Raw genomic sequence first — 55902 nt, 5'->3', positions numbered from 1 at the left:
AAGGACATGACGCAGGCAAGCGTTGCAGCCGAATTGGGCATTGGCATTGCAACCGTTAAACGTCACTGGAACAAGTGGGCTTGAAGCGTACCCAACGCCTTGGCTCGTTTCTTCTCAGCCAAATCAACTACGTGCTGTTGGAAACTGACGACAAAAAAATGGGCGACAAAGCCGCCCGAAGGAAGAGGTACATAACTTAACGTTTGCTGTTGGGGGTTACTTTTACCGGAACCCAGGCGTGACCCGGCTTCGTTGTTGGGGGAAGCTGGCGATTATCCGGCACGGTTGTGTAGTTCGGGAGCTTGCCCCCACGAGGGCCAACCTCTTGATAAATCCCACCGTTGCTTCCAGTGTTTTCACCTGGCTTTTTGTTCATAGTCATAATAATCCCTCGTTTACACATCATCACTTCAGTGGGCATTGGTTCAGAGACAGCAAGTTGTTGTTCCAACGACCATCAGCATAAGTGCGTACATATGGTGCCTTCCCTGCCTCCCTGACAACGCCAATGTCGGCACGCTGGCCATTGGCAGGGTCCCTCACGTAAAACGTATTGGTTTTGGCCTCGATGCTTTGAATTACCTGCTCCCGAGTCCACTTCCAGTTTCCGGCAGGGTTGCCCAAATGCGTGATGTGTTCATGCGGGCTTTGGGTGTTTGGTTTGGTAATACAGGTCACTTGTACGTCAGCCATATCATTTACCTTCCTTTCTTGCGTGGTTGAGGTTCGTCATCTACTATGTGACGAATTCGTCATGATTCCAGCCAAAATAAAAGGCCGGAAAGGCCATGACGAAACAGTCAACTCAAACTATACGGTTTCGTCATGTCGCAGTCAACCCCACCGCATCCATCTCCTTCCGAGGTTTTTCCGAACCGTTTGCGCACCGCGCGGGAGTATCGAGGGCTCAATCAAGCAGAGCTGGCCAAAGGTGCCGGTATGCAACCGTCCGCAATTTCCCACTTTGAAACAGGTACTAGAAAGCCGTCTTTCGACAATCTTCGCATCCTTGCTGACAGTCTAGATGTCACCACCGATTACCTATTGGGGCGCGTTGAAGAGTTCAAAGACCTTGCTGGTGCTGATCGATTGCACCGCCACTATGAGTCACTTGATGGGTCCGACCGAAAAATGGCCGATGACCTCATAACGATGCTGGCCAAACGTGCGCAGGAGAAAGATAAGCAATGACCACGACCGATCCCTATGCCTTTGCTTCGACTGCTGCTGAACAAATCATCAAAGGGATGGGGATCGCCAGTTTACCCATCGATCCCAAAGCAATTGCTCGCGATCGGGAAATTGAAGTTGTTGCAAAACCCATGGAGAACGAAGGTGTCTCGGGGATGCTGGTTCGTTTTGGTAACAACTTCGCAATTGCCTACGCCACTCACCTTCAAAACGAAGGTTTCGAAAACTTTAGTGTCAGCCATGAGTTGGGACATTATTTTCTGCCCGGTCACGCGGATGCTGTCATTTCGGGTGATTCCGGTGCGCATCTATCGCGCGCTGGATTTTCATCCACAAATAAATATGAAATTGAAGCGGATCGTTTTGCAGCAAGCTTTTTGATGCCCCGACATTTGTTTTACCCCGCAATTCAACAGGCTGGATGCGGTTTGGGAGCGATCGAAAACCTGGCGGTGTTGTGCAAGACGTCGCTGCATGCGACTGCTATTCGTTACACGCAATGCACCCGCGAACCAGTTGCCATCATCATTAGTCGTGGCGGGACCATCGACCATTGCTTCATGTCACCGTCGCTGAAGAACATTGAGGGAATTGATTGGTTGAAAAAACGGGGAGGAGTTCCACGCAACACGACAACGCACACGTTCAACCAAGTCGAAGACAACGTGTTACATGGTGTGCGGATGCAAGCAATATCCAACTTCCAAGAATGGTTCGGCGGACGGCGTAGCATCGAGATCAGCGAAGACGTAGTTGGCCTTGGTCGTTACGGTAAAACACTAACCATTCTTTACGACATCGACATTCCCGAGCCAGAGGACGAAGAAGACGAGGAAGCTTTGATTGAATCTTGGACGCCACGTTTCAAACGTTAACCATGTCGAGTCAGGTGGGATGCCTGCCAGAACGACGACACGGTAGGACTTTCACCCCGCCCCGTCCGAATCAGCAACGACACTAACCACGCACACGCCGAAATTATCGGGGCCTTACGCGACAACCCTAAATAAAAAAGGACCAGCTTTTCAACTGATCCATTCGTGAAGATTGATAAACCCACCCTTCGCTAGCAGCTATTCGCCTTCTGCCTTTATGAACTGCGTCGAAAGGCTCGGGGCTCGCTCACGAAGATAGGTCTCAGCATCGTCTGAAATGTCCTTCGCTTTTTCTGGCCGCTCAGCAAGATTCATTGCCCACGATCGTCCTGGATGCAATACGTCCCAGCGCGGACGCATCCCAGCATGGCGCCCCTTTCCAGGGTTATGGTTGCCGAAGCCATCAATTAGCGAATTCCACACTGGGGTAAATCTCGCAATAATTAGCGATTCACCCAACGGAATCCAAATGTCATCCACTACCAAAAAGCGGCAGTGGAAATCATCGATGTTCAGGTTCTCAGCCGCACGAATGCTGTCAGCATGTTCCTTCAACCGCTTTTGAAGAACCTTCCCCGGTGATGAACCGAAATCGCCGCCCATTCGGGCACCGGCAGGAACAGCTTTGCCTACATAGATCGGCAACATGAACTGTCCACTTTGATTCAATGACGCTAAACGCGCATATGCAGGAAAGTCACCAGTGTAGTAAATCGCGTACACCCCTGCCCCATCAAACGCAGGTAATGCACTGAGCGGATGAACCTCTTTGGAAAGCAACGCTTCAGCAACGCTGGCACCCAGATTTTTCTTGTCCAACGGATTGAATGGGATGACTTTGCCCGTCATGCGACGTTTACCACCTTCTTGACGGTTTTCTGAATGCGGATGATTTCAGCAATTGCCAATTTCTCCGCAACACTCGAAGCCACGTGCTGCGCCAGTAGCACTGGTACCGCATTGCCAAGCTGTCGCATCGTTTCGGACCAGCTTCCATGGAACCGGAAACCATCTGGGAAGGTTTGAATGCGAGCACTTTCACGGACAGTGAAATAACGCACGTCACCATTTTCCTTGACCAGCATGTTTTCGCCGCCCGGTACGCCATGATCACCAGCCTTCAGAGTTTTGGCTGGTAAATCCAACGGGCTACCCGTGTGACCAGGGTATGAGCGAGCACCGCCCTGAAACGTATGGTTAGGCACTTTCAGTGCTGCCTTGGTTTCAGGATCAGGAAGGTCGGCAATGGCATCACGAACCGTTCTCCATGGCGCTTTATCCATGGGAAGCAGATCGTTCTTCAGCTTCCGGACACGTGACAAAAGCTTGGCGGGAACTCCTGGCATCTTGAGACCATGCCTAGCCCAGTATTCACCGGTAACCCACTGTGAATGCAGTAAGGCATCGTAGCTATGAGTCTCTTCCGGAAAGGACCACTCGACTCCGAGGTCATCCCGAAACCCAACGATGAAGACCCGCTCCCGCTTCTGTGGCACGCCATAATCAGCAGCGTTCACAAGGGTTGGTACCACGTTGTAAGTATGACCTTTACCCTTGCGCTTACCAGAGGTTCGCTCGGCTTGCAGGCGCATCAAATGATCATGCCAACCCTCGTCCTTTCGACGTGGTAATTCCGGGAACTCTAGTTGGAGCAAGATGTATTGGTAGTAATTTGCGAAAGCAGCTCGTGTCAAACCCTTTACGTTTTCTACGATGAACGCTTTTGGCTTTAGTGTGCGGATGATTTCAACAGTCGCGGGGAACATGTCACGACTGTCATCGTAGGCACCATGTTTACCGCCAATGGAGAACGGTTGGCACGGAGGACCACCGGCAAGCAGCTCAATGCCTTCCGGGACAGTGCTCCAGTCAAAACCACGCACATCACCTTCGTGTAGTTTCCAGTGCTGTACCAGGGGGTAGCCGCGCTTTTGGTTTTCGCGGACGGTATCGCAAGCCCACTTATCCCACTCGACGACAGCAAGGTGAGAAAACCCCGCTATTTCACAGCCCATAGCAAGGCCGCCCGCACCTGCGAAGAGCTCAACGGATTTCATTGCGTGTTCCCCCGACCAAGAAAGCCATTTAGCCTTTTCTCTAATAGATTCAAATCTTTAAGCTCGCATTCCCAAATCACAAAAACTTCCCATCCCTGTGACTCTAGCTGATGCTGCGTGCGTGTATCGTGTTCTCTGTTGCCTTCCAATTTTGGAATCCAGAAGTCCAACCGCGACTTAGGTAACCTTGCTAGCGGACAGCCGTCATGTCGATGCCAAAAGCATCCGTGAACGAAAATGACTTTTTTCTTACGCTTGAAGATGATGTCCGGGCTGCCTGGAAGGCTACGGTCGTGAAGCCTATAGCGATAACCTAACGAAAAAAGTAGCCGACGCACCACCATTTCCGGCTTGGAGCCCTTTGACTTCACCTTTGCCATACGAAGGCTTCGTTCAGAGCGGGTTAGCGTATCCACGAATCTTACCAGTCACACGGAATTCATTCATTACCAAAAGCTCCAAACGGCGAGCCTGATGGTTTATCTAAGCCCTATGACCACACCTCTTCAAGGCGCCCACATCCAATGGCCAATTCAGCAATCCGCTATCAGCAGGCCCGCAACTCATCGCTAGTCACATCGAGCTCAAAACGCCAGCAACGGGCAAAGTCGTTCCAACACCCAGGCCAAGCATGTCTATCAACGCCGTCAGCCATGGGTATGACTACCTCGCTACTGGATAAATCCTGACGAGCCGCTTGTCGCTGGATGATTGGGACAACCTGAAGGCACAGATCAAGGCCAAGGGCCTACGACTGATCATTGCTGACAACCTTGTCCCACATCGCAGGACGTACGGTCGATTTCAGCCGGTCGAAACGAATGGGCAGCCCCCCCGACACTGCATCTGCATTCGGTGTGCAGAAAGCAACTCGCTTCATGCTGATAAACCAGCTTGGACGGGCTACGCTAAGGGGGTGGACACCGGGGGCTGACTACGTGCTCTCCGAAAAGTCTAAAGGGGCTAAATGGGTCCACTTTATCGGTATGGTCAGATTAAAAAATCCGTCGCACATATTTTTTGCGTCACGGGGTTTTCGGTCTGAGAAATTTATTGCAAAAGGAACTGTATCCGAATTGAACGGGCCTTATGGACCCGCCAATTAACGCGCTTCCAAAAAAATTCACAACGGCAGCAAAAAACTCGGACGCACCGATCTAACTTATGCGGACAGAGCTTTAAGTTGTTTAGAGGACAATCGCTCCCCCAGTTCTACAAGTGTCCATCGTTCAGCCGCTGAGCAGTCCCTAATTTCAGACAAGCGTTCAATCGGCATATGGTTACGAAGGTCATCTATTAAAGAAAAAATCTCATCTTTCAAAGAACGGAAATCTTGTAACGGATGTACGTACATATTGTCAGACGGAGAGGCAGTCTTATCGCAGCGAATAACATCACTTACGAAAACCAAACCGATATTCGTAAACTCAGGATAATTTTCAGCCACCCATTCGTTATGCTGATGCCCCTGCCCAACGTCTTTCTTTGATATCAGAGATGTTTCTAATTTGTCCGTTTTCAATTCAAAAAGAAGTGCTGTGCGACCTTCCTCATCGACCCATAGAACATCGGGTCCAGTGCCAACATCATTATCTGGCCTGGTCGCATGAAAACCTAATATTTCTCCTAACTCACGAACCGATGCTTCTGCTTGGCGGGGCGAACCACCATTCAAATATTGAAGACTCGATTCAAGCTTACGCTTCTCTTTCCTGAAAATATCTTCTGATGATGGCCCAACCAAATAATTAATATTCTGACCAAAACCATTTAATGGAACATCAACAACATTGCCCACATCATGATAACGAGTTAGGTAAATATTATTACCTAATCGACTTTTCGCATGCTCATACGATTTCGCTGCACTAGCCAAATCACCCGCTTTTTCGTATGCAGCCCCAAGCCATATGTTATGCCATCCAGCTAGGGGTGTGTCAGCCCTAAGTGTTTCTTCTATAACGATCTCAAACTCTCGACATGCGCCGGAATAATCTCCATCCCAAGAATGCTTCGCATAACGAGCTTCGGCTAATGCTGCATCGGTCATACGCTTTTCAATTTCATCGGCTCGCTCACAATCATCCGAATCCATAGTGCTTTTCTGAATATTATCCCCATAAAAGCTCAACCAAGATGGATTACGCGCAATAACAGAAGATGTAATTTCTATAATTTTAGCTTTGTCATTTATCGCCATGCCTTTTTGAACAGCAATCCCCAGTTTTATTTGCTGCTGCAACAGCTCAGGAAGTAGCGAGACGTTCCTATCATTACTAACCCAAGTATGTAACTCTCGACTAGCAATAATGAATACACCATAATCGTTCCGACCACGATTAATACGCCCAAATAATTGAGCAAGACGATTAGCAACTTTACTTGCAAAGAAATTCTTCATACTGAGATACTCCCACTGAAACTTCTCTAGCAAAGAAGCCCCAGACGGTAGACCATCAATAACCATTACACGGCAAGTCTCATGTGGCAAATCGATTCCATCTACCCTTTGCACCAAAACGAAAACGCCAGAACTTGCTTTACGGAACTGATCAAGTCTTACAGAAAAATCTTCCGGTTTTGGTGGTATAGCAACATCACGCCATTCATTGGCAGCACCGTAGCTAGGTACTGCAATGAGGACTTTGTGCTGTTTTGAAATATCCTTAACTAGCCCTACATCAATATCAGCATCAGTATCACGACCAAGAATTATTAAACGCTCACCATTACCGGCATCGTTGCGCGGGCCGATTGTAACATCTGGCAATCGACCATATGATCGCACGAAATCGGTTTTGTGCTTCAAAGTCGCGGACAAATAAACCCGTCGGATTGGACGCTCCAAACAATCTAATGCCAGAGATGGTAGAAACGGTGGTGTAATTTCACACCGACCGTAACCAAATAATACCGAACACCTATCAAGACGATCTTTCAGATGGTTGAATGGATACTTAAGATCATCATCTTTTTCAATGCCGTGGCGCTTCAAAATCTCTAGCAGTTGATTTTTCTTTTTTTGAACTGCCCCCGGCGCAGACATAACAACCTTGGCATACGAAGGATCAACCGCATGTAAATACTCCCCATGCCTGTCCAAATCCTTGAAGTGATCCTCGAAAAGCTCTACAATACTTTTGAACATCTTCGGATGACTTTCCCCATTGAATGCCAAAGTCAGGGCTCCACGCAGTGTCTGCTCAGAAACATGCGCGTCATCAAAAATTATGGCTTCGGGAAAATTATATCGACGTATACTACTAAGACCATTAAATAATGCATGATAGGTAGTTATACAAAAAGCCTTACCACTTTGGAACAAATCGTTATTATACCCACCTCCGATTCTTAGCGAGTGAGCTATACCAATTTTATTAGCTTCTGCCGATGTCTGGTTAACTAAATCTTTGGTCGCACAAACATATACTACATTCTGAAGCCCTTCATTGACTAAACTTTGCGCTATCAAAATCCCAACAAGCGTCTTGCCAGCACCAGTATTAAGCTCAATCAAAACATCATTTATTTTTCGATTTTCATGCCATTTTTCAAGAGCGTCAGTTTGTCCGCGCCATATATCGTTCGGAGTACCCGGAAGATTTGGAAGACTTTCAAAAATCGAAATCGGATCAACTATCTTACGACCAACTGAAACGTTTCCAAGTTGAGAAAAATCCATTTTATATTCCCTTTTATATTAGTGACATCTGAGTGTATACGGCTAGGTGCTGGCCCTTTGTCATGACAGATTAGCAGAATGCGAAGGACTAAAAATGCCACCATTAGTCATGGTCGCAGCTAATTTCGCCATTTTGTTGGCAGATTCGTACATTAACCTGATACATTTTCCATTCACTCCTTTGGGAAAGGGCAGTGAACGACGTGGCTTTCGGACGATGCATGCTCATTTCCAGTACATCGACTACCCGGCCGACAACCACAAGCTGGGCTGGAACGAAATGCTCGCCTGGCTGCGCCAGAAGCGCTGGCAGAGCATGAGCTTCGGCGGGATTGTTTACCTGGTGTTGCTGGTGCCGGTGGTCAACCTGCTGATGATGCCGGCGGCGGTGGCCGGGGCCACGTTGTTCTGGGTGCGTGAGCGCGGCGCCGAAACGATGCTGGCGCAAAAGCCCTAACCTGTTCGATTGACCTGGATCATGGCGATTTGCCCACACAGAGCACATGGTTATTAAAACTATAAGCCTGTGGGGAGCACACCGTGTACAGACCGTTAATGCTGATGTTCGGATTGATGTTGGGCGGCGAGGCCTGGGGGGCCGCCGCCGCCAATGAACCCATCCTGCCGGTGCAACCGGCGAAGATCACCGATGCCAACAAGGTCGAGTTGGGCAAGCAATTGTTCTTCGACCCGCGCTTGTCCAAGTCCGGTTTTATTTCCTGCAACTCGTGCCACAACCTGAGCATGGGCGGCAGCGACAACCTGCCCACCTCCATCGGCCATAACTGGCACCAGGGCCCGATCAACTCGCCGACGGTGCTCAACTCGAGCATGAGCGTCGCGCAGTTCTGGGACGGGCGCGCGGCGACTCTGCAGGAGCAGGCCGGCGGCCCAATCGCCAACCCCGGCGAGATGGGCTTTACCCACGACCTGGCGGTGGACGTACTGCGCTCGATCCCGCAATACCAGGCGGCGTTCAAGAAGGTGTATGGCGATGACGGCATCAAGTTCGACGATGTGACCAATGCCATTGCGGCCTTCGAAGAAACCCTGGTCACCCCCAACGCCCCATTCGACCGTTGGTTGCTGGGCGATAAAAAAGCCATCAGCGCCACTGCGGCGCAGGGCTACCAGCTGTTCAAGAGCATCGGCTGTGTGGCGTGCCATAACGGCGAAGCGGTCGGTGGCAGCACCTTCCAGAAAATGGGCATGGTCGAACCCTATGCCACCCAGAACCCGGCCCAGGGCGTGGCGGGCCTGACCGGCAAGGATCAGGACCGGATGATGTTCAAGGTACCGACCTTGCGTAACGTCGCCCTGACCTACCCCTACTTCCACGACGGTGCCTACTGGAACCTCAGCGAAGCCGTGGACGTGATGGCCCGCCTGCAACTGGGGCGCAAGTTGAGCACCGATGAGGTCAGCCAGATTGTCGCATTCCTCGACACCCTGACCGGCGACCAGCCGGACTTCAAGCTGCCGATCCTGCCACCGTCCTCGGCCAAGACCCCGCGTCCTGCGCCGTTCAACTAAGCCAGTACCGGGCCTGTCGTCATAAATCCGTCATTGCGATGACACAATGACGACATGGCCCGCGCCGACACTGGCTGCATGACGACAGCTTCCCTGAATATCACCCTGATCACCGAAACCTTTCCACCGGAAATCAACGGCGTGGCCAACACCCTTGGCCGCCTGTGCGACGGCCTGCGCGCCCGTGGGCACCAGGTGGAGTTGGTGCGCCCACGCCAGGGTGGCGACTCGAGCCGCCTCAGCGACGACGGCCTATTGTTGTGTCGCGGCTGGCCTCTGCCAGGGTATCCCGGCCTGCAATGGGGCCAGTCCTCGATGCACAAACTGCTGCGGCGCTGGAAACGCCAGCGTCCGGACGTGCTGTACATTGCCACCGAAGGCCCGCTGGGCTTGTCGGCCTTGCGCGCGGCACGGCGCCTGGGGATCAGCGTGGTCAGCGGTTTCCATACCAACTTCCAGCAGTATTCCAGCCAGTACGGCCTAAGCATGCTCAGCCGCATCCTGACCCACTACCTGCGCTGGTTCCACAACCGTTCCAGCCTGACCCTGGTGCCCAGCGTCAGCCAGCGCCTGGAACTGGAACGCCGCCACTTCGAGCGCCTGGACCTGTTGTCGCGCGGGGTCGACAGCCAACTGTTCCACCCGGCCAGGCGTGACAACACCTTGCGTGGGCAGTGGGGCCTGGGCAATGACGATATTGCGATCTTGCATGTCGGACGCCTGGCGCCAGAGAAAAACCTCGGCTTGCTCAAACGCTGCTTCGAGGGGTTGCAGGCGACTTATCCACAGCGTCGTTTGAAGCTGATCGTGGTCGGTGACGGGCCACAGCGGGAGACACTGGCGAAGAGCCTCCCCGAGGCGATTTTCTGCGGCACGCAACGCGGCGAGGAACTGGCCCGGCACTATGCGTCAGGTGACTTGTTTCTGTTCCCCAGCCTCACCGAGACCTTTGGCAACGTGGTACTGGAAGCCATGGCCTCCGGATTGGGCGTAGTGGCCTACGACCAGGCGGCCGCCACCCAGCATATCCGCCATGGCTACAGTGGTGCCGTGGCGATGCCGGGTGACGAGGAGGCATTTTGCGATGCCGCCAGTTGGTTACTGGAAGAACCCGAGAGTCTGCGCCGGATGCGCCTGAATGCCCGCCAACATGCCAGTCGCCAGGGCTGGCCGGCGATTATCGAGCAGTTCGAGCACCAACTGCGCAGCGTGTGCGGTGAGGAACCTGTCGATACAGGCAGCTCGCGCCTGGTGTGAGGTATATCCAGTTACTTTAGACATGGAACCATCAGCCCTCTAGCGCCATACAGATAGGGCTGCAGATTCAGGCTCGTGCAGGTCTGCGCAGACAATCATGCGATGGAGTCTTAACCATGTTAATCAACACCAACCCTTTACCGACCTCAGCCCTCCCCCCGAACAACGGCCAGAAGGATCCCGCGCAGTATGATCATTTATGGCAAAAGCACGGCAGAGACATCGAACCCTTCACCGCCGACGAGCAGAAACTGCTGAACAGTGACCGATTCAATCGACTCACACATGAGGCAGACCTCCCTGATCAAACAGCCGTGCAGGAAAAAGCGCAGCGCAATCAACTTCGGCGGCAGTTCGGGATATCGTCGCAAGAGCCCTCACACTCACCCAGCCAAGTCAGCTCGGGTCAGCCTAAGGCAGAGTCCCGCCCCTTTGAGCAGCTTACTTCCGCCCCAAGGGTGGATAATCCGCTACCGCCCGAGGTTGCATCGCGCCCCTTGATGTACGCTCCGAACACCGCCAAGGGTGGATAGCCCGCCCTTCAGCCGCAGCTAACGCATGGGGCAGCAACCTCAGATGAGCCGGGCCAGCCGGCTCATCCTGAGCGTCACACCAAGGTCATCAGCGCTTCACGACTGAACGGCAAGATATCGCCCTCACGGCCTTCACGGACCTTCAGCGCCCAATCCGGGTCGACCAGCAGCGCACGACCAACGGCCACCAGGTCGAACTCATCGTTATTCAGGCGCTCCAGCAGTTTTTCCAGGCTCGCCGGCTGCGCCACTTTGTCAGTATTGACCATGAACTGCAGGAACTCGCCATCCAGGCCCACGCTGCCCACAGTGATGGTCGGTTTGCCAGTGAGCTTGCGGGTCCAGCCCGCCAGGTTCAGCTCGGAGCCTTCAAACTCCGGTTCCCAGAAACGCCGTGTGGAGCAGTGGAAAATATCCACACCCGCGTCCGACAACGGCTTGAGAAACTCACCCAGTGCCTCGGGCGTTTGCACCAGACGCGCGGTGTAATCCTGCTGCTTCCATTGGGAGAAACGGAAAATGATCGGGAACTCGGGACCTACCGCCGCCCGCACGGCCTGAATCAACTCGATGGCGAACCGGGAGCGATTGGTCAGGCTGCCGCCGTATTCATCCGTACGCTGGTTGCTGCCTTCCCAGAAGAACTGGTCGACCAGGTAACCGTGGGCACCGTGGATCTCCACGCCGTCCATACCGATGCTCTGGGCATCCTTGGCGGCCTGGGCGAAGGCAGCAATCACCGCCTGGATATCCTGGACCGTCATGCCGTGGACCACCACGTTACCGTCCTTGAGTTTTTCCATCGGGCCATAGGCCGGCACGCTGGCATCGGGTTCTGTGCCTATGCGCCGCACGCTGCCAACGTGCCACAGTTGCGGGACGATCTTGCCGCCCTCGGCATGCACCGCGTCGACCACTTTCTTCCAGCCGGCCAATGCCGCTTCACCGTAGAAATGCGGGACATTCGGATAGCCGTTGGAAGCCTGGTGGCCCACCACCGTGCCCTCTGTGATGATCAGGCCAACGCCGGCCGCCGCGCGACGGCGGTAGTACTCGATGACTTTGGAATTGGGTACGCCACCGGGGGAAAACGAACGGGTCATCGGCGCCATGACCACGCGGGTCGGCAATTGCAGTGCACCGAGCTGGAAAGGTTTGAACAAGGCTTGGACAGGCATGGCAGCACTCCGCATGAAAGGGGTTTTATGATGCGGATAATATGGAGTGCAGACCGCACTGGATAGCACTATTGATTGCGGTGATTAAGGTGCAAAAGCGGGAGGATACATCGACTTGTGGCAAAGGGGCGTGCCCCCTCACCACAGCGCCAAATCAGGCCAGGGCCTTTTCGATGGCCTGGATAACACTCGGATCATCAGGCGCGGTACGTGGGGAAAAACGCGCCAGCACCCGCCCATCCTTACCCAGCAGGAATTTCTCGAAGTTCCAGGTGATATCCCCTGGAAACTCCGCGCCCTCACCTGCCAGCAAGCGATACAACTGATGACGATCGGGACCGTTGACCTCCAGCTTGCTGCCCAGGGGAAAGCTCACGCCATAGTTGAGGCTGCAAAACGCCTGGATCTCGTCTTCGGTCCCGGGCTCCTGGCCTGCAAATTGATTGCACGGCAGGCCCAGCACGGTGAAACCCTGGCCCTTGTACTGCTGATAAAGTTTTTCCAGCGCCGCATACTGCGGGGTCAGTCCACACTTGGAGGCGACATTGACCACCAGCACGACTTGCCCCTTATAGGGCGTCAGAGGCAGCTCCTGACCATCCAGGGCTGTGAGTTTAAGGTCGTGGAAAGCACTCATGACGAACTCCAGATTTCCCATATTCTGTGTAACGGCCATTCGAGATTACAGCCGCCCAGCCGGCAAGAATAGCCGCCAATCAAAAAAGGCGCCCGAAGGCGCCTTTCTTTTCAACTGACTGGACGTGGCCCGTCAATCAATGGTGGTGACCACCTTCGCCGTGTACGTGGCCGTGGGCAACTTCTTCCTGGGAAGCGTCGCGGATGGCAACGATCTTGACCTGGAAGTTCAGGCGCTGGCCTGCCAGCGGGTGGTTGCCGTCGACGGTGACATCGTCGCCGTCCAGGTCGCGAATGGTCACGATCTGCATTTGGCCGTCCGGAGCGGAGGCGTGGAACTGCATGCCCACTTCCAGTTCGTCGACGCCTTCGAACATGCTGCGGCTCAGGGTGCTGACCAGTTCGGCCGAGTACTCGCCGTAGGCATCTTCAGGTTCTACGGCAACGGTCAGTTCATCACCAACCTCTTTGCCTTCCAGGGCCTTTTCCAGGCCCGGGATGATGTTACCTGCGCCTTGCAGGTAGACCAGCGGCGCGCCGCCGGCGGAGCTGTCGATGACCTCACCAGCGTCGTTGGTCAGGGTATAGTCAATGGAGACAGCCTTGTTGGCGGCGATCGGCATGGGGCGAGACCTTTTGCATAAGAATGAAGAACGGACAAGTCTAAACAAGGATTTGCCCGAAAGCGAACACAACCCGGACAGACGGAGTCGATCCAGTGACTCGACGGTCGTCGGATTTCACCAGGACGCAGACGGCCACTGGGTCGCCGCGCTGTCCTGCGGCCATACGCAGCACCTGCGCCACCAGCCGCCCTGGCAATCCAGGGGCTGGGTGATTGATCCGGCGCAACGCCTGGCAAAAATAGGCCAGCCCTTTGCCTGTGGCTGGTGTGCGCAGCGCCCGGATAACGATACCCTTGGCAACTGATTCCCGGTCGGCGCGCAGCCATAGCGCACCACCGAAGCCATGCACCTTCAGAGAATTCGCATGCAGACTTTTTTTATCGCGCCCACCGATTTTGGTGTGGGTCTGACCTCCATCAGCCTTGGGCTAGTACGTACCCTTGAGCGGGCCGGGCTGAAAGTCGGCTTTTTCAAACCGATTGCCCAGCCGCACCCCGGCGATACCGGGCCTGAGCGTTCCACCGAGCTGGTGGCGCGTACCCACGGCCTGAAACCGCCGCAACCCCTGGGGTTGGCCCATGTCGAGCGGATGCTCGGCGATGGCCAGCTCGATGAGTTGCTCGAAGAAATCATCACCCTGTACCAGCAGGCCGCCGTGGGCAAGGACGTGCTGATTGTCGAGGGCATGGTGCCGACTCGCAGCGCCAGCTATGCCGCACGGGTCAACCTGCACCTGGCGAAAAGCCTGGATGCCGAAGTCATCCTCGTCTCGGCCCCGGAAAACGAAGTACTGACCGAACTGTCCGGCCGCGTGGAATTGCAGGCGCAACTGTTCGGCGGCCCTAAAGACCCGAAAGTGCTGGGCGTGATTCTGAACAAGGTGCAAACCGACGAAAGCATGGAAGTCTTCGCCGCGCGCCTCAAGGAGCATTCGCCGTTACTGCGCAGTGGCGATTTCCGCTTGCTGGGCTGTATCCCGTTCCAGCCCGAGCTCAATGCCCCACGCACTCGCGACGTGGCCGACCTGATGGGCGCACAAGTGCTCAATGCGGGCGACTATGAAACCCGGCGCATGAGCAAAATCATCATCTGCGCACGCACCATGCGCAACACCGTGGAGCTGCTCAAGCCCGGCGTGCTGGTGGTGACGCCGGGGGATCGCGACGACATCATCCTCGCCGTCAGCCTGGCCGCGATCAATGGCGTGCCCCTGGCCGGCCTGCTGCTGACCAGCGACACCCTGCCCGACCCACGGATTATGGACCTGTGCCGTGGTGCGTTCCAGGCCGGGCTGCCGGTGCTGTCGGTGAGCACCGGCTCCTACGACACCGCCAACCAGCTCAACAGCCTGAACAAGGAAATCCCGATTGATGACCGCGAACGTGCGGAGATCATCACCGATTTCGTCGCCAGCCACCTGGACGCGCGCTGGCTGCACCAGCGTTGCGGTACGCCACGGGAGATGCGCCTGTCACCGGCGGTGTTCCGCTACCAGTTGATCCAGCGTGCCCAGGCCGCCAACAAGCGCATTGTGCTGCCCGAGGGCAGCGAGCCGCTGACCGTGCAAGCCGCCGCCATCTGCCAGGCCCGGGGCATTGCCCGTTGTGTGCTGCTGGCCAAGCCGGCTGATGTCGAAGCCGTGGCCCGCGCCCACGGCATCGAGTTGCCCGAAGGCCTGGAGATTCTTGACCCGGACCTGATTCGCGAGCGCTATGTCGAGCCGATGGTGGCCCTGCGCAAGAGCAAAAGCCTCAACGCGCCGATGGCCGAGCAGCAACTGGAAGACACCGTGGTAATCGCCACCATGATGCTGGCGCTGGATGAAGTGGACGGCCTGGTCTCCGGGGTCATCCACTCCACCGCCAATACCATCCGCCCGGCCCTGCAACTGATCAAGACCGCGCCGGGCTGCACCCTGGTGTCGTCGGTGTTTTTCATGCTGTTCCCTGAACAAGTGCTGGTCTACGGCGACTGCGTGATGAACCCGCACCCCAGCGCCGCGGAACTCGCGGAAATTGCCCTGCAAAGCGCCGATTCGGCCGCCGCTTTCGGCATCACCCCGCGCGTGGCGATGATCAGCTACTCCAGTGGTGACTCGGCCAGTGGCGAAGAAGTGGAGAAAGTCCGCGAGGCCACCCTGCTGGCCCACGAACAACAAAGCTCGCTGCTGATCGACGGCCCCTTGCAGTACGATGCCGCCGCCAACGAAAACGTCGCCCGGCAACTGGCACCCAACAGCCTGGTGGCGGGCAAGGCCACGGTCTTTGTGTTTCCCGACCTCAACACCGGCAACACCACCCACAAAGCCGTACAGCGCAGTGCCGATTGCGTCAGCCTCGGCCCGATGCTGCAAGGCCTGCGCAAACCTGTGAACGACCTGCCCCGTGGGGCCCAGGTGGACGATATCGTCTACACCATCGCCCTGACCGCGATTCAAGCCGCCAACCGACCTATGGATGCCTAAATGCTGGACTTTCTGCCTGCCCCCCTGCGCGGGGTCCTTGCCTCGCTGCTGCTGGCGTTGAACACCATCCTGCTGTGTTCATTCCTGTTTATCGTCGCGCTGTTCAAGGCGCTGCCGTTCGCCAAGCGCTTCAGCGAGTGGCTGATGAACCACACCCATGAAGCGTGGATCAGCAATAACAAGGCCTGGATGAACCTGGTGCGCCGCACCCGCTGGCACCTCAAGGGCCTGGAAGGCCTGGACTACCAGCACTCGTACCTGGTGACCAGCAACCACCAGAGCTGGGTCGATATCATGGTGTTGCAGTACGTGCTCAATCGACGGATCCGCCCACTGAAGTTTTTCCTCAAGCAGGAGCTGATCTGGGTACCGGTGATTGGCCTCGCGTGGTGGGCGCTGGGCTTCCCCTTCATGAAGCGTTACACCAAGGCCTACCTGGAGAAACACCCGGAGAAGAAAGGCAAGGATCTGGAAACCACCCGCAAGACCTGTGCGAAATTTCGCGACAACCCGGTGGGTATTTTCAACTTTGCCGAAGGCACGCGGTTTACCCCTGGCAAACATGCCCAGCAACAATCGCCGTTCCGCTACCTGCTCAAGCCCAAGGCCGGCGGCATTGCGTTTGTACTGGATGCCATGGGCGAGCAACTGAAGTCACTGGTCAATGTGACTATCCACTACCCAGGCGGGCGCCCGGGGTTCTGGGACTTGCTGTGCGGCAATGTAAAAGACGTGGTGGTGCAGTTTGAAGAGGTGCAGATCCCGGCCGAGTTCATTGGCAAGAATTATGAACAGGATGGGGAGTATCGGTTGGCGTTCCAGGGCTGGATCAACCAGTTGTGGGAAGACAAGGATGCCCTGTTGAGCCGGCTTCACATCGAGTCCCCAGGTAATCGCTGATCAACCTGTGTGTGGCGTGCCTGCGATAGCGGTCTGTCAGATGTAAGTGCATTGCCTGAACCACTGCCATCACAGGCAAGCCAGCTTGTATGGTTAGACTTGTAGGGGTGGTGGGACTAAAAGCCAGCATCTGACTCTAGCCAGTACAGACCGTGGGAGACTTCGCCCCACCCCTTCACCAAAGCGCCGATAAGGAATGCATCGGCCATGACCGACGATAGAAGCAAGCCAGCGCAACGGTGAAGCCCCGACAAGCCCGTAAACCCTAACCCGGAGCTTTTCTCATGGCAATGACTGTCTCGCAATCAATCATTGGAGTGGATGTCGCTAAAGCCGAAGTAGTTGTTTATCAAAGTGAAACTGCTGAAACAAAGATCGTATCGAACAAGAAAAGCGAGCTGAAGGCATGGCTGAAGTCTTTGCCTGCGGGCAGCGCCATCGCAATTGAAGCCACCAATATCTATCACGTGGATACCGTCAATTTGGCTCATTCGATGGGCCATATCGTTTACGTGATTGATGGATATCGCCTTAGCCATTACCGCAAAGGCACAGGTGGTCGCGCTAAAACAGACTTCAGTGATGCGCAGTTGCTGGCTCGCTACTTGAAGAATGAACAGGCTGATTTACGCGCCTGGAATCCGCCGCCGAAGATTTATACCAAGCTTCAAAGCTTGCTGCGTCGACGCGCAGCGCTGGTGAAAATGCGTGTTGCGCTGAATCAGAGCTGGGCGGGCGAGCCATCACTCAAGGCCTCGTCCAAGAGCATTTCAGCGTGTCTTGATAGGCATGAGGGGCTCATTGAGAAAAGGATATTAGATGCTGTTACTGAGGCGGGGCTTTTGCATCAGGTCAAGCGCTGCCAAGCCGTCGAGGGCATTGGTTTTCTGACAGCGGTTGCCCTGGTAATGGCGTTTCAGCGAGGAGAATTTGAAAGTGCTGACGCTTACATCGCGTTCTTGGGAATGGACTTGAGAGTATCCGATTCCGGGCAAATGAGCGGACGCCGCTCATTGAGCAAGAAGGGAGATTCAGAGATACGCAGATTGCTGCATAACGCGGCGTCAGCAGGTATCAGGTCAGAAGCCTGGAAACCTTTATACGAGGGTTATCTGGCCAGGGGCCTGAAAACGACTCAAGCCCTGGTCATCATTGGCCGCAAGCTGGCGCGCATCGCCTTTTCGCTCATGAAAAACCTGAGCGAATACCAGTCAAAAGCGGTTTTGGGGGCTTCCCCAAAACCATAGAATCTCCCACACTGACTGCGTCAACCTGAAGAATGTGAAAAGCCCGCCACCGAGTGATCGGTGGCGGGCTTTTTTGTGGCGGCGAGGTTTAGATCGCGCCGCGCTGGCGCAACAGCTCCAGCACTTGCTTGACGCTGTCGTCCAGCGACAGGGCCTGGGTGTCGAGCACCAGGTCGGCATTCAACGGCACGTCGTACGGGAACGACTCACCAGGGATGTTATCCCCACCCGCAGCATACAGGCCTTGCGGGTCACGCTCGGCACACACCAGCGGCGAGGCCTGCACGTACACGGTCAGCAAACGATCACTGCCGATCAACGCCTTGGCCTGTTCACGGCCCTCGGCATCCGGCGCCACGAAGGCCGCCAGGGTCAGCAGGCCGGCTTCGTTGAACTGACGCGCCACGTGAGCAGCACGCCGCCAGTTCTCGGTACGCCCGGCTCGGTCCTGTGGCAGACCTTTATTGAGGTCATGGCGCAGGTTCTGGCCATCGAGTACGAACACCGCACGGCCCATGTCGAACAATTTACGCTCAACTGCATAGGCCAAGGTGCTCTTGCCTGCGCCCGACAGGCCGCTGAACAACACGGTGGCCGGCTGCTGGCCGAAACGCTGGGCGCGCTCTTCGGTGGCCACGTGGGCCAACTTGCCGTGCTGCGCCGCGCCGCCATGGCTGACCGGTGGTGCGATGATCATGCCCGCGGCCACAGTGCCGTTGGTCAGGCGATCAATTACGATAAAGGCGCCGGTGGTGCGGTTGCTGGCGTAACCGTCCAGGGCAATGGCCGCGTCGAGGCTGACCTTGACCCGACCGATCTCGTTCAGTTGCAAGGCACTGGCGGGGCCTTCTTCCAAGGTGTTCACATCCACACGATGCACGATGCTGGTGATGGAACCCGGCACGTAGCTGGTAGCGCGCTTGATGTCGTATTTCTTGCCCGGCAGCATCGGCTCCTCGGCCATCCACACCAGCATGGCGTCGAAGGCGTCGGTCACTTGCGGCACGTTGTCGGCATGCACCAGCAGGTCGCCACGGGAGATGTCGATCTCGTCTTCCATGGTCAGGGTCACGGCCTGGCCTGGGCCTGCGTGCTCCAGTTCACCTTCGAAGGTGACGATGGATTTGATGCGGCTGCTCTTGCCCGACGGCAACACCACCACTTCGTCGCCCTTGTGCACGATGCCGCTGGCCAGGGTACCGGCGAAACCACGGAAGTTCAGGTTCGGGCGGTTGACGTACTGCACCGGGAAACGCAGGTCGGTGTAGTTGCGGTCGTTGGCGATCTCGACGGTTTCGAGGATCTCCATCAGCGACTGGCCGGTGTACCACGGCGAACGCTCGCTCTTGTTCACCACGTTGTCGCCCTTGAGCGCCGACATCGGCACAAAGGCCATGGTGCTCGGCTTGAACGCAATGCCCTCGGCAAACTTCAGGTAGTCGGCCTTGATCGACTCGAAGATGCTCTCGTCGAAACCGTTGAGGTCCATCTTGTTGATCGCGATGACGATGTGCTTGATGCCCAACAGCGAGGCGATAAAGCTGTGGCGACGGGTCTGGGTCTGCACGCCGTAGCGCGCATCCACCAGGATGATCGCCAGGTCACAGGTGGACGCACCGGTGGCCATGTTGCGGGTGTACTGCTCATGGCCGGGGGTGTCGGCAATGATGAATTTGCGCTTGGCGGTGGAGAAATAGCGGTAGGCCACATCAATGGTGATGCCCTGCTCACGCTCGGCCTGCAGGCCGTCGACCAGCAAAGCCAGGTCGATATCGTCACCGGTGGTGCCGACTTTCTTCGAATCGCGGGTGATGGCTTCCAGATGGTCTTCGTAGATCATCTTGGAGTCGTGCAGCAGGCGCCCGATCAGGGTGCTCTTGCCGTCGTCGACGTTGCCACAGGTCAGAAAGCGCAGCATTTCCTTGCGTTCGTGCTGGCCCAGGTAGGCGAGGATGTCCTCGCTGATCAAATCAGATTGATGCGACATGACAGCCCCTTAGAAATAACCTTGACGTTTTTTATCTTCCATCGAGCCTGCACCATCGTGGTCGATGACACGGCCCTGGCGCTCGGAAGTTCGCGTCAGGAGCATTTCCTGGATGATGTCCGTCAGCGTCTCGGCTTCGGACTCCACCGCGCCCGTCAACGGGTAGCAGCCAAGGGTACGGAAACGGACTTTCTTTTTGACGATGCGGGCTTTGTCCTCGTCGGACAGGTGCTCGAGGATGCGCTCGTCGTCGATCATGATCAGCGTGCCGTTCTTCTCGATCACTTCACGTTCGGCGGCGAAGTACAGCGGCACGATGGGAATGCCTTCCAGATAGATGTACTGCCAGATATCCAGCTCGGTCCAGTTGGACAGCGGGAACACGCGGATCGACTCGCCCTTGTTGACGTTGCCGTTGTAGACGTTCCACAGCTCCGGGCGCTGGTTTTTCGGGTCCCAGCGGTGCTTGCTGTCGCGGAACGAGTACACGCGCTCTTTGGCGCGGGATTTCTCTTCATCGCGACGGGCGCCGCCGAAGGCTGCGTCGAAACCATGCTGGTCCAAGGCTTGTTTCAGGCCTTCGGTCTTCATGATGTCGGTGTGCTTGGCGCTGCCGTGGGTGAACGGGTTGATGCCCTGCGCCACACCGTCCGGGTTGACGTGAGTGATCAGCTCCAGGCCCAGTTCCTCGACCATGCGGTCGCGAAACTTGTACATTTCCTGGAATTTCCACTGGGTGTCCACATGCATCACCGGAAACGGCAGCTTGCCCGGGAAGAATGCCTTGCGCGCCAGATGCAGCATCACGGCGGAGTCTTTGCCGATGGAGTAGAGCATCACGGGGTTGTCGAACTCGGCGGCAACCTCACGGATGATGTGGATGCTCTCCGCCTCCAGCTGTTTCAGATGCGTCAGTTTGTCGACCATGGCTACTCACGGAAAAACGATCTTATGGACGGCCTGCGGGCCGTGTTCGAGCGAGGCATGCTAGCACAGCACCTACTTCTAATCAGGGAGCTGGCTAGATCGAAACGGTATATGGATATACCGCTCGGTTTGCCTGCAATGAAGGGCCTGTGGGGAGGCTCAGATCGGGTTGGGGCAGTCGATAAACAGGTGCTCGAGGGCAAAGCGCCGGGCCAGGTAATCGCCCAGGGCCTGCACGCCATAACGCTCGGTGGCATGATGGCCGGCGGCGATAAAGCTGATGTCGTTTTCCCGGGCACTGTGGAAGGTCTGTTCCGAAGCTTCGCCGCTGAGGTACAAATCCACCCCGGCCAGCACGGCCTGGTCGATGTAGCCCTGGCCGCCGCCGGTGCACCAGCCCACGCGGCGGATCATCGCGCTGCCTTCGATCAGCAGCGGCTCGCGGCCCATGGCTTCCTGCACACGGCGGGCGAAATCCCGTGCCGACAGGGGCTCGGCCAAGGAGCCGACCAGGCCGACGACCTTGAGGTTGTCCGGGTCCAGCGGGCCTTCGACGGTGATGTCCAACTGGCGGGCCAACTGCACGTTGTTGCCCACGTCCGGGTGCAGGTCCAGCGGCAGGTGGTAGGCCAGGAGGCTGATGTCGTGCTTGAGCAGGGTCTTGAGGCGGCGCTGTTTCATGCCGGTGATGCACGGGCTCTCGCCTTTCCAGAAATAACCGTGATGCACCAGCACCAGGTCGGCCTTGGCCTCCACCGCCGCGTCGAGCAGCGCTTGGCTGGCAGTCACGCCACTGACAATGCGCAACACCTGCGGCCGGCCTTCGACCTGCAGGCCATTGGGGCAGTAATCGGCAATTTTCGCGCTGTTCAAGTAGCGATCCGCTTCTTCAACCAGGGTGCTCAGGGCGACGGCCATAAAAGACTCCTAAATATCCCGTTCAGAGGCGCTCGCGGCCTCGTATAATGCGCGACATTATGGGCGCTCCCGCGCCCCCTGCAACCTGTCAGGACTTACTTGATGCTCAAGGCGCTGCGTTTTTTTGGATGGCCATTGTTGGCCGGCGTGCTGATCGCGATGCTGATTATTCAGCGTTATCCGCAATGGGTCGGCCTGCCAAGCCTGGACGTCAACCTGCAACAGGCACCGCAAACCAGCGCGGTGCAACAAGGCCCGGTGACCTACGCCGATGCGGTGGTGGTCGCTGCGCCCGCAGTGGTCAACCTATACACCACCAAAGTCATCAATAAACCGGCGCACCCGCTGTTTGAAGACCCACAGTTCCGGCGGTTCTTCGGTGACAATTCGCCCAAGCAGCGCCGCATGGAGTCGAGCCTCGGCTCCGGGGTGATCATGAGCCCCGAAGGCTACATCCTGACCAACAACCATGTAAGCACCGGGGCCGACCAGATTGTCGTGGCCCTGCGCGATGGCCGCGAAACCCTGGCGCGGGTGGTGGGCAGCGACCCGGAAACCGACCTTGCGGTCCTGAAGATCGACCTGAAGAACCTGCCCTCCATCACCATCGGCCGCTCCGAAAGCCTGCGGGTCGGTGATGTGGCCTTGGCGATCGGCAACCCGTTCGGCGTCGGCCAGACCGTGACCATGGGCATCATCAGCGCCACCGGGCGTAATCAGTTGGGCCTTAACAGCTACGAAGACTTTATCCAGACCGACGCGGCTATCAACCCGGGCAACTCCGGCGGCGCGCTGGTGGACGCCAATGGCAACCTGACCGGCATCAACACGGCGATTTTTTCCAAGTCCGGCGGCTCCCAGGGCATCGGTTTTGCGATCCCGGTGAAGCTGGCGATGGAAGTGATGAAGTCGATCATCGAGCACGGCCAGGTGATCCGTGGCTGGCTGGGGATTGAAGTGCAACCGCTGACCAAGGAGCTGTCGGAGTCGTTTGGCCTGACCGGGCGCCCAGGCATCGTGATTGCCGGCATCCTGCGCGGCGGCCCGGCGGAGAAAGCCGGGATGCAGGTGGGCGATGTGATCCTCAGCATCGACGGTGAACCGGCGGGCGATGGTCGCCGTTCGATGAACCAGGTGGCGCGGATCAAACCGACGGAAAAGGTCGCGATCCAGGTGATGCGCAACGGCAAAGAGATCAAGCTGCTGGCCGAAGTGGGCCTGCGCCCGCCGCCCGCCCCGGTGAAAGAGCAGGAATAAAGGACGATCCTTAAAGAGATACACTCTCAATAGTCATGTTATATTATTTCAATATTGATATTGGAATGTTAGACCATGACGTCTCGAAAGTTTGCGCCCCTGGCCGGTCTCGCCCTGGGATTGCTGGTGGACCCGGTGTTTGCAGAAGACACCAACACCCTTGAACTGGGCACCACCAGCATCACCGGCGAGGCGTATGAATCCGCTACCGGCCCGGTCACGGGTTACCGTGCGACCCGCTCGGCCAGCGCGACCAAGACCGACACCGCCCTGCGGGATATTCCACAGTCAATCAGCGTGATCCCCACCACAGTGCTCAAGGACCTGGGCAGCAACAACGTCGAGCGCGCCCTGGAGTTTGCCGGCGGGGTGTCCAAGCAGAACAACTTCGGTGGCCTGACCCTTTACGAATACAGTATTCGCGGCTTCACCACCTCGGCGTTCTACCAGGATGGTTTCAGCGCCAACCGTGGCTACCCGAGCACGCCGGACACGGCCAATATCGAACGTATCGAAGTGCTCAAGGGCCCCGCCGCCAGCCTCTATGGCCGTGGCGATCCCGGCGGCACCGTGAATATCGTCACCAAAAAGCCCCAAGCCGAAGCCTTTACCACCCTGCAGACCAGCGCCGGCAGTTGGGACCGCTACCGCACCGCCGTCGATATCAACACCCCGCTGGACAGCGAAGGCAATGTGCTGTCGCGGGTCAATCTGGCAGTGGAAGACAACCACAGCTTTCGTGACCACGTGCAGAGCAAGCGGGTGTTTGTCGCCCCATCGTTCAGTTGGCAACTGGACCCGGACACCAGCCTGTTGGTGGAAAGTGAGTTCGTGCGCCACAGCTCAACGTTCGACCGGGGCATCGTCGCGCCGAATGACCGCTGGAGCGGCATGTCCCGCTCGACCTTCCTCGGCGAGCCCAACGACGGCGATATCGACAACCACAACAACCGCCTGCAAGCCACCCTCGAGCATCACTTGAACGATGCCTGGAAGCTGCGCCTGGCCAGCCATTACAAACAAGGCAGCCTCTGGGGCCACGCCTCGGAAAGCCGCCCGCTGAATGCCGATGGGCATACCGTCAACCGCCGTTACCGCGAACGCTCCACGGGTTGGCACGACAGCATCACCCAGTTGGAGCTGCGCGGTCTGTTCGATATCGGCAGTTGGCAGCATGAATTGCTGATCGGCACCGAGTACGAGGACTACCGCAAGAAAGAACGGGTGACCGCCATCACCGGCAGCTACCCGATTGATATCTACCAACCGGTCTATGGCCAGCCCAAGCCCAATGGCAAGCCCACGGGCACTGATTTTTTCACCCAGGTGAAAAGCCAGGCGCTGAACCTGCAAGACCAGATCGTATTTACCGACCGCCTGCGCGGCCTGGTGGGCGTGCGCCTGGAGCACGTCGAGCAAAGCTCAGAGGACTTCACCCGCAACGGCGCCAAGAGCCAGAAAACCCACGATGTCATGACCCAGCGGGCCGGCCTGCTGTATCAACTGACCCCGCAGGTGGGGCTGTTTGCCAACGCCAGTACCTCGTTCAAGCCGCAAAGTGACCTGGACGCAGCCGGTAAATTCCTCGAGCCCGAAGAAGGTGTTGGTTATGAAGTCGGTATCAAGACAGAGCTGTTCGACGACCGCCTGAGCGCCACCGTCGCCGCCTTCCATATCAATAAAGAAAACACCCTGGCCACCGACCCGGCCACCGACCTCAAGCGCGCCATTGGCAAGGCCCGCAGCCAGGGGGTTGACCTGCAACTGAGCGGGCAATTGACTGACGCTGTGCGGGTGATTGGTGCCCTGGCCTACATCGATGCGCAAGTGACCAAGGGTGACAAAGAAATCCCCACCGGCAGCCGCGTCCCTGGCGTGGCCAAGCGCAGTGGCAGCCTGTTGGGCGTGTATGAGTTCCAGGATGGCGCCCTGCGGGGCTCGGATCTGGGCGCGGCCTTTACCTACGTCGGCGACCGCTCGGGCGAGGCCGGTAAAAGCTTCGAGTTGCCGGCCTACCACACGGTCGACCTGCTGGCCCATTACAAGGCCAGCGACAACCTCACCGTGGGCCTGAACCTCAACAACCTGTTCGATGAAAAGTACTACGAGCGCTCCTACAGCAACTACTGGGTAACCCCCGGAGAGCCGCGCAACTTCACCGTCAGCCTGACCCTCAATCTGTAAAAGGACCTCACCATGCAAGCGCTCAAATCATTGGCCGTGCTCGGCCTGCTGTTCGCCACCCAGGTATCGGCCCACGGTCTGTGGACCGAGCAACGCCGGGGGCATATCGAGGTGGTCTATGGCCACGGTGCCGAAGACGAAGCCTTCAAGGCCAGGAAAGTCAGCGGCGCCTGGGCCTATGACGCCAGTGGCCGGATGATCCCGGTGACCGTACAACGCCTGGACGACCAGGCGCGCCTGCAACCGCTCAAATCTCCTGCGGTGCTGGCCGTGGCGTTTGATAACGGCCTGTGGACGCAAACCCCAGACAAGAAATGGGTGAACAAGGGCCACAGCCAGGTGCCGGGCGCCGTCGAAACGACCCAGGCCCTGAAGTACAGCCTGGCGATCTATCAGGCCGGGGCAAAACTGCCCAAGCTGGATCAGTTGAGGATGGTGATCGTGCCCGAAGTCGACCCGCTGACCGTCGGCCCAGGCCAATCGCTGCCTGTACGGGTGCTGATCGACGGCAAGCCCGCCGCCGGAATCAAGTTGATTGGCGACTACCGCAGCGCGCCGAACACCTTGAGTACCGAGACCGACAAGGATGGCCGGGCCCAGGTACTGGTGCGCAATGAAGCGCTGAATGTGATTGCGGCGCAGGCACAAGTGCCGGTCAAAGATAACGGCGAGGTCCACATCCGCGCGCTGTTCAGCTCACTGACCTTTCTTGGCCAGCCCCATCACGAGTAAAGCCCGCTGAAGCCATGTGGGAACTGGCTTGTATGGGAGCCAGCTCCCACACAAGCCGCCACATTAGAGGCTGACGGGCGCTCTTTCGCACAAGGTGTTAAGTGCCGCCGCCCACTGCGGATCATCATTGAGGCACGGCACCAGCACTAACTCCTCGCCCCCGGCTTCGCGGAACTGTTCCAGGCCGCGATCACCGATCTCCTCCAGGGTCTCGATGCAATCGGCGACAAACGCCGGGCACATCACCAGCAACTTCTTCACCCCCTGCTGAGCCAGAGCCTCCAGGCGGGCCTCGGTGTAGGGTTCGATCCACTTCGCCCGGCCCAGGCGCGACTGGAACGCTACCGACCATTTACCCTCAGGCAGGCCCATGCGCGCGGCAAAGTCGCGGGCGACGCTGAAGCATTGCCCGCGATAACAGGTGGTACGCACCTCAGGCGACGCATTGGCGCAGCAGTCGCCCGCACCGTCCAGGGAATGCCCGGGGTTGAGTTTATTCAGATGGCGTTCCGGCAGGCCATGGAAGCTGAACAGCAGGTGATCGTAATCCTGCTGCAAATGCGGCCTGGCACTGGCCACCAGGGCATCGAGGTATTCCGGCTGGTCGTAGAACGGTTGCAGGATCGAGAACTGCAGGTCGAGTTTCTTCTCGCGCACCACCCGCCGCGCTTCTTCGATCACCGTGGTCACGGTGCTGTCGGCAAACTGTGGATACAACGGCGCCAGCGTGACCTTATGGATGCCCTGGCCGGCCAGGCGGGTCAGCACGCTTTCAATCGACGGTTCGCCATAACGCATCGCCAGTTCCACCGGGCCATGGGTCCATTGGCTGGTCATCTGCTGCTGCAGGCGGCGACTGAGGACCACCAGCGGCGAGCCTTCGTCCCACCAGATCGAGGCGTAAGCGTGGGCCGACTGCTCGGGACGCTTGATCAGGATCAGCGACACCAGCAAGCGCCGCACCGGCCATGGCAGGTCGATCACATACGGGTCCATCAAGAACTGATTGAGGTAGCTGCGCACATCGGCCACCGAAGTGGACGCCGGCGAGCCCAGGTTGACCAGTAACAACGCGTGATCCGTCATGCAACATCCTATCTCTAGAGGCGGCTGGACAAGTCGTCCAGGGCCGCGTGCAACTCAGTGAACTGAAAAGTGAAACCGGCGGCCAACAACCGCTCGGGTAGCGCCTTCTGCCCGCCCAGCAACAGGCCGGACAACTCGCCCAAACCCACCCGCAAGGCAAACGCCGGCATCGGCATAAACGCCGGGCGGTGCAGCACCTGGCCCAGGGTCTTGGCAAACTCGCGGTTACGCACCGGCTGGGGCGCGCAGGCATTATAAGGACCGCTGGCGTCAGGTTTGTGTAGAAGAAAATCAATCAGGGCGATTTGATCCTTGATATGCACCCACGGCATCCACTGCCGACCGTTACCGATAGGCCCGCCCAGCGCCAGTTTAAAGGGCAGTAACAACCGCGACAAAAAGCCGCCCTCGGCCGCTAGCACCAGGCCAGTACGCACCAGCACCACCCGCAGGCCGAAGGCCTCGGCGCGCTGGGCGGTTTCTTCCCAGGCAATGCACAACTGGCTGGGAAAATCGTCCAGCACCGGGCCGCTGGCTTCGGTCAGCTCGCGCTCACCGCCATCGCCATACCAGCCCACCGCCGACCCGGAAATCAACACCGCAGGTTTTACCGCCAGGCCTTCAAGCCAGGCCAGCAAGGTTTCCGTCAGGCTGATCCGACTGCTCCACAGCAATGCCTTGCGTTTATGGGTCCAGAGCCGGTCGGCGATCGGCGCGCCGGCCAGGTTGATAACAGCATCCACCGGCTGCGTTACATCCTGCAAACGGGCAACGCCCTTCACCTGCGCACCGCACAGGGTGGCGACCTGCGCGGGATTGCGGCTCCATACCGTCAACTGATGCCCCTGGGCGCTCCAGTACTGGCAAAGCTGGCGGCCGATCAGACCGGTACCGCCGGTCAGCAAAATATGCATGAGATCTTCCTCCTGTAACGTTGGCCGGGCATCGCTGGTCTATTTTATAAGCAGGGATCTTTTTAATCGGGCGCGACCTACGTTTAACCATAGGCCACGCCACACGTTAAGGCATGCCGAAACTTATACCAAAAAACAATATTGTACAGCTATTGGTGTCGGCGTAGTCTGTACCCAAAGGTAAAACGAGGCCTCCCATGACTGTTCCCATCGCGATCATCGGTACCGGCATCGCCGGACTTTCGGCCGCCCGAGCGTTAAAAGATGCCGGGCACGCTGTACAACTCTTCGATAAAAGCCGCGGCAGTGGCGGGCGCATGTCCAGCAAGCGCAGCGAGGCCGGCACACTGGACCTTGGCGCGCAGTACTTCACCGCCCGCGACCGACGCTTCGTCGATGAAGTACAACGCTGGCAAGCCAATGGCTGGGTTGCCGAGTGGGAACCGCAACTCTACAACTGCCAATCCGGCCAACTGAGCCCTTCTCCCGATGAGCAGACCCGCTGGGTCGGCACCCCGCGCATGAGCGCCATCACCCGCGCACTGCTGGACGACCTGCCGGTGGAGTTCGGCTGCCGTATCACCGAAGTGTTCCAGGGCCAGCAACACTGGAACCTGCTGGACGCCGACGGTGGCAACCATGGCCCCTTCAGCCACGTAATCATTGCCACCCCGGCGCACCAGGCCACGGCCCTGCTGGCCGCGGCGCCGAAACTGGCGAGCACGGCAGCCGGGGTAAAAATGGACCCGACCTGGGCCATTGCCCTGGCCTTCGACACGCCGCTGGATACGCCGATGGAAGGCTGCTTCGTACAAGACAGCCCCCTCGACTGGCTGGCCCGCAACCGCAGCAAACCAGGGCGTGACGCCACGCCAGATACCTGGATCCTGCACGCCACCAGTGCCTGGAGCAAACAGCACCTGGACCTGCCCAAGGAAGCCATCATCGAATTGCTGCACGGCGCCTTTGCCGAATTGCTGCATTGCAGCATGCCGGCGCCCTCCTTCAGCCTCGCCCACCGCTGGCTGTACGCCCGACCGGCGGGCAGCCATGAATGGGGAGTACTGGCGGATGCCGACCTGGGCCTGTACGTATGTGGCGACTGGTGCCTGTCAGGCAGGGTCGAAGGCGCGTGGCTCAGCGGCCAGGAAGCCGCGCGGCGCTTGCTCGGACACCTGCAATGAACCGCATCAATCCAACAAAACTGTTGCTCTCCAAATGGACAGCAACCCACCCGCGAAACAAGGAAAAACATTTCCTGGTCACCGAGTTGTTTCGCGATGAAGAAGACAACGTACTGGAGATTGAACTGCAAGCCGTCTTGACCCGGCGCGGAGAACGCCTGACCTGGCAGAGCCTGCAAGATGCCGAGCGCTGGAAAATGGGCTGGCAATAACCTCATCAAAAAACTTGTACAAACTATTTGACTTGTACAGTGCAAAACCTATGATGAGATTAGTTGTACAGAAAACATAAACTGTACAGGAATCTTGTCGAGGCTTTGCCATGTCCTGCAACGTGTCCGTCACCGGCAAACCAAAAATCGCCATCAGCGCCTGCCTGCTCGGCGAAAACGTGCGCTTCAACGGCGGGCACAAACAATCCCCCTTGTGCAGCCAGACACTCAGTGACTATTTCGACTTCGTGCCACTGTGCCCCGAAGTCGCTATTGGCCTGGGCATCCCCCGTGAGCCGATTCGCCTGGTGGGCGACCCACTCCAGCCGCAAGCCGTGGGCACAGTCCACCGCGAACTGAATGTGACCGGCGCACTGGATGAGTACGGCCAGCGCATGGCCGCCGAACATACGGACCTGTGCGGCTATATCTTCATGCAGAAATCACCGTCCTGCGGCCTGGAACGGGTCAAGGTCTACCGCGACAACGGCACCCCGGCCGAGGGCGGTGGGCGCGGCATCTATGCCCAGGCATTCTGCGCACGCCATCCCAACCTGCCGGTGGAGGAAGATGGCCGCCTGCACGACCCGGTGCTGCGGGAAAATTTCCTGACCCGGGTCTTTGTCTATGCCACATGGCAACAATTGCTGGCGCAGGGTCTGACCCGTCACCAACTGCTGGCCTTCCACTCGCGCTATAAATACCTGCTGATGGCCCATAGTCCGGCCCACTACAAAAGCCTGGGCAACCTGCTGGGCAGCATGAGCAAGGACTGCGACCTGCCAGTGCTGGCCGCCGAGTATTTCAGCGAGCTGATGACGGCTCTGAAAAAGTGCGCCACCCGTGGCACCCATTCCAATGTGTTGCAGCACATCAGCGGTTACCTCAAGCAGGCCCTGAGCGCCGCAGACAAACAGGAAATGCAGGCACTGATCAGCCAGTACCGGCAAGGCATCGTGCCGCTGGTCGTGCCGCTGACCTTGCTCAAGCATCACTTTCGCCAACACCCGGACCGCTACATCGCGCAGCAGGCCTACCTGCAACCGCATCCGGAAAATCTCAGCCTGCGTAATGCGATCTAACCCATGAATGTTTCCCCGCAACCCCCTGCCCAACCCGTCGAAGATGTGGCCCTGGCCCTGGAACAAGGCTGGCTGCCGATTCGCGAAGTGGCCCGCCAGACCGGGGTCAACGCGGTGACCCTGCGCGCCTGGGAACGGCGTTACGGCCTGATCGTGCCGCAGCGTACGCCCAAGGGCCATCGGCTGTTCAACGCCGACCATGTGCAGCGTATCCAGACTATCCTGACGTGGCTCAACCGAGGCGTACCGGTAAGCCAGGTCAAGCAGTTGATCGACAACGCCCAGCCGGTGGACGACAGCGTCGAAAACGAATGGCAGAACCTGCGCCAGACCTTGATCCAGGCCATCGGTCAACTGGCCGAGCGCCGGGTCGACGACGTGTTCAACCAGGCCATGGCCCTTTACCCGCCGCGTACCCTGTGCGAGCAACTGCTGTTGCCACTGCTCAAGGAGCTGGAGCAGCGCTGGCAAGGCCAGTTCGGCGCGCAGACGGAGCGGGTGTTTTTCCATTCCTGGCTGCGCAGCAAGTTCGGCGCACGGATGTATCACAACAACCGCCAGCTCAACGGCCCGCCATTGTTGCTGATCAACCATTCCGACCTGCCGCTCGAACCGCACCTGTGGCTGAGCGCCTGGCTGGCCAGCAGCGCCGATTGCCCGGTGGAAGTTTTCGACTGGCCGTTGCCCACCGGCGAACTGGCCCTGGCTGTCGAGCACCTGCAACCGCGCGCCGTGCTGCTGTACTCGAGCAAGGCCCTCCATTTAGCGACCTTGCCGAAACTGCTGAGCGGCACCCACTGCCCGATCCTGATCGCCGGACCGACGGTGTGCATCCACCAAGCCGAGTTATCCGTATTAACCCAGGACACCCCTCAATTGGTGCTGGCCGAAGACCCCTTGTCGGCCCATCAGCTCCTGATCCAGCGTGGGCTTCTCTAATGCATCTGATCTGGCTGCGCAGCGACCTGCGCCTGCATGACAACACCGCCCTCGCTGCCGCCTGCCAGCGCGGCCCGACAGCGGCGGTGTACCTGATTACCGCCGATCAGTGGCTGGCCCATGACGATGCGCCGTGCAAGGTGGACTTCTGGCTGCGCAACCTCAAGGCCCTGAGCCTGGCCCTGGGAGAGCTGAATATTCCCCTGCTGATCCGCCATGCCGACACTTGGGACCAGGTGCCACAGGTACTGGTGCAGGTGTGCCAGGCCCTGTCAGTCGAGAGCGTGCACACCAACGAAGAATACGGGATCCACGAAAGCCGGCGCGATGCCGCCGTGGCCCAGGCTCTGGAAGCACACGGGGTGGGGTTTCATAGCTATCTGGACCAACTGCTGTTTCAGCCTGGCAGCGTATTGACCAAGACCGGCACTTACTTCCAGGTGTTCAGCCAGTTTCGCAAGGTCTGTTACAACCGCCTGCACAGTGCCCTGCCGCGCCGGGTGGCGACGCCCAAGGCGCAGGCCGCGCTGCCGTTCGCCAGTGATGCAGTTCCCGAGCAGGTCAAGGGATTTGCCCCGCCCAGCGACACCCTGCGCGCCCTTTGGCCGGCCGGTGAAGACGAGGCGCAGCGACGCCTTGCCCAGTTTGCCGACGCACAAATCAGCTATTACAAGGATGAACGCGACTTCCCGGCCAAGCCCGGCACCAGCCAACTGTCTGCGTACCTCGCCGCCGGCGTGATTTCGCCACGCCAGTGCCTGCATGCGGCGCTGCAAAGTAACCAGGGTGAATTCGAAAGCGGCGACATCGGCGCAATCACCTGGATCAACGAGTTGCTGTGGCGCGAGTTCTACAAACATATCCTGGTGGGTTACCCACGGGTGTCGCGCCATCGTGCCTTTCGCCCGGAAACCGAAGCTGTGGCCTGGCGCCACGCTCCCGCTGATCTGGCCGCCTGGCAAGAGGCACGCACCGGCCTGCCGATCATTGATGCCGCGATGCGTCAGCTCTTGGAAACCGGCTGGATGCATAACCGCCTGCGCATGGTGGTGGCGATGTTTCTGACCAAGAACCTGCTGATCGACTGGCGCGAAGGCGAGCGCTTTTTTATGCGCCACTTGATCGACGGCGACCTGGCGGCCAATAACGGCGGCTGGCAATGGAGTTCGTCCACCGGCACCGACTCGGCACCGTACTTCCGGATTTTCAGCCCGTTGAGCCAGTCCGAGAAATTCGATGGCGAAGGGCGTTTTATCAAGCAGTGGCTGCCACAACTGGCGGGATTGAACAAAAAGGAAGTGCACAACCCCGACGCTGTCGGCGGGCTGTTTGGCGTGGCCGACTACCCACGGCCCATCGTCGATCTGAAGTCTTCCCGCGAGCGGGCGCTGGCGGCCTTTCGTGCCCTGCCCTCACGCCAGGTGGCAGGGGGTGTGTATGAGTGACTTCCTGCGCCAGTTCGCCGAGTCCTTCGCCACCCTGGACAAACACAACCTGCACCGGCTCGACAGCCTGTACAGCCAGGACATAGCGTTTACCGATCCACTGCACCAGGTCCACGGTATCAGCGCGCTGAAGGCGTACTTTGCCGAGCTTTACAGCAACGTCGACCCATTGCATTTTGACTTCCACGGTTTCGACCACGTGGCCGAAGGCGAAGGTTACCTGCGCTGGACCATGAGCTTTTGCCACCCGCGGTTGGCGGGCGGCCAACAGATTCAGGTGCAAGGCTGCTCTCACCTGTTATGGCACGACAAGGTTTACCGGCACCGCGATTACTTTGATGCCGGAGCGCTGCTTTACGAACACCTGCCGGTACTCGGCCGGTTGATCCGTTGGTTGAAAGGGAGAATGGCATGAGCCTGACATCGCCACGCCGTTATTGGCTGACCGGGGCAAGCAGCGGTATCGGTGCGGCCCTGGCCGAAGAGTTGCTCGGCAGTGGGGCGCAGGTCGCGCTGAGTGCGCGCACCCAAGCGCCGCTGGAGCAACTTGCGCAACGTTACCCCGGGCAAGTGCTGGTGGTCCCCGGCGACTTGACCAACAGCCAGGTGGTCCGGGAAATCGGCGAGCACATCATGCGAACCTGGGGCGCCCTGGACACCGTGATCCTGAATGCCGGCACCTGCGAATATGTGGATGCCAAGCAGTTCGATGCGTCGATTATCGAACACGTGGTGCGCACCAACCTGCTGGCCAGCAGTTATTGCATCGAAGCCGCATTGCCGCTGCTGCGCGCCGGGTCAACCCCGCACCTGGTGGGCGTCGCCAGTGCCGTCACCTACCTGCCGATGCCCCGCGCAGAAGCCTACGGCGCGTCCAAGGCAGGCCTGCGCTATTTGTTCGAATCGCTGCGCATCGACCTGTCTCCCGAAGGCATTGATGTCACGGTGGTCAGCCCCGGCTTCGTCGATACGCCGTTGACCGAACGCAATGATTTCCCGATGCCCTTGAGCTGGCCGGCCGACAAAGCAGCGCGGCATATTTTCGGCAAACTGGAAAAACGCCCACTGGAGATCGCCTTCCCGGCACTGTTTATTGCCACCCTCTGGCCTTTGTCGAAACTGCCGAACCGCGCGCAACTGATCATCGGCAAGCGCATGCTGCGCAGCCCACCGCCACAAAAGGACGACCTGTGAAGATCGCCATTATCGGCAGTGGGATTTCCGGGCTGACCAGCGCCTACCTGCTCAGTCGCCGCCACGACATCACCCTGTTCGAAGCCGCCGACCGGATTGGCGGCCATACCCATACGGTAGACGTGACCGTCGATGACAGACATTACGCGGTGGACACCGGCTTTATTGTGTTCAACGACTGGACCTACCCCAACTTCATCCGTTTGCTGAGGCAGATCGGCGTGCCGTTCAAACCGACCGAAATGAGTTTCTCGGTCTGTGCCCCAGAGGAAAACCTCGAGTACAACGGCAATAACCTCAACAGCCTGTTCGCCCAGCGCAGCAATATCCTGTCCCCCGGCTTCTGGGGGATGTTGCGCGATATCCTGCGCTTCAATCGCCAGGCGCCGCTGGATTTGCAGGAGCAACGCATCAGCGCACAGACGACCCTGGGCGAATACCTGCAGGCGGGCAACTACGGCCCGCGCTTTATCCGGCACTACATCGTGCCCATGGGCGCGGCGATCTGGTCGATGCCCCTGGCGGACATGCTGGGGTTTCCGCTGCAGTTCTTCGTGCGCTTCTTCAAGAACCACGGCCTGCTGTCGGTGAACAATCGGCCGCAGTGGTGTGTGATCGAGGGCGGCTCCAGCCGTTATATCGAGCCCCTGACCGATTCGTTTCGCCAACAGATCCGCCTCAACTGCCCGGTGCAAAAAGTCGAGCGCACACCGGAAGGTGTGGTCATCCACAGTGCCGATGGCCGTGAAATTTTCGACAAGGTTGTCTTCGCCTGCCACAGCGACCAGGCCCTGGCCCTGCTGAACGACCCGAGCCAGGCTGAGCAGCAGATTCTTGGGGCGATAACCTACGCCGACAACGACGTGGCCCTGCACACCGACACCCGCTTGCTGCCCGATCGCCCACTGGCCTGGGCCAGCTGGAACTATCGACTGGACGCCAGTATGCACAAGCCAGCGGCCGTCACCTACGCCATGAACATCCTGCAAGGCATCGACAGCCCCACCACCTTTTGCGTGAGCCTCAATCAGACAGCAATTATCAACCCGCTGAAAATCCTTGCCCGCTACACCTATGCCCATCCCCAATACAGCCTGGCGGCGGTGGCGGCGCAAGCGCGCTGGGAAGAACTGCATGGCGCCCAGCACACCTATTATTGTGGGGCCTACTGGGCCAACGGCTTTCATGAAGACGGCGTGGTCAGTGCCCTGCGCGTGGCCCAGGCCTTCGGGGAAACCCTGTGAACAGCGCCCTCTACAGTGGCTGGATCGCCCATCGGCGATTTACCGCCAAGGGGCATGCGTTTCGCTATCGCATCGGCCTGCTGTACCTGGACCTCAGCGAACAGGAGCAGGTGCTGGGGCTGTCGCCGTTCGCCGGCCGTGGCCGCTTCGCGCCGTTTTCATTGCGCCAGCAGGACTACCTGCCTGAATTGACCCGCGACGGCACCTGTTTGACTGATGCCGTGCGCCAGGTGGTCAGTACGGCGTTGGGGCATACCCCACAGGGCACTGTCTGCCTGCTGACCCAGGTCCGCAGTTGGGGCCTGGCGTTCAACCCGGTGAGTTTCTTTTACTGCTTCGAGGCTGATGGGCAACTGGCGGCGATTGTCTGTGAAGTGACCAACACCCCATGGCGCGAACGCTATCACTACGTGCTGCCGGCCCGCGCCCTGGCGGGCGGCGAGCACCAGCATTTCGCGGTGGCCAAGGCGTTTCATGTGTCGCCGTTCTTGCCCCGGGACCTGGAATACCGCATGAGCTTCAGCCCACCCGGCCAGCGCCTGGGGGTGCATATGGCCGACTGGCAGGGCGAGACCAAGGTGTTCGACGCCACCTTGAGCCTGCAACGCGAAGCCCTGGACCGCGCCAGCCTGCATCGCTACTTGTGGCGCTTCCCGTGGATGACCGCCAAGACCGGCCTGGCAATTTACTGGCAAGCCCTGCGCTTGCTGCTTAAACGCACACCGATTTTCCCCCATCAGGCCGCCGATGGCGCCTGTGCAACTGGGTATCCCAAGGATCGCCGCCATGAAATCCCCTAGCTTATCGGTCAAATCCAATCGCCTGAACGTCAATGGCCTGACCGGCGCGTTGTTGCGCAAGGCCGTGCTGCGTCAACTCGGCAACCTGCGTCACGGCCAACTGGTGGTGGTCGAGGACGGTGAGCGCCAGGTGTTCGGCGCACGGGAGGCGCACTTGCTGGGGGAAATCCAGATCCTCGACCCGGCGGTGTGGGGCCTGGTAGCCGCCAACGGTTCCATCGGCGCCGGCGAGGCGTTTATTCATGGTTACTGGAGCAGCCCGGACCTGACCGCGGTGGTGCGGGTGATGGTCAGCAACCTTGAAGTACTGGATGCCCTGGAAGGCGGCTTGGCCAAGTTGGCCCGCCCATTCACCCAGGGCCTGCACTGGCTCAACCGCAATACCCGCAAGGGCTCGCAAAAGAACATCGCTGCTCACTACGACCTGGGCAACGACCTGTTCCAGGAGTTTCTCGACCCGACCATGATGTATTCGGCGGCGCAGTTCCTCACCGCCGACGACACCCTGGAACAGGCGCAGCTCAACAAGCTCGAACGCATCTGCCAGAAACTCGCGCTCAAGCCTTCGGACCACCTGCTGGAAATCGGCACCGGCTGGGGCAGCATGGCCCTGTACGCGGCGCAGCAGTATGGCTGCCGGGTCACCACGACCACCTTGTCCAAAGAGCAGTTTGCCTACACCGAACAGCGCATCCAGGCCCTGGGTTTGCAAAATCAGGTGACATTGCTGTTGCAGGACTACCGCGACTTGAGCGGGCAGTACGACAAACTGGTGTCCATTGAAATGATCGAGGCCGTGGGCCATCGTTTCCTGCCCACCTACTTCAAGCAATGCGCGCACTTGCTCAAGAGCGACGGGCTGATGCTGCTGCAGGCAATCACCATCCGCGAACAGCGCTATGAACAGGCCAAGAGCAGCGTCGACTTTATCCAGCGCTACATTTTCCCCGGTGGCGCCCTGCCCTGTGTACAGAAGATGTTGCAGATCGTCAGTCGCGACACCGATATGAACCTGCTGCACATGGAAGACTTCGGCCTGCATTACGCGCGAACCCTGCGCTTGTGGCATGAGAATTTTCGCCGTGCCCATGGCCGCCTCACGGAACTGGGCTACGACGAATACTTCCTGCGGTTGTGGGAGTTCTATCTGTGCTACTGCGAAGGTGGTTTTATGGAACGCACCATCGGCACCGCGCAATTGCTCCTGGCCAAACCTGGCGCGGTGACACAACCACTGCTCGGGCGCTTCAATGCTTAAAAACCTGGCCAATGCCGCGCTGTTCCAGTGCGGCTGGTTTGCCTGTGTGATGGGTGGCGACAGCCTGTGGTTATTGCTCGGGCTGGGCGTGCTGGCAATCCACCTGCTGTGGATAACTTCGTGGGCCGTTGAAGGGCGGTTGATCTTGAGCGTGACCGTGCTGGGCACCCTGCTCGACACGCTGTTGCGCACGGCCGGTGTATTTGAATTCAGTGATCCAGGCCCGTTGATTCCTCTGTGGTTAATCTTGCTGTGGGCGCTGCTGGCGACTACCTTGCGCCACTGCCTGGCCTGGAGCGCCCGGCCCTGGTGGCGCGCAAGCCTGCTGGGAGCAGTGGGCGGGCCGCTGTCGTACTACGCCGGTAGCCAGTTGGCAGGCGTGAGCTTCGGGTTTGCCACGGCCCCGACCCTGGCGGCCATCGCACTGCTGTGGGCTGTGGTATTTCCTGGCCTGCACCGGCTCGCGCGCTGACGTCCGTCAGAGCTTTCACACGCGCCCGACCGGCTTGCCTTACACTGCGCGCCTATGACCACCATTCCCCACATTCAAATCGCCGAACCCGCCGTGACGTGCTCCACGTGTGCAGCTTGCTGCTGCCAACTGGAAGTCATGTTGATCACTGACACTGGCGTGCCTGATCGCTTTATCGACACGGACGATTGGGGCGGCGAAGTCATGCTGCGCCTGGACGACGGCTGGTGCGCGGCGCTGGATCGCGACACGATGATGTGCACCATCTATGAGAAGCGACCGCTGATTTGCCGGGAGTTCGAGATGGGCGCGCCGGAGTGCCTTGAAGAGCGCCAGGGGATTGCGACGGTCTACCGCTGACCGTGAAAACTGCCGAGCTCAAATGGGGGAGCGGGCTTATGTGGGCTTGCCTGCGATAGCATCACTTCGGTTTGTCTGAAGCACCGAGCCATCTGCATCGCGGGCAAGCCCGACTCCCACACAAGCCCGGCTTCCACATGGGCTCTGCTGTGCCGGGGAATATCAGAGCGGCAGGGTGTAGTTCAACGAATAGCTCTCGATACCATCGTTGTGACTACTGATGCCTGCGTTGGAATAGTGCGTGGCACGGATCCCCACCTGATGCCCGCCGGCAAAACGCAAGCCGAAGCCCAGGCGGTCTTCGAACTGGAAGGCCCCGCCGATGTTGTTGTCCTCGATCCGGGTGCGTGAGAACAGCGCCACACCGATCCCCGCTTCGATATAGGGTTTCACCGACTCGCCGGCGAATTCGTACACAAACACCGGCGAAAACGACAGGCTGCTGACACTCGCCCGCTCATCACCGTCCCAGAAGGTATAAGCGCCGCTCCAGTAGCCGGTCAGGCGCCCCACATCGCTCTGCCACCAGCTCTTGTCCCAGTCCGATTGCAGGCCCAGACGATAAGTCATGGTCGAATCGCTGGTATGCCCTACCGCAAACTCCAGGCCGGCAGCCTGGGCCGAAACCGAGTGTCCCAACACAGCGGCTGCAATCGCAGCCAAATAGAACAAGCGCTTCATAAGAAACATCCTTTCCAAACGAAGTTGTATGGTTGTGTACCGCTAATCAAGAGCTATAGAAATCACGGACTACGCAGAAGTTCAGCTAAAAAACCCGCTATTTCACGAATTTTTCACAGGCCGAAGCTTCGCACAACGCCGCTGAACTTCCACAGTGTGGGTAGGATATTTCTTAGATGCTGCGGATCACCGCTGGTCCAGAACTGCGCAGCCCGAGGATTGCCCTCGGCCAGCAGTTGGCGCTCGCCCAGCAGACGCTGCAACTGACGCGCCACGGCCGCCCCGGTGTCGATCAGGATGACCGTCGGTGGCAGCATCGTCGCCAGCAATGGCTTGAGGAAAGGATAATGAGTGCAACCGAGGATGATGGTGTCGCACCCGGCCTCGACCAGCGGCGTGACGTACCCCTGCAACAACTGGCGCAGCGCCGGGCTGCCCAGGTCGCCGGCCTCGATCAACTCCACCAGCCCCGGACAGGGTTGGGTGACCACCCGCACATCGCTGGCAAAGCGGTCCAGTAACGCGGCGAACTTGGCGCTTTGCAGGGTGCCCGTGGTGGCGAGCACCCCGATCACCCCGCTGCGGGTCGCGGCGGCGGCTGGTTTGACTGCCGGCTCCATGCCCACCAGGGGCCAATCCGGATAATCAATACGCAAGTCCGCAACCGCGGCTACGGTTGCCGTGTTGCAGGCGATCACAAAGGCCTTGGCGCCCTGCTCGCGGAAAAACTCCGCGACCACCCGCGAACGTTCGCGAATGAACGCCGGGGTTTTCTCGCCGTAGGGGATATGCCCGCAATCCGCCACGTACAGCAGCGACTCATGGGGCAATAAACGATGAATTTCGTCCAGCACCGACAGGCCGCCAACGCCGGAGTCGAACACACCAATCGGTGCATCCTTAACCATGCTGGCTGCCGCAGACGCTGCAACCGGGATCGCGCTTGACCCGCAGTTCGCGAAAACGTGTGCCCAGGGCGTCGATCAACAGCAGGCGCCCAACCAGCGGTGTGCCAAAGCCAGCCAGCAGCTTCAGGGCTTCCAGGGCTTGCAGGCTGCCGACCAACCCCACCAGCGGGCCGACGACGCCGGCTTCGCTGCAGGTCAGCTCGGTATCGCTGCCGTGCCCATATAAGCAGTGGTAGCACGGGCTTTCCGGGCGCCGCGGATCAAACACCGAGAGCTGGCCTTCGAGGCGAATCGCCGCGCCGCTGACCAGGGGCTTGCCAGCTGCCACGCACGCCGCGTTCACCGCTTCGCGGGTGGCGAAGTTGTCACAGCAGTCGAGCACCAGGTCCACATTGGCCACGGCGGCGGCCAACGAATCAGCGTCCAGCGCCGTGCGGTGGGCAATCAGTCGGATCTCGGGGTTGATCGCGCTCAAGCGGCCGATGGCGGAATCGACCTTGCTCAGGCCGATGCTGTCGGTGTCGTGGATGATCTGGCGTTGCAGGTTGGTCAGGTCGACGGTGTCAAAGTCCGCCAGATGCAGCTCACCGACGCCAGCCGCTGCCAGGTACAAGGCCACCGGAGCGCCCAGGCCGCCAAGGCCGACAATCAGCACGCGGCTGTTTTTCAGGCGTAACTGGCCGTCGATATCGACCTGTTGCAACAGGATCTGCCGGCTGTAGCGCAACAGCTCCTGATCGGTCAGCACGGCCGGCGTCCCAGGCTGATGCGCTCATGGCCGCCGAGGTCGATACGGCTGTGGACCTCTTCGAAACCTTGCGCCAGCAGCAGGTCGCGCACGGCCGGAGCCTGGTCGTAACCATGCTCGAGCAACAACCAGCCACCGGCCTCCAGGTGCTGCGGCGCCTGGGCGATGATCAGGCGCAGGTCGTCCAGGCCGTCGTGGCCGGCCACCAATGCGCTGGCCGGCTCGAAACGCACATCGCCCGCCGCCAGGTGCGGATCGCTGTCGGCAATATAGGGCGGGTTGCTGATGATCAGGTGATAGGTGTGATCTTTGAGGGCGCTGAACCAGTGACTATTGAGCACCGTGACGTTATCCAGGTGCAGGCGCTGGCGATTGCGCTCGGCCAGGGCCACGGCTTCCAGCACGCGATCCACCGCCGTCACGCGCCAGGCCGGGCGCTCGCTGGCCAGGGCCAGGGCGATGGCGCCGCTGCCAGTGCCCAGGTCGAGGACATTGGCCGGGGTCGCGGGCAACAACTCCAGGGCCGCTTCCACCAGCAGTTCGGTGTCCGGGCGCGGGATCAGGGTGTGCGGCGCGACTTCCAGGTCAAGCCTCCAGAAACCTTGCTGGCCGAGGATATAGGCCACCGGCTCGCCGCTGCGGCGACGTTGCAGGTAGTCGGCAAAGCGCAGCGCGTCTTCGCTGCTGACGATTTTTTCCGGCCAGGTGTGTAGGTAACTGCGGGACTTGCCCAAGGCAGCGGCCAGCAACAACTCCACATCCAGGCGCGCGGTAGGCGAGTCCGGCAGGTCGGCGGCGCAGCAAGCTGGCAATAATGGTCATTTATTCACCTATCGCGGCCAGTTGGTCCGCCTGGTATTCGGCGAGCAACGGCTCGATCACTGCGTCCACGCCACCGGCAAGGATCTCGTCCAGGGAATACAGGGTCAGGTTGACCCGATGGTCGGTAACCCGGCCCTTGGGCGTAGTTATAGGTGCGAATGCGTTCGGAACGGTCACCCGAGCCCACCAGCAACTTGCGCTCACTGGCAATGGCGTTGGCGGCGGCGCTGGTCTGCTGGTCGTTGAGCTTGGCCGACAACCAGGACATGGCCCGCGCACGGTTCTTGTGCTGGGAGCGTTCTTCCTGGCACTCCACCACAATGCCGGACGGCAAGTGGGTGATGCGGATCGCCGAGTCGGTCTTGTTGACGTGCTGGCCACCGGCGCCCGACGAGCGGTAAGTGTCGACCCGCAAGTCTGCCGGGTTGATTTCAATGGCTTCCTGCTCGTCCGGCTCGGGCAATACCGCCACGGTGCAGGCCGAGGTATGGATACGGCCCTGGGATTCGGTGGCGGGCACACGCTGTACGCGGTGCACGCCGGACTCGAATTTCAGCTTGCCGTAGACGTTCTCGCCTTCGACCCGGGCAATGATTTCCTTGTAGCCGCCGTGCTCCCCTTCGTTCTCCGAGAGGATTTCCACGCGCCAGCCGCGCCGCTCGGCATAGCGCGAATACATGCGGAACAGGTCGCCGGAGAAGATCGCCGCCTCGTCACCGCCAGTACCGGCGCGGATTTCCAGGAATACGTTGCGCCCGTCGTTGGGGTCTTTGGGCAGCAACATGCGTTGCAGGTCGCCCTCCAACTCGATGAGCTTATCTTTGGCTTCGCGGACTTCTTCCACGGCCATTTCACGCATGTCCGGGTCGCTGTCCTTGAGCAGTGCCTGGGCACCTTCGAGGTCGGCCTGCACTTTGAGCAGTTGCGAATAGGTGGTGACAATCGGCTCAACTTCGGCGTATTCCTTGGAATAGGCACGGAACTTGGTCTGATCGGAAATAACCTCGCCATCGCCGAGCAAGGCAGTCAGTTCTTCGAAACGGTCCTGGAGCACGTCCAGTTTATTGAGCAGTGACGCTTTCATTGCGGTTTTTTATCCGAAGAGCTGTCTGACGCGCCCTCTCCGAGGGCAAAGAGTTCCTGGGCCATGGCCAGCGCATCGAGGCGGCCTTCGGCTGTCAGTTTTTTAAGCTGTACGCTGGGAGCATGCAACAGCTTGTTGGTAAGGCCACGGGCCAATTGCATCAAAATGTCTTCAGCGTTGCCGCCATTGGCCAGCAGGCGCTGGGCCTTGATCAATTCTTCGTCACGCAAGCGCTCGCCCTGTTGGCGATAGGCCTTGAGCACATCCACGGCGGCCAGCTCGCGCAGGCGCACCATAAAGTCATCGGCGCCGATCGCGACCATTTCCTCGGCCGCCTGGGCAGCGCCCTGGCGGCTCTTGAGGTTTTCGGCGACCACTTCGTGCAGATCGTCGACGCTATAGAGGTAAACGTCGTCCAACTCGCCGACTTCCGGCTCGATATCCCGGGGAACGGCGATATCCACCATGAAAATCGGTTTGTGCTTGCGCAGTTTCAGGGCGCTTTCCACTGCGCCCTTGCCGAGGATCGGCAACTGGCTGGCGGTGGAACTGATGACGATATCGCTGCGCACCAGTTCGGCCGGAATATCGGCCAGCAACACGGCGTGGGCGCCGAACTCTTCGGCCAGGATGCTGGCGCGCTCCAGGGTCCGGTTGGCCACCACGATGCGCTTCACGCCCAGGTCATGCAGGTGCCGGGCGACCAGGGTGATGGTCTCGCCCGCGCCGATCAGCAGGGCCTGGCTGCGTTGCAGGTCGCTGAAAATCTGCTTGGCCAGGCTGACGGCGGCAAACGCCACGGAGACCGGGTTTTCACCGATGGCCGTATCAGTGCGCACCTGTTTGGCCGAGTTGAAAGTGGCCTGGAACAAACGCCCCAACAACGGCCCCACGGTCCCGGCTTCGCGGGCTACGGCGTAGGCCGATTTCATCTGGCCGAGGATCTGCGGTTCGCCCAACACCAGCGAATCGAGCCCGGACGCCACACGCATCATGTGACGAACTGCCGCATCATCTTCATGCACATAAGCGCTGGCGCGCAGGTCATCCAGGCTCAAATGGTGGTAATCAGCCAGCCAGCGCAGCACCCCATCCGACGAAAGATGTTCCTGCTCTATATAGAGCTCGCTGCGGTTGCAGGTGGAAAGGATCGCAGCTTCGCGGCTGTCGGTGAGCCGGCACAGCTGCTGCAAAGCCTCAACCAACTGCTCCGGGGTAAACGCCACGCGCTCGCGGACGTCTACAGAAGCAGTCTTGTGGTTGATACCCAGAGCAAGGAAGGCCATTCAATATCGCTGATGATGTCGAGAAGCCGACAATTGTCCTACTTCGACTGATTCAGAACAACCACCGTCGTCTATTGTCCTAATGCCCTATGCCTATAAAGGCGCCAATTGAGACTCGGTTATGTTTGGCCGAGGGCTTGTGTCATGATGATCCGACCGCAGGTTAGTCGTCCTCTTCCTATATGAATAGATCTTCCGCGTTGCTCCTTGCCCTTGCCTTCCTAGGCGGCTGCCAGTCCATGGCCCCCGTATCGCCGCAGAGTCCTGCGCCGGTGGAAGACAACACCCCCGCCCCTGAAAAGCCCAAGGTTTATTCCTCGTTCAGCGAAGAAACGGTGTTCAGCCTGCTGAGCGCGGAGCTGGCCGGCCAGCGCAATCGTTTCGACATTGCCCTGGATAACTACGTGACCCAGGCCATCAACACCCAGGACCCGGGGATTTCCGAGCGCGCGTTTCGCATCGCCGAATACCTGGGCGCCGACCAGGCCGCCCTGGACACCGCGCTGATCTGGGCGAAAAACGCCCCGGACGACCTCGAAGCCCAACGCGCTGCGGCAATCCAGCTGGCGCGTGCCGGGCGCTACGACGACTCCATGGTCTATATGGAGAAAGTCTTGCAGGGCAAGGGCGATACCCATTTCGACTTCCTCGCCCTGTCTGCTGCCGACACCGACCAGGACACCCGCGATGGTCTGATGAAGAGTTTCGACCGCCTGCTGCAAAAGCACCCGAGCAATGGCCAACTGGTATTTGGCAAGGCGCTGCTGCTGCAACAGGATGACGAACCGCAGGCGGCCCTCAAGCTGCTGGAGCAAAACCCGCCGGAAGAAGGTGAGATCGCCCCGCTGCTGCTGCGCGCGCGCCTGCTGCAAAGCCTCAACCGCGGTAAGGAAGCCTTGCCGCTGCTGCAAAAAAGCATCAAGAAGTATCCGGACGACAAGCGTCTGCGCCTGACTTATGCGCGCATGCTGGTAGAACAGGACCGCATGGAAGACGCCAAGGTGGAGTTCGCCAGCCTGGTCCAGCAATACCCGGACGATGACGAATTGCGTTATTCCCTGGCGCTGGTCTGCCTGGAAGCCAAGGCCTGGGAAGAGGCCAAGGGCTACCTGGAAGACCTGATCGCGCGGGAAAGCCATGTCGATTCGGCCCACCTGAACCTGGGGCGCATCGCCGAAGAACGGGATGACCCGCAAGGCGCGCTGATCGAGTACGCCCAGGTCGGCCCCGGCAATGACTATCTGCCGGCACAACTGCGCCAGGCCGATATCCTGATGAATAACGGCCGCACCGACGAAGCCGAAAAACGCCTGGCCGCCGCCCGCGATGCCGAGCCGGACTACGCCATCCAGCTGTATCTGATCCAGGCCGAAACCTTGTCGGCCAACAATCAGGGGGAGCGCGCCTGGAAAATCCTCGCCCAGGCCCTGCTGCAATACCCCGACGACCTGAACCTGCTGTACACCCGCGCCATGCAGGCCGAAAAACGCAATGACCTGGCACAGATGGAAAAAGATCTGCGCCTGATCATCAAGCGTGACCCGGACAACGCCATGGCACTGAACGCCCTGGGTTACACCTTGTCAGACCGTACGACGCGCTATGCCGAGGCCAAGGCTCTGATCGAACAGGCGCACCAGCTCAACCCGGAAGACCCGGCAGTGCTCGACAGCCTGGGCTGGGTGAACTACCGCCTGGGCAACCTCGATGAAGCCGAACGCCTGCTGCGCCAGGCCCTGGAGCGATTCCCCGACCAGGAAGTCGCCGCGCACCTGGGCGAAGTGCTCTGGGCCCAGGGCAAACAACGCGAAGCCCGACAAATCTGGGGCAAGTTCCTCAAGGAACAACCCGACAGCCCTATCCTGCGCAGCACCATCAAGCGCCTGACCGGATCCGAGACTCTTTAATTCTATGTTTTTGCGCCACGCCATCGTTTTCAGTTTTATCGCCCTGCTCGCCGGTTGTGCGGGCTTCGGTGCCCGTGAGTCCGTCGAAGGCCAGGGCAACCCGGCACAGTGGCGGCAGCATAAGGATCAGCTCAGCAGCATTGATGGCTGGCAGATCGAGGGCAAGATCGGGGTTCGCGCACCGAAGGATTCGGGCAGCGGCACCTTGTTCTGGCTGCAACGCCAGGACTATTACGACATCCGCCTTTCTGGCCCCCTGGGTCGCGGTGCTGCGCGCCTGACCGGCCGACCGGGGCAAGTGAGCCTGGAAGTGGCCAATCAGGGCCGCTACGAAGCGCCATCGCCGGAAGCCTTGCTTGAAGAGCAGGTCGGCTGGAAGCTGCCGGTCTCCCATCTGGTCTGGTGGGTTCGCGGCCTGCCCGCGCCCGAGAGCAAGAGCCGTCTGAGCCTCAATGGCGACAGCCGCCTGGCCACCCTGGAGCAGGATGGCTGGCGGGTCGAATACCTCAGCTATGTGGAACAAAGCGGCTACTGGCTGCCCGAACGCATCAAGCTGCACGGCTCCAACCTTGACGTCACGCTGGTGATCAAGGACTGGCAACCACGCAAGCTGGGGCAGTGACATGAGCGAACGCCTGACCCTGCCCTCCCCGGCCAAGCTCAATCTGATGCTGCACATCCTCGGGCGTCGTGAAGACGGCTACCACGAGTTGCAGACGCTGTTTCAGTTTCTCGATTATGGCGATGAGATGACCTTCGCCGTGCGCGACGATGGCGTGATTCAGCTGCACACCGAATTTGCCGACGTGCCCCATGACAGCAATCTGATCGTGAAGGCCGCAAAAAAACTTCAGGAACAATCCGGTTGCCCGCTGGGCATTGATATCTGGATCGACAAAATCCTGCCCATGGGTGGCGGTATCGGTGGTGGCAGCTCGAATGCCGCGACCACCCTGCTCGGCCTCAATCACTTGTGGCAGCTTGGCTGGGATGAAGATCGCCTGGCCGCACTGGGCCTGACCCTGGGCGCCGACGTCCCGGTTTTTGTGCGTGGACACGCCGCATTTGCTGAGGGTGTAGGGGAAAAACTCACCCCTGTAGACCCCGAAGAGCCGTGGTATGTCGTGCTTGTTCCGCAAGTATCTGTAAGTACAGCAGAAATTTTTTCAGATCCGTTGTTGACACGTAACTCTTCTCCCATTAAAGTGCGCCCCGTTCCCAAGGGAAACAGTCGAAATGACTGCTTACCGGTGGTAGCAAGGCGTTATCCAGATGTACGTAACGCATTGAATTTGTTAGGTAAATTTACCGAAGCAAAACTCACCGGAACTGGAAGTTGTGTGTTTGGGGGCTTCCCAAGCAAAGCTGAAGCTGATAAAGTCTCGGCCCTTCTTACAGAGACCCTTACAGGGTTTGTAGCAAAGGGAAGCAACGTTTCGATGTTGCATCGCAAGCTGCAAAGTCTGCTCTAAAGGAACCGAGTACTGGGTACTCGTTGCAACAGATACAGGGGCGTCGCCAAGCGGTAAGGCAGCAGGTTTTGATCCTGCCATGCGTTGGTTCGAATCCAGCCGCCCCTGCCATTTTCTATACTCATCCAGGTTACCCTCAGCCTCTAGGTACTGCGCGTGTCCAAGATGATGGTCTTTACGGGGAACGCTAACCCCGATCTGGCTCGACGTGTCGTACGTCAGCTGCATATCCCTCTCGGTGACATCTCTGTCGGTAAGTTTTCCGACGGCGAAATTACAGCCGAGATCAATGAAAATGTCCGCGGTAAAGATGTTTTCATTATTCAGCCGACTTGCGCTCCGACCAACGATAACCTGATGGAACTCGTCGTGATGGCTGATGCCTTCCGCCGCTCCTCAGCGACTCGAATCACAGCTGTAATCCCTTACTTTGGTTATGCCCGTCAGGATCGCCGTCCGCGTTCCGCACGTGTGGCTATCAGCGCGAAAGTCGTCGCTGACATGCTGACCGTGGTAGGTATCGACCGTGTTCTCACGGTTGACCTGCACGCTGACCAAATCCAGGGGTTCTTCGATATTCCGGTAGATAACATCTACGGCTCCCCCGTTCTGGTGGATGACATCGAAGACCAGCGCTTTGAAAACCTGATGATCGTGTCCCCGGACATTGGTGGCGTCGTGCGTGCACGGGCTGTTGCCAAATCCCTGGGCGTGGACCTCGGGATCATCGACAAACGCCGCGAGAAAGCCAATCACTCTGAAGTGATGCATATCATCGGTGATGTCGAAGGGCGTACCTGTATTCTGGTCGATGACATGGTTGATACCGCCGGCACCTTGTGCCACGCGGCAAAAGCCTTGAAAGAGCACGGTGCGGCTAAAGTCTTCGCCTACTGCACACACCCTGTGCTGTCGGGCCGAGCGATCGAGAACATCGAGAACTCTGTGCTGGACGAACTGGTGGTGACTAACACCATCCCGTTGTCCGCTGCTGCTCAAGCCTGTGCACGTATCCGTCAACTGGATATCGCACCGGTTGTTGCTGAGGCGGTTCGCCGTATCAGCAATGAAGAATCGATCAGCGCGATGTTCCGCTAAGGGTCAAACCCTGGCGGCATCAACCTGACGAAAAGCGCCCCGCCCCAGCACAATGCTGGGGCGGGGCTTTTTTGCCCATATCGCCTTTAGCGCTGGTCGCAAACGCTGGGGCGAATGTGGTTATTTTGGAGATACAACATGAACGATTTTACTTTGAATGCTGAACTGCGTTCCGACCTGGGGAAAGGTGCGAGCCGCCGCCTGCGTCGTCTCGCAAGCCTGGTTCCAGCTGTAGTCTACGGTGGCGAAAAAGCCCCTGAGTCCATCAGCATGCTGGCTAAAGAAATTGCCAAACTGCTCGAAAACGATGCGGCCTACAGCCACATCATCGAGCTGAACGTTGGCGGCAAAAAGCAGAACGTCATCATCAAGGCCCTGCAACGTCACCCAGCTAAAGGTCACGTGTTGCACGCTGACTTCGTACGCGTCGTAGCAGGTCAGAAACTGACCGCTATCGTACCTGTGCACTTTGCTGGTGAAGAAGCTCCGGTCAAGAAAGGCGGCGAAGTCTCGCACCTTATCGCCGAGATCGAAGTGACCTGCCTGCCTAAAGACCTGCCTGAGTTCATCGAAGTCGACCTGTCGGCTCTGGAAATCGGTGACATCGTTCACCTGTCCGACCTCAAGGCCCCTAAAGGCGTTGAGTTCGTTGCTCTGGCTCACGGTGATGACAAGGCTGTTGCCAACGTCCACGCTCCACGTGTTGCTCCAGAAGCTGAAGAAGGCGCTGCAGAGTAATTCACTCTGTAATGCCGGAGCTTGAGGAAACATCGCGGACCGAAACGTAGCGAGAAAGCGGGCGATAACGCGAAGTTTATCTCTGGATAAGTGAGCTCCTGTCGTCCACTTTCGCCGCAATGAGGTTGCGGCGATGTTATCCACAACTCCAAAGGAAGGGCCCCTGTCGTGACTGCCATTAAACTGATCGTTGGCCTGGGAAATCCAGGCGCCGAATACGAACAGACCCGGCACAACGCGGGGGCCCTTTTTGTTGAGCGCATCGCCCACGCCCAAGGCATCAACCTGGTGGCCGATCGCAAATATTTTGGCCTGACCGGACGCTTCTCGCATCAGGGTCAGGATGTTCGTCTGCTGATTCCCACCACCTACATGAACCGCAGCGGCCAGGCTGTCGCGGCGCTTGCGGGCTTCTTCCGGATCAAACCCGAAGAAATCCTGGTGGCCCATGACGAACTGGACCTGCCACCCGGCGTTGCCAAGCTCAAGCAAGGCGGCGGCCACGGCGGTCATAATGGCCTGCGCGACATCATTGCGCAGTTGGGCAATCAGAATACGTTTTACCGCCTGCGGCTCGGCATTGGCCACCCAGGCGTTGCCAGTATGGTTTCAAATTTCGTCCTGGGTCGTGCGCCACGCGCCGAACAGGAAAAACTCGATGCCAGCATCGACTTTGCCCTCGGCGTGCTGCCGGATATCTTCGCCGGTGAATGGAACCGTGCGATGAAAAACCTGCACAGCCAGAAGGCCTGACTTTTTTGCGAGGGGAAACACCATGGGATTCAATTGCGGCATCGTCGGCTTACCTAACGTCGGCAAGTCCACCCTGTTCAACGCCCTGACCAAGTCCGGTATTGCGGCGGAGAACTTCCCCTTCTGCACCATCGAACCCAACACCGGTATCGTGCCAATGCCCGATCCGCGCCTGGAGGCCCTGGCGGCCATCGTCAATCCCAAGCGCATCCTGCCGACCACCATGGAGTTCGTCGACATCGCCGGCCTGGTGGCTGGCGCGTCGAAAGGTGAAGGCCTGGGCAACAAGTTCCTCGCCAACATCCGTGAGACCGATGCCATCGCCCACGTGGTCCGCTGCTTTGAAGACGAGAACGTGATTCACGTCTCCAACAGCGTCGACCCGAAACGCGACATCGAGATCATCGACCTGGAACTGATCTTCGCCGACCTCGACAGCTGCGAGAAGCAACTGCAAAAGGTCACGCGCAACGCCAAGGGCGGCGACAAGGACGCAGTGGTCCAGAAGGCCCTGCTGGAGCAGTTGATCGCACACTTCACCCTGGGCAAGCCGGCACGCAGCCTGATGAAGAACATGAGCGTCGACGAAAAGGCCGTGATCAAGGGCTTCCACCTGCTGACCACCAAGCCTGTGATGTACATCGCCAACGTGGCTGAAGACGGTTTCGAGAACAACCCGCTGCTCGACGTGGTCCTGGCCATTGCCGAGGAAGAAGGCGCAATGGTTGTACCGGTCTGCAACAAGATCGAAGCGGAAATCGCCGAACTTGAAGACGGCGAAGAGAAAGACATGTTCCTCGAGGCCCTGGGCCTGGAAGAGCCTGGCCTGAACCGCGTGATCCGTGCGGGCTACGAAATGCTGCACCTGCAGACCTACTTCACCGCCGGCGTCGAAGAAGTACGTGCCTGGACCGTCAAGGTCGGCGCCACCGCGCCACAGGCTGCCGGTGTGATCCACACCGACTTCGAAAAAGGCTTTATCCGCGCGGAAGTGATCGCCTACAACGACTTTATCCAGTTCAAGGGTGAAGCCGGGGCCAAGGAAGCCGGTAAATGGCGCCTGGAAGGCAAGGAATATGTCGTCAAGGATGGCGATGTGATGCACTTCCGCTTCAACGTGTAAGCTGGCTGTACGATCCAAGCGGTAGAACAAAAAGCCGATGCTCTGCATCGGCTTTTTTGTGGGCGATGATTTCTGTTACCTATCACAACGAAACAATCACTTACCTTATAAATCAAAAGATTCAAATACAAATATTCCACTCCGCAGACAAAAAATCTTCTCAACAGAAAACTCACAGCTACTTGTAGACTATTCCTGCCAAGAATAAGCATATCAACACAACCAGACACTTGACTTATATAAAACCTCAAGCCGCCAAGCCTTTCGCACAACAAAGTCGCCATTTCCCATTTTTAACCACGATGACAATCCAGAAATTTTACTATCTACTTACCAACATATAACAAACTTTTAATCCCACAATAGTGAAGCGACACATTATTGGAGCAACAGCAATATGTCGACCTCCTATCAGTACGAGTTCGAGACTGACACATCGCTAACCGAGTGCCCGGATATCGAAAGCACAATCCACAATACCGCCACGCAGAACATCGATATATTGCTGTTGGGCGAAACAGGCACTGGTAAAGATACACTGGCGCAACGTGTGCACCGTTTATCTCATCGAAAAGGTAACTTTGTTGCCATCAATTGCGCAGCGATACCGGAAAGCCTTGCAGAAAGCCAACTGTTCGGAGTCAACAGTGGCGCCTATACCGGGGCCATACAATCACGTGCAGGATTTATTGAAGCCGCCCATCTGGGCACTTTATACCTGGATGAAATCGATAGCATGCCACTCACTTTGCAAGCGAAGTTGCTGCGTGTGCTGGAGGCTCGGGGTGTCGAGCGGCTGGGCTCTACGCGGTTTATCCCGCTGGACATACGCATCATAGCTTCAGCCCAACATTCGCTGCACGACATGGTGGAACAAGGTGCGTTCAGACGAGACCTGTACTTTCGCCTGAATGTCGTCAACATCACCCTCCCCCCCTTACGTGAACGCCCCGAGCGGATTATTCCGTTATTTTTTAACATGATCCGGCAAGAGGCAGAGTACTTTAAGTGCCCAGTTCCACAACCGCCCAGCACCCTCATTCAACAATTGCTGTGTCACCCATGGCGCGGTAACGTCCGAGAGTTGCGCTCAACCGCCAAGCGTTTCGTGCTGGGACTGCCTCCAACTTCAGTGCCTTTAATGAGCACCGAAGACAATAATTTGAACTTAAAAGAACGCTTGCAGCAAATAGAGAAACTTCTGATTGAAGAATCCCTGCGCCGCCATGTTTATAACGTGGACAGTGTGGCGACCGAACTGAATATCGCCAAACGCACGCTCTACCATCGAATGAAGCAACTGGGAATATCGCTGGAGTGAATGAAGACTGCTCAACAAGGACATATTTCGATACAGCTGCTCCCACAGGCTTTGGAACGACATGCTATTTGCAACCACATAGATAATGGCTACAGGCTTTGACTGCCCAACGTCAAGGGGCATTTGAAACACTGTCAGCAACCACCTTTTACGTTAATGATCATGGAGTAAACAAATATGGGTGTCAGTGGCGTTGGTAATAGTAATAGTGGCGGCTCTTCAAATTTTGGTTTTGGCGACGGAGATAACGCAGACCTGAAAGCACAACGTAGAGCCATCCAGCGTGAATCCCTGAAGGAAGGTAACGAATCCTTCAAGCTGAGTGAACAGAAAAAAAATATTGAAGCAATGCGATAACCCACTGCGTCCCCTGCCTCCTGGCAGGGGACGCAGCCTCACTGTCTGGCTTCGGGATTTTATATGCGTACAGAAGCGCTACAGGCGTTTTCATCAACCGATGAAAAGCGCCTGAAAACCTCCACAATGGCTACATCTCCTGTGTTCCAAAGCGAGGATGTGAACTTTTTCATCTCAAGCCTGGAGCACTCAGGCCAAGCTGCAATAGCCGTAGCCCCAACGGTTACACCGAACGCCCTCACGGACATGTCCAACCAGTTGCTCAAATCGTCAAACTATATGGGCAGAGCCCTGAAAGCGATGGGGAACGGCACGAGAGAAAACTTCTCGCTCGGCTACTCCACCCAACTGTCCACTACGGTGCTGGGAACACAGATGCTGGTCAAGGGCCTCTCAAAGGGTGCCCAGCTCATCGAAAAAATCAGCAACCTGCAGTAGGTAAACATGATTCGTCTCCTGGTCACCGGGTTGGTTTTATCTCTGACATTAGTGCTCACGGGGTGTAATGACAGTGTCGAACTCCATCGCCAGCTTTCCGAGCAGGAAGCCAATGAGGTGATTGCGGAACTGGCAGACAAACACATACGCGCCCAGAAAATCCCCGCCAAAGATGGTGTGGTTGTACGAGTGAACAGCGCCGATATCAGTCGTGCAGTGCGTACACTTGATGCCGTCGGTTTGCCCAAGATGGCCCGCGCCACAATGGGCGATACCTTTCGCAAGGAAGGCGTCATCTCCACCCCACTGGAGGAACGTGCCCGCTACATCTACGCCTTGTCCCAGGAGTTGGAGGCGACCTTGTCAAATATCGATGGGGTGATTGTCGCCCGGGTCCACGTAGTGTTGCCAGAACGCGTTGCACCTGGAGAACCCGTGCAACCTGCATCCGCTTCGGTCTTTATCAAACACGATCCGCGACTGGAGCCTGACAGTATCCACGGACGCGTCCGGCGGATGGTCGCCAGTAGCATTCCCGGCATGGCCACGGCCGTCGATAACTCACAAAAACTGACCGTGGTATTCGTACCCGCAACGGCTTACCAGGAGCAGCAACGCCTGAGCTATTTCGGCCCGTTTCTGATACCGGGCGATGACCTTGTTTTTTGGCGCAGCACCCTCGCGTTGATAGCCGCCGTCATAGTACTTGTACCGGCTGGCGCCCTGTTCTGGCATAGGCGTGGTCAACGCCTGCGGCGTGAGACACTCACCACGGCCACCCCGGCCCATGAGTGAGCAGTTGGAGTGGGCCCGATGGTGGGCTTTCCCGTGGAAGTTTTCACACAGCGACTGGGGCAACTTCGACGAATATCATGCACAGAGCGCCCTGTACCACCCACGGCACGTTTTCGTGAATACCCGGCTGGGTATCGAACCCTGCCTGCCGCCCACGCCCCACTCCACAATCCTTCGCTTGGCGCTGGCCCCCCAGGAGCAACTCGAGAGCATGCTGGCGCTGCTGGACAACGTTTGTCGCCCCGCCACCGATAGCCAGTTGAGCCAAGACCAATACGAGTGGTGTCAGCGCCTGTCCAAGGCACTACGCCCAGACACGCTGTTGTCCGGTAAAGAAGACCCACTGCAATTGCTACGTGCCTGGGTAACCCCAGCCATCTGGCAACGCCTTCGATTGCGGTTTGAGCGCCGTCGGACCCACCCCCCTGAAGAGCACACACCCGCACTCAATGACGCTCGAAACCGCCTGGACACGCTGTGGCAGGCCATAGTCTGGCGAGCAACCACCATGCCAAGCGAGCAATCCTTCACTTATCAAACTGAGCAGAGAACGGATGATGTTGAACATACGTAAAATCGAGTTGCGCACCGGTGCTCCAGGATTACCGCAAACCCTGATTTCCCAGGAAATGCTGGCGGATTGCCGCAGGGCCAGTCAATTGTTGAGCCGTGCCAAGGTCCAAGCCAAGGAACTGCTGCGCCAGGCAACCGAACACCGGGAAAAAGCCCTTGAAAAGCTCACACTGGAGTTCTGGCGGCGGGCCAATGCGCAACTCAAGGAATGGGAAAAACAACAGCACGTTATGTGCGACAACCTGGAGCAATATGCCACCTCTATTGCCAACCAGACCATCCTCTGCCTGCTTGAAGAGGCACCTGTGGCACAGCGCCTTAGCGCCTTGGTCAAGCAATTACTGGCGACTCAAGTTCCATCAGGCAAGGCAACACTCCTCTGTCACCCACTTGAGTGTGCCGAGGTAGAACGCTGTCTTTCCAGGCAGCACGCCACGTTTTGGACACTACGTCCTGATGACCGGGTCCGTCCTCAATCCCTGGTATTGGAAACGGAGGAAGGGGACTTCTGTATCAACTGGGCCAGCCTGTGCGAAACAGTACTGGTCCGTGACGTGCAAACACCAGGTGCCTGACGGGTCAGGGAGCGTTGCCGAACAGATGTATCAATAAACACCGAAACAAATGGAACTGAAATTTGAGGGGAACCACATAGCTCAGACACATCAGGAGAAAAATATATGGATTTCCACCACGACGTGAAAAAGAACCTGCTCAGACAACTGCAGAGCAGCATAAACAAGGCAGCCGATATAAACGAAGATTTTGCCAACACAGATTTCGATGAGTATTTGTTCGCTGAGTTGATGAAACAGGAGCGTTACTCGTTGATCGCCTACAACGAGGCCGTTCGCGCCAGCCATACCATTCTCAAAATAGTTGCTGACGGCGTGCAGTAAGGTGGATGCGCTGATTGCCCGCTGGATGAACGACCAAACTGAACACATCAGCCTGATGGAGGGCAACGATGAGATTGTCTTACGGCGCTCTGGCCCAGTGCTGCTGTTAAGTGTGCAACTGACTCAGGAACGGCCCGACAAATCCACCCTGCAAAACTGGATGCGATTGGGACGCGCCAGCCTGAACCACTTCCAAGGAGCGCTGGCCCAATCACCGGAAAGTGGTGCGCTCTGGCTGCGTCAACAATTGATCAGTGGGTGCAGTCCAGAACTGTTGTGCAACACACTCGAAACGCTGCTCAACCAGCGCGACACCTGGCGCGCAATGATCAAGCGTCTCGCAAAGCCAAACCTGAAACACAAGCCCCTGTCACTACGCTCGCTGCCGTACTAATCAGAGAGTTCCCCCATGTATAACAAGATCGACAAGCGCAATCGCTTGCGCGCCGTCTCGCCTGCAGGTCCGCGAAAAATAGCCGATTGGCGCTGCCTGCTAGCGTTACCCTGGTTGCTTATGCCCCTGCA

General features: G+C 58.3%; 58 protein-coding genes, 1 tRNA gene and 4 pseudogenes (2 of these 63 only partly in view). 44 read left to right on the top strand and 19 right to left on the bottom strand.

Features of this window, described 5'->3' with window-relative positions:
- Positions 1 to 84 carry the final stretch of a recombinase family protein gene (locus tag PSH80_RS04485; protein WP_305419350.1) on the top strand. 429 nt of this gene lie to the left of the window's left edge, so the window shows 84 of its 513 coding nt (coding positions 430-513); the start codon falls outside the window, past its left edge; the stop codon is at positions 82 to 84.
- Between the two features lie 321 nt (positions 85 to 405).
- On the opposite strand, the gene PSH80_RS04480 is transcribed toward PSH80_RS04485, so the two are convergent.
- On the bottom strand, positions 406 to 693 hold the full coding sequence (locus PSH80_RS04480; RefSeq protein ID WP_078834174.1) for a DUF3892 domain-containing protein: 288 nt from the start codon (positions 691 to 693) through the stop codon (positions 406 to 408).
- A 132-nt stretch (positions 694 to 825) separates the two neighbouring features.
- Between PSH80_RS04480 and PSH80_RS04475 the strand changes: the two genes are divergently transcribed.
- The gene (locus tag PSH80_RS04475) at positions 826 to 1191 is read left to right on the top strand and encodes a helix-turn-helix domain-containing protein (RefSeq protein WP_305419347.1); all 366 of its coding nucleotides are present in this window, start codon (positions 826 to 828) and stop codon (positions 1189 to 1191) included.
- Positions 1188 to 2066, top strand: a complete 879-nt coding sequence (locus tag PSH80_RS04470; RefSeq protein ID WP_305419345.1) for an ImmA/IrrE family metallo-endopeptidase — start codon at positions 1188 to 1190, stop codon at positions 2064 to 2066. The genes PSH80_RS04475 and PSH80_RS04470 overlap by 4 nt, the downstream gene beginning before the upstream one ends.
- Positions 2067 to 2264: 198 nt before the next feature.
- Here PSH80_RS04470 and PSH80_RS04465 read toward each other — a convergent pair whose 3' ends face one another.
- From PSH80_RS04465 to PSH80_RS04455, 3 genes are read right to left on the bottom strand one after another with little or no spacing between them, the layout of a single operon-like run.
- A complete protein-coding gene (locus PSH80_RS04465) occupies positions 2265 to 2915 on the bottom strand; it encodes an Eco29kI family restriction endonuclease (protein ID WP_305419343.1) in 651 nt (216 codons plus the stop codon).
- The gene (locus PSH80_RS04460) at positions 2912 to 4123 is read right to left on the bottom strand and encodes a DNA cytosine methyltransferase (protein WP_305419342.1); all 1212 of its coding nucleotides are present in this window, start codon (positions 4121 to 4123) and stop codon (positions 2912 to 2914) included. Before PSH80_RS04460 ends, PSH80_RS04465 begins: the two co-directional genes overlap by 4 nt.
- Entirely contained in the window at positions 4120 to 4503 is a 384-nt protein-coding gene (locus tag PSH80_RS04455) for a very short patch repair endonuclease (protein ID WP_305419340.1), read from the bottom strand. Before PSH80_RS04455 ends, PSH80_RS04460 begins: the two co-directional genes overlap by 4 nt.
- Positions 4504 to 4814: 311 nt before the next feature.
- On the opposite strand from PSH80_RS04455, the pseudogene PSH80_RS27265 reads away from it, so the two are divergent.
- Positions 4815 to 4907, top strand: a pseudogene (locus PSH80_RS27265) (resolvase); the annotation flags it as partial.
- Positions 4908 to 5285: 378 nt separating this feature from the next.
- Here PSH80_RS27265 and PSH80_RS04450 read toward each other — a convergent pair.
- On the bottom strand, positions 5286 to 7805 hold the full coding sequence (locus PSH80_RS04450) for a DEAD/DEAH box helicase family protein (RefSeq protein WP_305419338.1): 2520 nt from the start codon (positions 7803 to 7805) through the stop codon (positions 5286 to 5288).
- Positions 7806 to 8037: 232 nt separating this feature from the next.
- Here PSH80_RS04450 and PSH80_RS04445 point away from each other — a divergent pair.
- From PSH80_RS04445 to PSH80_RS04430, 4 genes and pseudogenes are all read left to right on the top strand, one after another.
- A pseudogene (locus tag PSH80_RS04445) lies at positions 8038 to 8262 on the top strand (EI24 domain-containing protein); the annotation flags it as partial.
- 98 nt (positions 8263 to 8360) lie between these two features.
- Positions 8361 to 9338, top strand: coding sequence for a cytochrome-c peroxidase (locus PSH80_RS04440; RefSeq protein ID WP_162947782.1), 978 nt, complete (start codon positions 8361 to 8363; stop codon positions 9336 to 9338).
- Between the two features lie 78 nt (positions 9339 to 9416).
- Positions 9417 to 10595, top strand: coding sequence for a glycosyltransferase family 1 protein (locus PSH80_RS04435; RefSeq protein ID WP_198799885.1), 1179 nt, complete (start codon positions 9417 to 9419; stop codon positions 10593 to 10595).
- A gap of 116 nt (positions 10596 to 10711) precedes the next feature.
- Positions 10712 to 11128, top strand: a complete 417-nt coding sequence (locus PSH80_RS04430) for a hypothetical protein (RefSeq protein WP_057437786.1) — start codon at positions 10712 to 10714, stop codon at positions 11126 to 11128.
- A 74-nt stretch (positions 11129 to 11202) separates the two neighbouring features.
- On the opposite strand, the gene PSH80_RS04425 is transcribed toward PSH80_RS04430, so the two are convergent.
- The 3 genes from PSH80_RS04425 to PSH80_RS04415 all read right to left on the bottom strand — a co-directional run bounded on the left by PSH80_RS04425 (position 11203) and on the right by PSH80_RS04415 (position 13565).
- Positions 11203 to 12306 (bottom strand): NADH:flavin oxidoreductase, encoded by a 1104-nt coding sequence (locus tag PSH80_RS04425; protein ID WP_057958319.1) that lies wholly within the window; start codon positions 12304 to 12306, stop codon positions 11203 to 11205.
- 154 nt (positions 12307 to 12460) lie between these two features.
- Positions 12461 to 12943, bottom strand: coding sequence for a glutathione peroxidase (locus tag PSH80_RS04420; RefSeq protein WP_057958318.1), 483 nt, complete (start codon positions 12941 to 12943; stop codon positions 12461 to 12463).
- A gap of 136 nt (positions 12944 to 13079) precedes the next feature.
- The gene (locus tag PSH80_RS04415; protein WP_017476012.1) at positions 13080 to 13565 is read right to left on the bottom strand and encodes a peptidylprolyl isomerase; all 486 of its coding nucleotides are present in this window, start codon (positions 13563 to 13565) and stop codon (positions 13080 to 13082) included.
- On the opposite strand from PSH80_RS04415, the gene PSH80_RS04410 reads away from it, so the two are divergent.
- The 4 genes from PSH80_RS04410 to PSH80_RS04395 all read left to right on the top strand — a co-directional run bounded on the left by PSH80_RS04410 (position 13534) and on the right by PSH80_RS04395 (position 18179).
- Complete coding sequence (locus PSH80_RS04410) at positions 13534 to 13872, top strand: DUF3565 domain-containing protein (RefSeq protein WP_081044174.1); 339 nt, start codon at positions 13534 to 13536, stop codon at positions 13870 to 13872. The two genes, PSH80_RS04415 and PSH80_RS04410, sit on opposite strands and share 32 nt — an antisense overlap.
- Positions 13873 to 13932: 60 nt before the next feature.
- Positions 13933 to 16032 (top strand): phosphate acetyltransferase, encoded by a 2100-nt coding sequence (gene pta / locus PSH80_RS04405; RefSeq protein ID WP_057958317.1) that lies wholly within the window; start codon positions 13933 to 13935, stop codon positions 16030 to 16032.
- On the top strand, positions 16033 to 16932 hold the full coding sequence (locus tag PSH80_RS04400) for an acyltransferase (RefSeq protein ID WP_305419332.1): 900 nt from the start codon (positions 16033 to 16035) through the stop codon (positions 16930 to 16932). It begins immediately after the preceding gene.
- A 284-nt stretch (positions 16933 to 17216) separates the two neighbouring features.
- Positions 17217 to 18179: an IS110 family transposase gene (locus PSH80_RS04395; protein WP_076965387.1), complete on the top strand. Its 963-nt coding sequence runs from the start codon at positions 17217 to 17219 to the stop codon at positions 18177 to 18179.
- An 88-nt stretch (positions 18180 to 18267) separates the two neighbouring features.
- Here the strand turns inward: PSH80_RS04395 and cysN are convergent, their stop codons facing one another.
- From cysN to PSH80_RS04380, 3 genes are all read right to left on the bottom strand, one after another.
- Positions 18268 to 20166 (bottom strand): sulfate adenylyltransferase subunit CysN, encoded by a 1899-nt coding sequence (gene cysN, locus PSH80_RS04390; protein ID WP_186625435.1) that lies wholly within the window; start codon positions 20164 to 20166, stop codon positions 18268 to 18270.
- Positions 20167 to 20175: 9 nt separating this feature from the next.
- A complete protein-coding gene (gene cysD, locus PSH80_RS04385; RefSeq protein WP_057437780.1) occupies positions 20176 to 21093 on the bottom strand; it encodes a sulfate adenylyltransferase subunit CysD in 918 nt (305 codons plus the stop codon).
- A gap of 159 nt (positions 21094 to 21252) precedes the next feature.
- Positions 21253 to 22011, bottom strand: a complete 759-nt coding sequence (locus tag PSH80_RS04380) for a Nif3-like dinuclear metal center hexameric protein (protein WP_057958314.1) — start codon at positions 22009 to 22011, stop codon at positions 21253 to 21255.
- Between the two features lie 102 nt (positions 22012 to 22113).
- Here PSH80_RS04380 and algW point away from each other — a divergent pair, with 102 nt between their 5' ends.
- The 3 genes from algW to PSH80_RS04365 all read left to right on the top strand — a co-directional run bounded on the left by algW (position 22114) and on the right by PSH80_RS04365 (position 26184).
- On the top strand, positions 22114 to 23268 hold the full coding sequence (gene algW / locus PSH80_RS04375) for a Do family serine endopeptidase AlgW (RefSeq protein WP_057437778.1): 1155 nt from the start codon (positions 22114 to 22116) through the stop codon (positions 23266 to 23268).
- Positions 23269 to 23343: 75 nt separating this feature from the next.
- Positions 23344 to 25452 carry a TonB-dependent siderophore receptor gene (locus PSH80_RS04370; protein ID WP_120731666.1) on the top strand — a complete coding sequence of 703 codons (2109 nt, stop codon included), beginning with the start codon at positions 23344 to 23346 and terminating at the stop codon, positions 25450 to 25452.
- Positions 25453 to 25464: 12 nt separating this feature from the next.
- Positions 25465 to 26184 carry a DUF4198 domain-containing protein gene (locus PSH80_RS04365; protein WP_057958312.1) on the top strand — a complete coding sequence of 240 codons (720 nt, stop codon included), beginning with the start codon at positions 25465 to 25467 and terminating at the stop codon, positions 26182 to 26184.
- 63 nt (positions 26185 to 26247) lie between these two features.
- Here the strand turns inward: PSH80_RS04365 and hemH are convergent, their stop codons facing one another.
- Positions 26248 to 27270 carry a ferrochelatase gene (gene hemH, locus PSH80_RS04360; RefSeq protein ID WP_057958311.1) on the bottom strand — a complete coding sequence of 341 codons (1023 nt, stop codon included), beginning with the start codon at positions 27268 to 27270 and terminating at the stop codon, positions 26248 to 26250.
- 14 nt (positions 27271 to 27284) lie between these two features.
- Positions 27285 to 28184 carry a TIGR01777 family oxidoreductase gene (locus PSH80_RS04355; RefSeq protein ID WP_057437775.1) on the bottom strand — a complete coding sequence of 300 codons (900 nt, stop codon included), beginning with the start codon at positions 28182 to 28184 and terminating at the stop codon, positions 27285 to 27287.
- Between the two features lie 197 nt (positions 28185 to 28381).
- On the opposite strand from PSH80_RS04355, the gene PSH80_RS04350 reads away from it, so the two are divergent.
- The 12 genes from PSH80_RS04350 (at position 28382) to PSH80_RS04295 (ending at position 38374) form a co-directional block, all read left to right on the top strand.
- On the top strand, positions 28382 to 29368 hold the full coding sequence (locus PSH80_RS04350; protein ID WP_057437773.1) for an NAD(P)/FAD-dependent oxidoreductase: 987 nt from the start codon (positions 28382 to 28384) through the stop codon (positions 29366 to 29368).
- Positions 29365 to 29580 (top strand): TIGR02450 family Trp-rich protein, encoded by a 216-nt coding sequence (locus PSH80_RS04345; RefSeq protein ID WP_057437771.1) that lies wholly within the window; start codon positions 29365 to 29367, stop codon positions 29578 to 29580. Before PSH80_RS04350 ends, PSH80_RS04345 begins: the two co-directional genes overlap by 4 nt.
- 122 nt (positions 29581 to 29702) lie before the next feature.
- Complete coding sequence (locus PSH80_RS04340) at positions 29703 to 30662, top strand: DUF523 and DUF1722 domain-containing protein (RefSeq protein WP_057958357.1); 960 nt, start codon at positions 29703 to 29705, stop codon at positions 30660 to 30662.
- Between the two features lie 3 nt (positions 30663 to 30665).
- The gene (locus PSH80_RS04335; protein WP_057437769.1) at positions 30666 to 31601 is read left to right on the top strand and encodes a MerR family transcriptional regulator; all 936 of its coding nucleotides are present in this window, start codon (positions 30666 to 30668) and stop codon (positions 31599 to 31601) included.
- A complete protein-coding gene (gene phrB / locus PSH80_RS04330) occupies positions 31601 to 33046 on the top strand; it encodes a deoxyribodipyrimidine photo-lyase (protein ID WP_128593276.1) in 1446 nt (481 codons plus the stop codon). The genes PSH80_RS04335 and phrB overlap by 1 nt, the downstream gene beginning before the upstream one ends.
- Positions 33039 to 33461 carry a nuclear transport factor 2 family protein gene (locus PSH80_RS04325; RefSeq protein WP_057437765.1) on the top strand — a complete coding sequence of 141 codons (423 nt, stop codon included), beginning with the start codon at positions 33039 to 33041 and terminating at the stop codon, positions 33459 to 33461. Before phrB ends, PSH80_RS04325 begins: the two co-directional genes overlap by 8 nt.
- Complete coding sequence (locus PSH80_RS04320) at positions 33458 to 34240, top strand: SDR family oxidoreductase (RefSeq protein ID WP_200660674.1); 783 nt, start codon at positions 33458 to 33460, stop codon at positions 34238 to 34240. The genes PSH80_RS04325 and PSH80_RS04320 overlap by 4 nt, the downstream gene beginning before the upstream one ends.
- On the top strand, positions 34237 to 35484 hold the full coding sequence (locus tag PSH80_RS04315) for an NAD(P)/FAD-dependent oxidoreductase (protein ID WP_057958307.1): 1248 nt from the start codon (positions 34237 to 34239) through the stop codon (positions 35482 to 35484). The genes PSH80_RS04320 and PSH80_RS04315 overlap by 4 nt, the downstream gene beginning before the upstream one ends.
- Entirely contained in the window at positions 35481 to 36284 is an 804-nt protein-coding gene (locus PSH80_RS04310; protein ID WP_057958306.1) for a DUF1365 domain-containing protein, read from the top strand. Before PSH80_RS04315 ends, PSH80_RS04310 begins: the two co-directional genes overlap by 4 nt.
- A complete protein-coding gene (locus tag PSH80_RS04305) occupies positions 36271 to 37542 on the top strand; it encodes a cyclopropane-fatty-acyl-phospholipid synthase family protein (RefSeq protein WP_057437758.1) in 1272 nt (423 codons plus the stop codon). The genes PSH80_RS04310 and PSH80_RS04305 overlap by 14 nt, the downstream gene beginning before the upstream one ends.
- Positions 37535 to 38014 (top strand): DUF2878 domain-containing protein, encoded by a 480-nt coding sequence (locus PSH80_RS04300; RefSeq protein WP_057958305.1) that lies wholly within the window; start codon positions 37535 to 37537, stop codon positions 38012 to 38014. Before PSH80_RS04305 ends, PSH80_RS04300 begins: the two co-directional genes overlap by 8 nt.
- Before the next feature lie 54 nt (positions 38015 to 38068).
- A complete protein-coding gene (locus PSH80_RS04295) occupies positions 38069 to 38374 on the top strand; it encodes a YkgJ family cysteine cluster protein (RefSeq protein ID WP_057958304.1) in 306 nt (101 codons plus the stop codon).
- A gap of 162 nt (positions 38375 to 38536) precedes the next feature.
- Here PSH80_RS04295 and PSH80_RS04290 read toward each other — a convergent pair whose 3' ends face one another.
- The 6 genes and pseudogenes from PSH80_RS04290 to hemA all read right to left on the bottom strand — a co-directional run bounded on the left by PSH80_RS04290 (position 38537) and on the right by hemA (position 43903).
- Positions 38537 to 39055: an acyloxyacyl hydrolase gene (locus tag PSH80_RS04290; protein WP_057958303.1), complete on the bottom strand. Its 519-nt coding sequence runs from the start codon at positions 39053 to 39055 to the stop codon at positions 38537 to 38539.
- A gap of 113 nt (positions 39056 to 39168) precedes the next feature.
- Complete coding sequence (murI, locus tag PSH80_RS04285) at positions 39169 to 39963, bottom strand: glutamate racemase (RefSeq protein WP_057958302.1); 795 nt, start codon at positions 39961 to 39963, stop codon at positions 39169 to 39171.
- Complete coding sequence (locus PSH80_RS04280; protein ID WP_057958301.1) at positions 39956 to 40711, bottom strand: molybdopterin-synthase adenylyltransferase MoeB; 756 nt, start codon at positions 40709 to 40711, stop codon at positions 39956 to 39958. The genes murI and PSH80_RS04280 overlap by 8 nt, the downstream gene beginning before the upstream one ends.
- A pseudogene (gene prmC / locus PSH80_RS04275) lies at positions 40705 to 41533 on the bottom strand (peptide chain release factor N(5)-glutamine methyltransferase). The gene PSH80_RS04280 and the pseudogene prmC overlap by 7 nt, the downstream one beginning before the upstream one ends.
- A pseudogene (gene prfA / locus PSH80_RS04270) lies at positions 41534 to 42617 on the bottom strand (peptide chain release factor 1).
- Positions 42614 to 43903, bottom strand: a complete 1290-nt coding sequence (hemA, locus tag PSH80_RS04265) for a glutamyl-tRNA reductase (protein ID WP_057958299.1) — start codon at positions 43901 to 43903, stop codon at positions 42614 to 42616. Before hemA ends, prfA begins: the two are co-directional and overlap by 4 nt.
- Positions 43904 to 44085: 182 nt before the next feature.
- Between hemA and PSH80_RS04260 the strand changes: the two genes are divergently transcribed.
- The 17 genes from PSH80_RS04260 to sctC all read left to right on the top strand — a co-directional run.
- On the top strand, positions 44086 to 45810 hold the full coding sequence (locus PSH80_RS04260; RefSeq protein ID WP_057958298.1) for a tetratricopeptide repeat protein: 1725 nt from the start codon (positions 44086 to 44088) through the stop codon (positions 45808 to 45810).
- A 4-nt stretch (positions 45811 to 45814) separates the two neighbouring features.
- Positions 45815 to 46432: a lipoprotein insertase outer membrane protein LolB gene (gene lolB / locus PSH80_RS04255; RefSeq protein ID WP_057437742.1), complete on the top strand. Its 618-nt coding sequence runs from the start codon at positions 45815 to 45817 to the stop codon at positions 46430 to 46432.
- A gap of 1 nt (position 46433) precedes the next feature.
- Positions 46434 to 47282: a 4-(cytidine 5'-diphospho)-2-C-methyl-D-erythritol kinase gene (gene ispE / locus PSH80_RS04250; RefSeq protein ID WP_115127432.1), complete on the top strand. Its 849-nt coding sequence runs from the start codon at positions 46434 to 46436 to the stop codon at positions 47280 to 47282.
- A 36-nt stretch (positions 47283 to 47318) separates the two neighbouring features.
- Positions 47319 to 47393 (top strand) — tRNA-Gln (locus tag PSH80_RS04245).
- Between the two features lie 45 nt (positions 47394 to 47438).
- Positions 47439 to 48380 (top strand): ribose-phosphate pyrophosphokinase, encoded by a 942-nt coding sequence (locus tag PSH80_RS04240; RefSeq protein WP_003171603.1) that lies wholly within the window; start codon positions 47439 to 47441, stop codon positions 48378 to 48380.
- A gap of 138 nt (positions 48381 to 48518) precedes the next feature.
- Positions 48519 to 49118, top strand: a complete 600-nt coding sequence (locus PSH80_RS04235) for a 50S ribosomal protein L25/general stress protein Ctc (RefSeq protein ID WP_057958296.1) — start codon at positions 48519 to 48521, stop codon at positions 49116 to 49118.
- Positions 49119 to 49286: 168 nt separating this feature from the next.
- Positions 49287 to 49871, top strand: a complete 585-nt coding sequence (pth, locus tag PSH80_RS04230; protein WP_032857782.1) for an aminoacyl-tRNA hydrolase — start codon at positions 49287 to 49289, stop codon at positions 49869 to 49871.
- Positions 49872 to 49893: 22 nt separating this feature from the next.
- Positions 49894 to 50994, top strand: a complete 1101-nt coding sequence (gene ychF / locus PSH80_RS04225; RefSeq protein ID WP_057437736.1) for a redox-regulated ATPase YchF — start codon at positions 49894 to 49896, stop codon at positions 50992 to 50994.
- A 397-nt stretch (positions 50995 to 51391) separates the two neighbouring features.
- Positions 51392 to 52315, top strand: a complete 924-nt coding sequence (locus PSH80_RS04220; RefSeq protein WP_057958295.1) for a sigma 54-interacting transcriptional regulator — start codon at positions 51392 to 51394, stop codon at positions 52313 to 52315.
- Between the two features lie 177 nt (positions 52316 to 52492).
- The gene (locus tag PSH80_RS04215; protein ID WP_081044173.1) at positions 52493 to 52672 is read left to right on the top strand and encodes a hypothetical protein; all 180 of its coding nucleotides are present in this window, start codon (positions 52493 to 52495) and stop codon (positions 52670 to 52672) included.
- Between the two features lie 63 nt (positions 52673 to 52735).
- The gene (locus tag PSH80_RS04210; RefSeq protein WP_057958294.1) at positions 52736 to 53110 is read left to right on the top strand and encodes a hypothetical protein; all 375 of its coding nucleotides are present in this window, start codon (positions 52736 to 52738) and stop codon (positions 53108 to 53110) included.
- Positions 53111 to 53116: 6 nt separating this feature from the next.
- The gene (sctJ, locus tag PSH80_RS04205) at positions 53117 to 53905 is read left to right on the top strand and encodes a type III secretion system inner membrane ring lipoprotein SctJ (RefSeq protein WP_057958293.1); all 789 of its coding nucleotides are present in this window, start codon (positions 53117 to 53119) and stop codon (positions 53903 to 53905) included.
- A complete protein-coding gene (locus PSH80_RS04200; protein ID WP_057958292.1) occupies positions 53898 to 54479 on the top strand; it encodes a hypothetical protein in 582 nt (193 codons plus the stop codon). The genes sctJ and PSH80_RS04200 overlap by 8 nt, the downstream gene beginning before the upstream one ends.
- 7 nt (positions 54480 to 54486) lie before the next feature.
- On the top strand, positions 54487 to 55053 hold the full coding sequence (gene sctL, locus PSH80_RS04195; RefSeq protein ID WP_332875160.1) for a type III secretion system stator protein SctL: 567 nt from the start codon (positions 54487 to 54489) through the stop codon (positions 55051 to 55053).
- A 105-nt stretch (positions 55054 to 55158) separates the two neighbouring features.
- Positions 55159 to 55377, top strand: a complete 219-nt coding sequence (locus tag PSH80_RS04190; RefSeq protein WP_057958291.1) for a hypothetical protein — start codon at positions 55159 to 55161, stop codon at positions 55375 to 55377.
- Position 55378: 1 nt separating this feature from the next.
- The gene (locus PSH80_RS04185; RefSeq protein WP_115127427.1) at positions 55379 to 55771 is read left to right on the top strand and encodes a type III secretion protein; all 393 of its coding nucleotides are present in this window, start codon (positions 55379 to 55381) and stop codon (positions 55769 to 55771) included.
- Between the two features lie 15 nt (positions 55772 to 55786).
- A protein-coding gene (sctC, locus tag PSH80_RS04180; RefSeq protein WP_305419314.1) for a type III secretion system outer membrane ring subunit SctC crosses the window boundary here: on the top strand, positions 55787 to 55902 show its start. The gene runs 2026 nt beyond the window's last position; only the first 116 of its 2142 coding nucleotides appear in the window; the start codon lies at positions 55787 to 55789; the stop codon falls past the right edge of the window.

The sequence above is a fragment of the Pseudomonas sp. FP818 genome (assembly GCF_030687335.1).
Taxonomy (GTDB): Bacteria; Pseudomonadota; Gammaproteobacteria; order Pseudomonadales; family Pseudomonadaceae; genus Aquipseudomonas; species Aquipseudomonas shahriarae.
This window is presented reverse-complemented; position numbering and strand designations above follow the sequence as displayed.

Bases quoted from the DNA above. Each gene is read 5' to 3' on its own strand.
- PSH80_RS04480 (WP_078834174.1), bottom strand. From the start codon at position 693: ATGGCTGACGTACAAGTGACCTGTATTACCAAACCAAACACCCAAAGC.
- PSH80_RS04475 (WP_305419347.1), top strand. From the start codon at position 826: ATGTCGCAGTCAACCCCACCGCATCCATCTCCTTCCGAGGTTTTTCCG.
- PSH80_RS04470 (WP_305419345.1), top strand. From the start codon at position 1,188: ATGACCACGACCGATCCCTATGCCTTTGCTTCGACTGCTGCTGAACAA.
- PSH80_RS04465 (WP_305419343.1), bottom strand. From the start codon at position 2,915: ATGACGGGCAAAGTCATCCCATTCAATCCGTTGGACAAGAAAAATCTG.
- PSH80_RS04460 (WP_305419342.1), bottom strand. From the start codon at position 4,123: ATGAAATCCGTTGAGCTCTTCGCAGGTGCGGGCGGCCTTGCTATGGGC.
- PSH80_RS04455 (WP_305419340.1), bottom strand. From the start codon at position 4,503: ATGGCAAAGGTGAAGTCAAAGGGCTCCAAGCCGGAAATGGTGGTGCGT.
- PSH80_RS04450 (WP_305419338.1), bottom strand. From the start codon at position 7,805: ATGGATTTTTCTCAACTTGGAAACGTTTCAGTTGGTCGTAAGATAGTT.
- PSH80_RS04440 (WP_162947782.1), top strand. From the start codon at position 8,361: ATGCTGATGTTCGGATTGATGTTGGGCGGCGAGGCCTGGGGGGCCGCC.
- PSH80_RS04435 (WP_198799885.1), top strand. From the start codon at position 9,417: ATGACGACAGCTTCCCTGAATATCACCCTGATCACCGAAACCTTTCCA.
- PSH80_RS04430 (WP_057437786.1), top strand. From the start codon at position 10,712: ATGTTAATCAACACCAACCCTTTACCGACCTCAGCCCTCCCCCCGAAC.
- PSH80_RS04425 (WP_057958319.1), bottom strand. From the start codon at position 12,306: ATGCCTGTCCAAGCCTTGTTCAAACCTTTCCAGCTCGGTGCACTGCAA.
- PSH80_RS04420 (WP_057958318.1), bottom strand. From the start codon at position 12,943: ATGAGTGCTTTCCACGACCTTAAACTCACAGCCCTGGATGGTCAGGAG.
- PSH80_RS04410 (WP_081044174.1), top strand. From the start codon at position 13,534: ATGGAGACAGCCTTGTTGGCGGCGATCGGCATGGGGCGAGACCTTTTG.
- PSH80_RS04415 (WP_017476012.1), bottom strand. From the start codon at position 13,565: ATGCCGATCGCCGCCAACAAGGCTGTCTCCATTGACTATACCCTGACC.
- pta (WP_057958317.1), top strand. From the start codon at position 13,933: ATGCAGACTTTTTTTATCGCGCCCACCGATTTTGGTGTGGGTCTGACC.
- PSH80_RS04400 (WP_305419332.1), top strand. From the start codon at position 16,033: ATGCTGGACTTTCTGCCTGCCCCCCTGCGCGGGGTCCTTGCCTCGCTG.
- PSH80_RS04395 (WP_076965387.1), top strand. From the start codon at position 17,217: ATGGCAATGACTGTCTCGCAATCAATCATTGGAGTGGATGTCGCTAAA.
- cysN (WP_186625435.1), bottom strand. From the start codon at position 20,166: ATGTCGCATCAATCTGATTTGATCAGCGAGGACATCCTCGCCTACCTG.
- cysD (WP_057437780.1), bottom strand. From the start codon at position 21,093: ATGGTCGACAAACTGACGCATCTGAAACAGCTGGAGGCGGAGAGCATC.
- PSH80_RS04380 (WP_057958314.1), bottom strand. From the start codon at position 22,011: ATGGCCGTCGCCCTGAGCACCCTGGTTGAAGAAGCGGATCGCTACTTG.
- algW (WP_057437778.1), top strand. From the start codon at position 22,114: ATGCTCAAGGCGCTGCGTTTTTTTGGATGGCCATTGTTGGCCGGCGTG.
- PSH80_RS04370 (WP_120731666.1), top strand. From the start codon at position 23,344: ATGACGTCTCGAAAGTTTGCGCCCCTGGCCGGTCTCGCCCTGGGATTG.
- PSH80_RS04365 (WP_057958312.1), top strand. From the start codon at position 25,465: ATGCAAGCGCTCAAATCATTGGCCGTGCTCGGCCTGCTGTTCGCCACC.
- hemH (WP_057958311.1), bottom strand. From the start codon at position 27,270: ATGACGGATCACGCGTTGTTACTGGTCAACCTGGGCTCGCCGGCGTCC.
- PSH80_RS04355 (WP_057437775.1), bottom strand. From the start codon at position 28,184: ATGCATATTTTGCTGACCGGCGGTACCGGTCTGATCGGCCGCCAGCTT.
- PSH80_RS04350 (WP_057437773.1), top strand. From the start codon at position 28,382: ATGACTGTTCCCATCGCGATCATCGGTACCGGCATCGCCGGACTTTCG.
- PSH80_RS04345 (WP_057437771.1), top strand. From the start codon at position 29,365: ATGAACCGCATCAATCCAACAAAACTGTTGCTCTCCAAATGGACAGCA.
- PSH80_RS04335 (WP_057437769.1), top strand. From the start codon at position 30,666: ATGAATGTTTCCCCGCAACCCCCTGCCCAACCCGTCGAAGATGTGGCC.
- phrB (WP_128593276.1), top strand. From the start codon at position 31,601: ATGCATCTGATCTGGCTGCGCAGCGACCTGCGCCTGCATGACAACACC.
- PSH80_RS04325 (WP_057437765.1), top strand. From the start codon at position 33,039: ATGAGTGACTTCCTGCGCCAGTTCGCCGAGTCCTTCGCCACCCTGGAC.
- PSH80_RS04320 (WP_200660674.1), top strand. From the start codon at position 33,458: ATGAGCCTGACATCGCCACGCCGTTATTGGCTGACCGGGGCAAGCAGC.
- PSH80_RS04305 (WP_057437758.1), top strand. From the start codon at position 36,271: ATGAAATCCCCTAGCTTATCGGTCAAATCCAATCGCCTGAACGTCAAT.
- PSH80_RS04300 (WP_057958305.1), top strand. From the start codon at position 37,535: ATGCTTAAAAACCTGGCCAATGCCGCGCTGTTCCAGTGCGGCTGGTTT.
- PSH80_RS04295 (WP_057958304.1), top strand. From the start codon at position 38,069: ATGACCACCATTCCCCACATTCAAATCGCCGAACCCGCCGTGACGTGC.
- PSH80_RS04290 (WP_057958303.1), bottom strand. From the start codon at position 39,055: ATGAAGCGCTTGTTCTATTTGGCTGCGATTGCAGCCGCTGTGTTGGGA.
- murI (WP_057958302.1), bottom strand. From the start codon at position 39,963: ATGGTTAAGGATGCACCGATTGGTGTGTTCGACTCCGGCGTTGGCGGC.
- hemA (WP_057958299.1), bottom strand. From the start codon at position 43,903: ATGGCCTTCCTTGCTCTGGGTATCAACCACAAGACTGCTTCTGTAGAC.
- PSH80_RS04260 (WP_057958298.1), top strand. From the start codon at position 44,086: ATGAATAGATCTTCCGCGTTGCTCCTTGCCCTTGCCTTCCTAGGCGGC.
- lolB (WP_057437742.1), top strand. From the start codon at position 45,815: ATGTTTTTGCGCCACGCCATCGTTTTCAGTTTTATCGCCCTGCTCGCC.
- ispE (WP_115127432.1), top strand. From the start codon at position 46,434: ATGAGCGAACGCCTGACCCTGCCCTCCCCGGCCAAGCTCAATCTGATG.
- PSH80_RS04235 (WP_057958296.1), top strand. From the start codon at position 48,519: ATGAACGATTTTACTTTGAATGCTGAACTGCGTTCCGACCTGGGGAAA.
- ychF (WP_057437736.1), top strand. From the start codon at position 49,894: ATGGGATTCAATTGCGGCATCGTCGGCTTACCTAACGTCGGCAAGTCC.
- PSH80_RS04220 (WP_057958295.1), top strand. From the start codon at position 51,392: ATGTCGACCTCCTATCAGTACGAGTTCGAGACTGACACATCGCTAACC.
- PSH80_RS04215 (WP_081044173.1), top strand. From the start codon at position 52,493: ATGGGTGTCAGTGGCGTTGGTAATAGTAATAGTGGCGGCTCTTCAAAT.
- PSH80_RS04210 (WP_057958294.1), top strand. From the start codon at position 52,736: ATGCGTACAGAAGCGCTACAGGCGTTTTCATCAACCGATGAAAAGCGC.
- sctJ (WP_057958293.1), top strand. From the start codon at position 53,117: ATGATTCGTCTCCTGGTCACCGGGTTGGTTTTATCTCTGACATTAGTG.
- PSH80_RS04200 (WP_057958292.1), top strand. From the start codon at position 53,898: ATGAGTGAGCAGTTGGAGTGGGCCCGATGGTGGGCTTTCCCGTGGAAG.
- PSH80_RS04190 (WP_057958291.1), top strand. From the start codon at position 55,159: ATGGATTTCCACCACGACGTGAAAAAGAACCTGCTCAGACAACTGCAG.